51 protein-coding genes and 2 pseudogenes (2 of these 53 running past the window's edge) are annotated in these 56,737 nt (G+C 60.1%); 25 read left to right on the forward strand and 28 right to left on the reverse strand.

What is annotated here, in order from left to right:
- The 9 genes from F7R06_RS26075 to F7R06_RS26115 all read right to left on the reverse strand — a co-directional run.
- Positions 1-642, reverse strand: partial view of an efflux RND transporter periplasmic adaptor subunit gene (locus F7R06_RS26075; RefSeq protein ID WP_090324865.1) — the 5' portion only. 507 nt of this gene lie to the left of the window's left edge; the window shows 642 of its 1,149 coding nt (coding positions 1-642); its start codon is at positions 640-642; its stop codon lies off the left edge, out of view.
- 206 nt (positions 643-848) lie between these two features.
- Positions 849-1,946 (reverse strand): DUF1513 domain-containing protein, encoded by a 1,098-nt coding sequence (locus F7R06_RS26080; RefSeq protein WP_090324863.1) that lies wholly within the window; start codon positions 1,944-1,946, stop codon positions 849-851.
- Positions 1,947-1,960: 14 nt separating this feature from the next.
- Complete coding sequence (locus F7R06_RS26085) at positions 1,961-3,025, reverse strand: imelysin family protein (protein WP_090324862.1); 1,065 nt, start codon at positions 3,023-3,025, stop codon at positions 1,961-1,963.
- A gap of 27 nt (positions 3,026-3,052) precedes the next feature.
- Complete coding sequence (locus tag F7R06_RS26090) at positions 3,053-4,480, reverse strand: di-heme oxidoreductase family protein (protein WP_090324861.1); 1,428 nt, start codon at positions 4,478-4,480, stop codon at positions 3,053-3,055.
- Positions 4,481-4,688: 208 nt separating this feature from the next.
- Positions 4,689-6,023 carry an imelysin family protein gene (locus F7R06_RS26095; protein WP_090324860.1) on the reverse strand — a complete coding sequence of 445 codons (1,335 nt, stop codon included), beginning with the start codon at positions 6,021-6,023 and terminating at the stop codon, positions 4,689-4,691.
- A gap of 263 nt (positions 6,024-6,286) precedes the next feature.
- Positions 6,287-8,338: a putative bifunctional diguanylate cyclase/phosphodiesterase gene (locus tag F7R06_RS26100; protein ID WP_090324858.1), complete on the reverse strand. Its 2,052-nt coding sequence runs from the start codon at positions 8,336-8,338 to the stop codon at positions 6,287-6,289.
- 365 nt (positions 8,339-8,703) lie between these two features.
- Positions 8,704-9,300 (reverse strand): superoxide dismutase, encoded by a 597-nt coding sequence (locus tag F7R06_RS26105; RefSeq protein ID WP_008156084.1) that lies wholly within the window; start codon positions 9,298-9,300, stop codon positions 8,704-8,706.
- A gap of 176 nt (positions 9,301-9,476) precedes the next feature.
- A complete protein-coding gene (locus F7R06_RS26110; protein WP_090324857.1) occupies positions 9,477-10,079 on the reverse strand; it encodes a LysE/ArgO family amino acid transporter in 603 nt (200 codons plus the stop codon).
- A gap of 5 nt (positions 10,080-10,084) precedes the next feature.
- The gene (locus F7R06_RS26115) at positions 10,085-10,486 is read right to left on the reverse strand and encodes an ACT domain-containing protein (protein WP_090324855.1); all 402 of its coding nucleotides are present in this window, start codon (positions 10,484-10,486) and stop codon (positions 10,085-10,087) included.
- A 96-nt stretch (positions 10,487-10,582) separates the two neighbouring features.
- Here F7R06_RS26115 and F7R06_RS26120 point away from each other — a divergent pair, with 96 nt between their 5' ends.
- From F7R06_RS26120 to F7R06_RS26135, 4 genes are all read left to right on the forward strand, one after another.
- Positions 10,583-11,476: a LysR family transcriptional regulator ArgP gene (locus F7R06_RS26120; protein ID WP_090324853.1), complete on the forward strand. Its 894-nt coding sequence runs from the start codon at positions 10,583-10,585 to the stop codon at positions 11,474-11,476.
- Positions 11,477-11,530: 54 nt separating this feature from the next.
- The gene (locus F7R06_RS26125) at positions 11,531-12,523 is read left to right on the forward strand and encodes an NAD-dependent epimerase/dehydratase family protein (protein WP_090324852.1); all 993 of its coding nucleotides are present in this window, start codon (positions 11,531-11,533) and stop codon (positions 12,521-12,523) included.
- Between the two features lie 106 nt (positions 12,524-12,629).
- The gene (locus F7R06_RS26130) at positions 12,630-13,505 is read left to right on the forward strand and encodes a coiled-coil domain-containing protein (protein WP_090324850.1); all 876 of its coding nucleotides are present in this window, start codon (positions 12,630-12,632) and stop codon (positions 13,503-13,505) included.
- A gap of 150 nt (positions 13,506-13,655) precedes the next feature.
- Entirely contained in the window at positions 13,656-14,504 is an 849-nt protein-coding gene (locus tag F7R06_RS26135) for a cache domain-containing protein (protein ID WP_090324848.1), read from the forward strand.
- Positions 14,505-14,568: 64 nt separating this feature from the next.
- Here the strand turns inward: F7R06_RS26135 and F7R06_RS26140 are convergent, their stop codons facing one another.
- Entirely contained in the window at positions 14,569-16,086 is a 1,518-nt protein-coding gene (locus F7R06_RS26140; RefSeq protein WP_090324847.1) for an MDR family MFS transporter, read from the reverse strand.
- Positions 16,087-16,164: 78 nt separating this feature from the next.
- Positions 16,165-17,349, reverse strand: a complete 1,185-nt coding sequence (gene pobA / locus F7R06_RS26145) for a 4-hydroxybenzoate 3-monooxygenase (protein ID WP_174552504.1) — start codon at positions 17,347-17,349, stop codon at positions 16,165-16,167.
- Positions 17,350-17,539: 190 nt separating this feature from the next.
- On the opposite strand from pobA, the gene F7R06_RS26150 reads away from it, so the two are divergent.
- Positions 17,540-18,436, forward strand: coding sequence for a helix-turn-helix domain-containing protein (locus F7R06_RS26150; RefSeq protein WP_090324844.1), 897 nt, complete (start codon positions 17,540-17,542; stop codon positions 18,434-18,436).
- Positions 18,437-18,445: 9 nt separating this feature from the next.
- Here the strand turns inward: F7R06_RS26150 and F7R06_RS30815 are convergent, their stop codons facing one another.
- Both F7R06_RS30815 and F7R06_RS26155 read right to left on the reverse strand, forming a co-directional pair.
- Positions 18,446-18,622 (reverse strand): hypothetical protein, encoded by a 177-nt coding sequence (locus F7R06_RS30815; protein ID WP_162837843.1) that lies wholly within the window; start codon positions 18,620-18,622, stop codon positions 18,446-18,448.
- Positions 18,623-18,710: 88 nt separating this feature from the next.
- Positions 18,711-19,616, reverse strand: a complete 906-nt coding sequence (locus F7R06_RS26155) for a LysR family transcriptional regulator (RefSeq protein WP_212613252.1) — start codon at positions 19,614-19,616, stop codon at positions 18,711-18,713.
- 139 nt (positions 19,617-19,755) lie between these two features.
- Here F7R06_RS26155 and F7R06_RS26160 point away from each other — a divergent pair, with 139 nt between their 5' ends.
- Together F7R06_RS26160 and F7R06_RS26165 are read left to right on the forward strand one after the other, a co-directional pair.
- Complete coding sequence (locus F7R06_RS26160; protein WP_090324840.1) at positions 19,756-20,640, forward strand: MBL fold metallo-hydrolase; 885 nt, start codon at positions 19,756-19,758, stop codon at positions 20,638-20,640.
- 70 nt (positions 20,641-20,710) lie between these two features.
- Positions 20,711-21,325 carry an NAD(P)-dependent oxidoreductase gene (locus F7R06_RS26165; RefSeq protein WP_090324839.1) on the forward strand — a complete coding sequence of 205 codons (615 nt, stop codon included), beginning with the start codon at positions 20,711-20,713 and terminating at the stop codon, positions 21,323-21,325.
- A gap of 93 nt (positions 21,326-21,418) precedes the next feature.
- Here the strand turns inward: F7R06_RS26165 and F7R06_RS26170 are convergent, their stop codons facing one another.
- Complete coding sequence (locus F7R06_RS26170) at positions 21,419-22,300, reverse strand: LysR substrate-binding domain-containing protein (RefSeq protein ID WP_090324837.1); 882 nt, start codon at positions 22,298-22,300, stop codon at positions 21,419-21,421.
- 159 nt (positions 22,301-22,459) lie between these two features.
- On the opposite strand from F7R06_RS26170, the gene F7R06_RS26175 reads away from it, so the two are divergent.
- The 6 genes from F7R06_RS26175 to F7R06_RS26200 all read left to right on the forward strand — a co-directional run bounded on the left by F7R06_RS26175 (position 22,460) and on the right by F7R06_RS26200 (position 29,907).
- Positions 22,460-24,097: a 5-guanidino-2-oxopentanoate decarboxylase gene (locus F7R06_RS26175; RefSeq protein WP_090324835.1), complete on the forward strand. Its 1,638-nt coding sequence runs from the start codon at positions 22,460-22,462 to the stop codon at positions 24,095-24,097.
- 8 nt (positions 24,098-24,105) lie between these two features.
- Positions 24,106-25,554: an aldehyde dehydrogenase family protein gene (locus F7R06_RS26180; protein ID WP_090327522.1), complete on the forward strand. Its 1,449-nt coding sequence runs from the start codon at positions 24,106-24,108 to the stop codon at positions 25,552-25,554.
- A gap of 217 nt (positions 25,555-25,771) precedes the next feature.
- Positions 25,772-26,875 (forward strand): ABC transporter substrate-binding protein, encoded by a 1,104-nt coding sequence (locus tag F7R06_RS26185; protein WP_090324834.1) that lies wholly within the window; start codon positions 25,772-25,774, stop codon positions 26,873-26,875.
- Positions 26,876-27,081: 206 nt separating this feature from the next.
- Positions 27,082-27,990: an ABC transporter permease gene (locus F7R06_RS26190; protein ID WP_090324832.1), complete on the forward strand. Its 909-nt coding sequence runs from the start codon at positions 27,082-27,084 to the stop codon at positions 27,988-27,990.
- The gene (locus F7R06_RS26195; RefSeq protein ID WP_090324830.1) at positions 27,987-28,835 is read left to right on the forward strand and encodes an ABC transporter permease; all 849 of its coding nucleotides are present in this window, start codon (positions 27,987-27,989) and stop codon (positions 28,833-28,835) included. Before F7R06_RS26190 ends, F7R06_RS26195 begins: the two co-directional genes overlap by 4 nt.
- 16 nt (positions 28,836-28,851) lie before the next feature.
- Positions 28,852-29,907 carry an ABC transporter ATP-binding protein gene (locus tag F7R06_RS26200; RefSeq protein ID WP_090324828.1) on the forward strand — a complete coding sequence of 352 codons (1,056 nt, stop codon included), beginning with the start codon at positions 28,852-28,854 and terminating at the stop codon, positions 29,905-29,907.
- 79 nt (positions 29,908-29,986) lie between these two features.
- Here the strand turns inward: F7R06_RS26200 and F7R06_RS26205 are convergent, their stop codons facing one another.
- On the reverse strand, positions 29,987-30,916 hold the full coding sequence (locus F7R06_RS26205; protein WP_090324827.1) for an AraC family transcriptional regulator: 930 nt from the start codon (positions 30,914-30,916) through the stop codon (positions 29,987-29,989).
- 337 nt (positions 30,917-31,253) lie between these two features.
- Between F7R06_RS26205 and F7R06_RS26210 the strand changes: the two genes are divergently transcribed.
- Positions 31,254-31,607, forward strand: a complete 354-nt coding sequence (locus F7R06_RS26210; protein ID WP_090324825.1) for a putative quinol monooxygenase — start codon at positions 31,254-31,256, stop codon at positions 31,605-31,607.
- Positions 31,608-31,648: 41 nt separating this feature from the next.
- Complete coding sequence (locus F7R06_RS26215; RefSeq protein ID WP_090324824.1) at positions 31,649-31,879, forward strand: hypothetical protein; 231 nt, start codon at positions 31,649-31,651, stop codon at positions 31,877-31,879.
- On the opposite strand, the gene F7R06_RS26220 is transcribed toward F7R06_RS26215, so the two are convergent.
- The 5 genes from F7R06_RS26220 to F7R06_RS26240 all read right to left on the reverse strand — a co-directional run bounded on the left by F7R06_RS26220 (position 31,880) and on the right by F7R06_RS26240 (position 39,101).
- Positions 31,880-32,509 carry a flavin reductase family protein gene (locus F7R06_RS26220; protein WP_090324822.1) on the reverse strand — a complete coding sequence of 210 codons (630 nt, stop codon included), beginning with the start codon at positions 32,507-32,509 and terminating at the stop codon, positions 31,880-31,882.
- A 227-nt stretch (positions 32,510-32,736) separates the two neighbouring features.
- A complete protein-coding gene (locus F7R06_RS26225) occupies positions 32,737-34,056 on the reverse strand; it encodes an MFS transporter (protein WP_090324821.1) in 1,320 nt (439 codons plus the stop codon).
- Between the two features lie 195 nt (positions 34,057-34,251).
- The gene (locus tag F7R06_RS26230; RefSeq protein ID WP_090324819.1) at positions 34,252-35,586 is read right to left on the reverse strand and encodes a sigma-54-dependent transcriptional regulator; all 1,335 of its coding nucleotides are present in this window, start codon (positions 35,584-35,586) and stop codon (positions 34,252-34,254) included.
- Positions 35,580-37,346 (reverse strand): ATP-binding protein, encoded by a 1,767-nt coding sequence (locus F7R06_RS26235; RefSeq protein ID WP_090324818.1) that lies wholly within the window; start codon positions 37,344-37,346, stop codon positions 35,580-35,582. The genes F7R06_RS26230 and F7R06_RS26235 overlap by 7 nt, the downstream gene beginning before the upstream one ends.
- A gap of 231 nt (positions 37,347-37,577) precedes the next feature.
- Entirely contained in the window at positions 37,578-39,101 is a 1,524-nt protein-coding gene (locus F7R06_RS26240; RefSeq protein ID WP_090324817.1) for a fumarate hydratase, read from the reverse strand.
- 424 nt (positions 39,102-39,525) lie between these two features.
- Between F7R06_RS26240 and F7R06_RS26245 the strand changes: the two genes are divergently transcribed.
- The 3 genes from F7R06_RS26245 to F7R06_RS26255 are packed head-to-tail and all read left to right on the forward strand — an operon-like array spanning position 39,526 to position 42,339.
- Complete coding sequence (locus F7R06_RS26245; RefSeq protein ID WP_090324815.1) at positions 39,526-40,632, forward strand: GGDEF domain-containing protein; 1,107 nt, start codon at positions 39,526-39,528, stop codon at positions 40,630-40,632.
- Complete coding sequence (locus tag F7R06_RS26250) at positions 40,625-41,560, forward strand: iron-sulfur-binding ferredoxin reductase (protein ID WP_090324814.1); 936 nt, start codon at positions 40,625-40,627, stop codon at positions 41,558-41,560. The genes F7R06_RS26245 and F7R06_RS26250 overlap by 8 nt, the downstream gene beginning before the upstream one ends.
- Positions 41,561-41,589: 29 nt before the next feature.
- Entirely contained in the window at positions 41,590-42,339 is a 750-nt protein-coding gene (locus F7R06_RS26255; protein ID WP_090324813.1) for an enoyl-CoA hydratase-related protein, read from the forward strand.
- A 121-nt stretch (positions 42,340-42,460) separates the two neighbouring features.
- On the opposite strand, the gene pyk is transcribed toward F7R06_RS26255, so the two are convergent.
- Complete coding sequence (pyk, locus tag F7R06_RS26260; protein WP_090324811.1) at positions 42,461-43,912, reverse strand: pyruvate kinase; 1,452 nt, start codon at positions 43,910-43,912, stop codon at positions 42,461-42,463.
- Between the two features lie 173 nt (positions 43,913-44,085).
- On the opposite strand from pyk, the gene F7R06_RS26265 reads away from it, so the two are divergent.
- From F7R06_RS26265 to F7R06_RS26275, 3 genes are all read left to right on the forward strand, one after another.
- On the forward strand, positions 44,086-44,469 hold the full coding sequence (locus F7R06_RS26265; protein WP_090324809.1) for a tetratricopeptide repeat protein: 384 nt from the start codon (positions 44,086-44,088) through the stop codon (positions 44,467-44,469).
- Between the two features lie 247 nt (positions 44,470-44,716).
- Positions 44,717-45,076 (forward strand): PilZ domain-containing protein, encoded by a 360-nt coding sequence (locus F7R06_RS26270; protein ID WP_090324808.1) that lies wholly within the window; start codon positions 44,717-44,719, stop codon positions 45,074-45,076.
- Between the two features lie 355 nt (positions 45,077-45,431).
- Entirely contained in the window at positions 45,432-45,932 is a 501-nt protein-coding gene (locus tag F7R06_RS26275; protein WP_090324807.1) for a hypothetical protein, read from the forward strand.
- 630 nt (positions 45,933-46,562) lie between these two features.
- Here F7R06_RS26275 and F7R06_RS31590 read toward each other — a convergent pair.
- A pseudogene (locus F7R06_RS31590) lies at positions 46,563-46,718 on the reverse strand (DUF58 domain-containing protein); the annotation flags it as partial.
- A 399-nt stretch (positions 46,719-47,117) separates the two neighbouring features.
- Here F7R06_RS31590 and sbcB point away from each other — a divergent pair.
- Positions 47,118-48,548 (forward strand): exodeoxyribonuclease I, encoded by a 1,431-nt coding sequence (gene sbcB, locus F7R06_RS26280; protein ID WP_090324805.1) that lies wholly within the window; start codon positions 47,118-47,120, stop codon positions 48,546-48,548.
- Between the two features lie 100 nt (positions 48,549-48,648).
- Here the strand turns inward: sbcB and mvaT are convergent, their stop codons facing one another.
- Positions 48,649-49,026, reverse strand: coding sequence for a histone-like nucleoid-structuring protein MvaT (mvaT, locus tag F7R06_RS26285; RefSeq protein WP_007933316.1), 378 nt, complete (start codon positions 49,024-49,026; stop codon positions 48,649-48,651).
- Positions 49,027-49,361: 335 nt separating this feature from the next.
- Between mvaT and purU the strand changes: the two genes are divergently transcribed.
- On the forward strand, positions 49,362-50,210 hold the full coding sequence (gene purU, locus F7R06_RS26295) for a formyltetrahydrofolate deformylase (protein ID WP_090324803.1): 849 nt from the start codon (positions 49,362-49,364) through the stop codon (positions 50,208-50,210).
- A gap of 89 nt (positions 50,211-50,299) precedes the next feature.
- The gene (locus F7R06_RS30820; RefSeq protein ID WP_162842381.1) at positions 50,300-50,476 is read left to right on the forward strand and encodes a hypothetical protein; all 177 of its coding nucleotides are present in this window, start codon (positions 50,300-50,302) and stop codon (positions 50,474-50,476) included.
- Here the strand turns inward: F7R06_RS30820 and gpgF are convergent.
- The 5 genes and pseudogenes from gpgF to F7R06_RS31600 all read right to left on the reverse strand — a co-directional run.
- Entirely contained in the window at positions 50,463-51,458 is a 996-nt protein-coding gene (gene gpgF / locus F7R06_RS26300) for a glucosaminyl phosphatidylglycerol flippase (protein WP_090324802.1), read from the reverse strand. The two genes, F7R06_RS30820 and gpgF, sit on opposite strands and share 14 nt — an antisense overlap.
- Entirely contained in the window at positions 51,455-52,231 is a 777-nt protein-coding gene (gene gpgD, locus F7R06_RS26305; RefSeq protein ID WP_090324800.1) for an N-acetylglucosaminyl phosphatidylglycerol deacetylase, read from the reverse strand. Before gpgD ends, gpgF begins: the two co-directional genes overlap by 4 nt.
- Positions 52,224-53,345 carry an N-acetylglucosaminyl phosphatidylglycerol synthase gene (gpgS, locus tag F7R06_RS26310; RefSeq protein WP_090324799.1) on the reverse strand — a complete coding sequence of 374 codons (1,122 nt, stop codon included), beginning with the start codon at positions 53,343-53,345 and terminating at the stop codon, positions 52,224-52,226. Before gpgS ends, gpgD begins: the two co-directional genes overlap by 8 nt.
- Before the next feature lie 142 nt (positions 53,346-53,487).
- Positions 53,488-54,252, reverse strand: coding sequence for a methyl-accepting chemotaxis protein (locus F7R06_RS31595; RefSeq protein ID WP_425415230.1), 765 nt, complete (start codon positions 54,250-54,252; stop codon positions 53,488-53,490).
- Between the two features lie 93 nt (positions 54,253-54,345).
- Positions 54,346-55,377 (reverse strand): annotated as a pseudogene (locus tag F7R06_RS31600) (HAMP domain-containing protein); the annotation flags it as partial.
- Positions 55,378-55,566: 189 nt separating this feature from the next.
- Between F7R06_RS31600 and F7R06_RS26320 the strand changes: the two are divergent.
- Positions 55,567-56,737, forward strand: the 5' portion of a protein-coding gene (locus F7R06_RS26320; RefSeq protein ID WP_090327520.1) for a helicase HerA-like domain-containing protein. 317 nt of this gene lie beyond the right edge of the window; the window shows 1,171 of its 1,488 coding nt (coding positions 1-1,171); the start codon lies at positions 55,567-55,569; its stop codon lies beyond the right edge, outside the window.

Raw genomic sequence — 56,737 nt, forward strand, 5'->3', positions numbered from 1 at the left:
GATTTTCGGCACGGACTGCTCGGGCACGAAAAAGTCGACATACAGGCTGCTGAGGTCTTGCAGGGTGGCGATCATGGTGCCACTGGCCACATAGTCGCCGACGTCGACCTGGCGTATACCGATGGTCCCGCTGAACGGTGCCAGGATGCTTTTCTTGCTCAGCGCCGCCTTGAGCTGATTGACCGTGGCTTTGCTCTTTTTCAGGACTGCCGAGAGTCGGTCGAACTCGCCTTTGGAAATGGCCTGGCTGCCTACCAGTTGGCTACCGCGACCGTAATCAAGTTGGGCCAGCCCCAGGTCGGCCTGGGCGGTTTCGAGCAGGGCACTTTCCACCGCGCTGTCGAGTCGCAGCAGGGGTTGGCCGGCCTTGACCTTCTGCCCTGACTCGAACTGCAGCTCGACGACAGTACCGTCGGTCTCCAGACTCAGGTCCACGCCCTGTAATGCCTTGAGTGTGCCGACGGTCGGCAGACGCGCCTGCCACGGCTGTTCGGTGGCGGTGGCCACGGCGACACTGATCGGTGGTTTTGGCGCAGCGAAGCCTTGAATCATCGTGTAGATGGAGAAGGCTTTGTAACCGGCCAGGACCAGCACGATCAACAGAACAACACCCAACATGATCAGCATGCGGCGACGCAGCATATTTCCAGTTCCTTGGAGAAAATCAGGTGAGACAGTGGGGCACATTACCGCGAGTGGGAGCGTGAATCCAACTGCCACTTTTTACAGGCGGACGCAAAATCTGTAGGCGTCGAGCTTGCTCGCGATAGCGGTGTGTCCGTCACCGCAATGTTGAATGCGCAGCCGCTATCGCGAGCCAGCTCGGCTCCTGCAAAGGCAAGGCGTGTTCAAATCAGATGCAGATGGTTGTCCCAGAGCCCCGCTGGCAGCTCCAGCGGTTTTGCAACCAGATTTGTCTGGCGGCAATCGTAGTACCGGCATCGACCCTGGCCCGAGGTCACGACAAAACCATCGGCCACCGCGCCGACCCCTGCGCAATCCGGAAGAGGTGCGTCCAGGCGCACTTCGCCGCTGTCCAGGTCCCAGATGAAAAAGCGGTTGCCCCTTGGCGCGGTCAAGGCCACCAGCCGCAAATCACTGTGCACCGCGACGCTGGCGGTGTAATGCCCCATGGCCTGCAGTTGATGCTCGGGCACCGGGAACGCCACGAACGGTTGGCCAGGACGCTTGATCGCCAGCAGCTCCGAGGACTCGTGGGCAGGCCCCATGAACTGCTGGCCGGCAACGATGGTGCCGTCGCTGGCAATGCCCAGGTGCCGCACGCTGTTCATTTGCTGGGCCAGGGTTTCCTTGCTCAGCAGGGTGCCGTCCCGTTGCATCAGGACCAGGCTCGGCTCCATGGCGTCGAGGTTCATGTCGACGCGGCTTTCGGCCTCGGTACGAATCCCCCCGTTGGCCACCACCAGGGTTTCCCCGTCGGGCATCCACGACACCTGATGCGGGCCCAGGCCATGGGTGGATATCTCGCCGGCATGCACCAGCCGTTCGCCTTCGAACTTATACACACCGAGCAAGCCGCGACCGGGATCGGTCGTGTCGTTCTCGGTGGCGTAGAGCCAGTCGCCACTCTTGTGAATCACGGCGTGACCGTAGAAGTGCCGGTTCGGTTGCGATGTCACGGTTTGCAGCAGCGTGCCGTCGCGCAAGTCGATCAAATAGCTCTCGGTGCCCGGACGCCGGGCGACGAACAGTCCCATCGGCAGTGTCGGGTGATTGATGATGTCGTGGCAGCGCTGGCCAACCTGGGTGGCAAACACCCGGGTGCCGTCCAGCCGATAACCGACGGCGTAGTGCTGGCCATCGGTGTCGTCCCGTGCCGAGAGCAGCAGCGGGCTTTTGTCCCTTTGCTTGAATAGCGTCCAGCCGCCCAGTGTCACTGCTCCGAGCAGCAAACTACCTAAAGTCAAAGCCTGACGTCGCAGCATGGCAGTCGCCCTCATCAGTCACCGTCGTTGGCGTTGAAGCCCAGTTGGATGCCCAGCGCCTTGGCCAGTTCGCCCTCGTGCAGACGGTGGACGGTGTTGAGGCTGTCATAGAGATCGTTGAGTTGCTGGCGACCGGCGTCGTCAGCGAGCATTTCGGTCAGCGAACGCTGGGTACTGGCGAACAGTTTCAAAGACGCGGCGTAGGCGGCGTCGATCTTGTCGGCCAAAGGCTTTTGCTCGCTCGGCAGCAGGCTACGCAGACCCTTGTTATCGACACCTTCCCAGACGGTCTTGGCGGCAGCGAGGCTGGCTTCGAGACCGGTCAGGGAAGACTGGCTGCGCCAGGCATCAGCGAGGAACGGTTGCGGAACGCCTTTGCTCTGGCGGCCCATCGGTGTGCCGAGCTTTTTCTTCAAGGTGTCGATGGCGGTGACTTGCACACGCAGCAGATCGGCGATGGCTTCGTGGGAATCGGCATAGCGCTGGTTCGGGAATTTGCTCATCTGCGCGAGCATGCCGTCGGTGTTGTTCCAGCTCTTGAGAATCTCTTCGGCCAGTTGCTTTTGACGCTCGCCAATCGCGATCAGCAGTGGGCAGTATTTGGCCTTCTGTTCGGCGTTGGCCATGTCCGGCTTGCTGTCGAACAGAATGTATTCGTAGGCCGACAAACCTTGCACCACGACGCTGGATTTGGCCAGGGCGGCGGCGTCGATCTGCGGTTGCGCAGTGACCAGTTGCTCGACCTGACGGCCGACCAGGTTTTTCTTGTCCGGCCAGAATTGCACCTGCCACGAACGGTTGCCCTCGGCCAGCGGGCCGATCAGCAGCGGTTGCAGCTCGGCCCAGGCTTTTTGTGCGTGCAGGAAATCGGCGCGGGCGGTGTCCAGGGACTCCTTGCCTTCACAGTAGGCGAGGGCGCTGACGGCCAGTTGCCGGTCGGCTTCGACCCAGCGGGTGTAGGTCGGCAGGATCACCGATTTGGCGATGGCCGCCGAAGTGACGGCCTGCGGGTCCTGTGGCGAACAAGCGCCCAAGGCTAGCGCGGCAAGGCTGGTGAACAACAATTTGGGACGGAACATGTCGGGCTCCCGCTGGAAGAATACGTATTAAAGAGAATTCAGAAACGCCAGCAACGCAGCGCGCTGCTCGGCATTGAAAGTCAAAACCTGTTGCTGCGCCGCCTTGGCTTCGCCGCCATGCCAGAGCACGGCTTCAAGCAGATTGCGGGCGCGGCCGTCGTGCAGGAACTGGGTGTGGCCACTGACCGCTTGCGTCAGGCCGATGCCCCACAACGGCGGCGTGCGCCAGTCGCGGCCACCGGCCTGGAATTCACTGCGGTGGTCGGCCAGACCCTCGCCCATGTCATGCAGCAGCAGGTCGCTGTAAGGGCGAATCACTTGATTGGCCAGCTCAGGTTCGGCGGCATTGGCAGCGGTGGTGTATTTCGGTGTGTGGCAAGACTGGCAGCCGGCCTGGAAAAACAGGTTCTTGCCGGCCAGCACTTCAGGTGCGCTGACATCGCGGCGGGCCGGTACGGCAAGGTTTCGGGTGTAGAACAGCACCAGGCGCAGGATGTTGTCGCTGACTTCCGGTTCGCCATCGGGGCCGTTGCCACTGGGCGCCTGCTTGCAGGCCGTTTGCGCATCGGTGCAGTCATCAAAGGGGCGCAGGCTGGTCGTGAGGCCCATGTCCCCCGAAAAAGCATGAACGTTCTGCTGATTGAGATTCGGTTGCCCGGCCTTCCAGCCAAACCGCCCGAGGACGGTTTGGCGTTGCGCGTCATCCCATACCCGGTTCGGGCGTCCGGCGATGCCGTTGTTGTCCCTGGCCTGAGCAGCGGCGTTGGCCAGGATGGCCTCTTCGGGAATCGCCTCCAGCAAGCCCAGGCCGATCATCGGCGGCGCGACGCGGGCCGAGAAACGGGTGTCAGGGTGCATCGGGCCGTAGCCCAATTGAGTGATGTTCAGGCTCGGCTTGCGCAGCTCGATTTCGGTGCCGTCGTTGAAGCGAATCGGTACGGGCGTGTAATCGACACGTACCTTGCCTTCCGGCGCGACACCGGGGATCGCCATGTCCTGGAACTGCCCGCCGTACACCGGCTCCGGCACGACACCCTGTTGCTCGATGATTTTGGCGTAGGCCGGGGCATCGGGGATCGACAGGCGTACCAGCATCGACACGGCATTCGGCGCATCGGGTCCCGGCGGATGGCCGCGGCCATCCTTGATATGGCAGCCCTGGCAGGCGTTGGTGTTGAACAGCGGGCCGAGGCCGTCGCGGGCGGTGGTGGTCGACGGGGCGATCACCCAGGGGCTGCGGAAGAAACTGTTACCGACACTGAAGTCCACGCGCCGCGAGGGTGGCAGGTTCGCGGAGGGCAAAGAAAAGGCGTTCTGATCGGTCTTGCGTACGGTAGCGCTGCCCCCCGAACGGGCTTCACCGGGTTCGGCCTTGGTAAAGCGCGGGGCGTCATCGCAGGCACTCAGGCCCAGGGCCAGGAACAGTGCGGACAAGCGAAGAGGCAGCGGGGGCATCAGACATCCTGCAAGACGAGCAAAACAAGGGCGCAAAGTCTAACAGGGGATGGGAATTTGAATAAGAGGAATTATCGTTTACTTGATATGGGGCAGGATTCGGGTGAGACCGCGTCACGGCCATCACGGGTAAGTCGGGTCATCAACATCACTGAAAATTCAGGCAAAAAGGCGACCCGAAGGTCGCCTTTTTTGCAGCCAGCGTTGATCAGAACTCGTGATCAGCGTTGTCCGGGTTCAGATCCTTGATGCCCAGTTTGCCAGCGGCGGTTTCGATCGAACCGGTCTGCTTGACCAGGGCGGCAATGGCGTCACGTACGATCTGGTTGCCGGCGGTGTTACCGGCCGCGATCAACTGGTCGTAGTGCTCACCCTTGTTGGCGTGATCAACCATGATCTGGATCTTGGCTTCGGTGGCGGCCAGGTCGGCTTTCAGTGCGGCGTCGGCGGCGGGGTCGGCCTTGGCCACCAGGGACGACAGGCTGGCGCCGGTCATTTTGGTGCCGTCGGTGCGGGTGTACTCGCCCAGGTAAACGTTACGGATACCTTTGGCATCGTAGAAGTGCGAGTTATGGGTGTTGTCGCTGAAGCAGTCCTGCTCGTCTTCAGGGGAGTTGGCTTCCAGGGAAACCTTCATGCGCTCGCCCGCCAGTTCGCCCAGGGACAGGCTGCCCATGCCGAACAGCATTTTACGCAGGCCGGTTTCAGCCGGTTCCGCTTCCAGGGTGGCGCGGTAGTTGTCGGCCACGTTCGGCTTCCAGTTCCCGACCATTTCTTCAAGGTCGCTGACCAGCAGTTGGGTCACGGCTTTGAGGTAGGCGCGACGACGATCGTTGTGGCCGCCAGTGGCACCGGCGCCCTCCAGGTAGTCCGAGGCAGGACGGTTGCCGGCGCCAGGGCCGGTGCCGTTCAAGTCCTGGCCCCAGAGCAGGAATTCGATGGCGTGGTAGCCGGTGGCGACGTTCGCTTCGGAACCGCCCAACTCGTTCAGGCTGGCGAGTTTTTCCGGGGTGATGTCTTTCACGTCGACCTTGTCTTCACCGATCTGAATTTCAGGGTTGGCGATGATGTTGGCGGTGGCGCCGGGGTTACCCAGGGCATGCTCGTAGGATTTGTCGACGTAGTCGATCAGGCCTTCGTCCAGTGGCCAGGCGTTCACCTGACCTTCCCAGTCGTCGATGATGGTATTGCCGAAGCGGAACACTTCGCTCTGCAGGTAAGGAACGCGGGCTGCAACCCAGGCGGCCCTGGCCGCTTTCAGGGTGTCGGCATTCGGCTTGGCGAGGAAGGCGTCGACGGCGGTCTGCAGGGTTTTCGCGGTGGATTCGGCATCGCTGTAAACAGCAAAAACCATGTCAGCGTAATGCGCGACAACGGCTTTGGCCGCGGCTTCGTCGACGTTGCCCACAGCGGCCGGCGCGGCGGCAGTGCTGGAAACCGGCGCGGGGGCAGCAGTTTTTTCCTTGTCTTTGCCTTCACCGCAACCGGCGAGGGAAATTGCGATGGCCAACAGACTGGCGGTAGCCAGAGGCATACGAATCATGGCGAACATCCTGCTTCGAAAGGGGGGTGGTAGGGCGCGCCCGGCGCGCAAAACTGCGACATAATGCAAATCTTTCGCATTATGTGTAAAGGTCGTTCTTGAAAATATTTCTTATTCGCACCGGAGCACACTCCACCCTGCAGGAGTCAGCTTGCTCACGATCAGCGTCCAGGCATTGCATTCTTTCAGACAGCCCACGTCATCGTTGACGTCCATCGCGAGCTCGCGCCTAACGTGGTGAGTGAGGCGCGTTTGATACCCGATCACAAGATAGCGGCGTTGCTGCGCTGGGCCTGTTTCAAGTAAGCGCCCAGTTCCCGCGCCGGCAGCGGTTTGCTGTAGTGATAACCCTGACCTTCGTGGCAGCCTTCGGAAATGATGTAAGCCTCCTGTTCGGCGGTTTCCACGCCTTCGGCAATCACCTGCATGCCCAGGCTCTTGCCTAACTGGATGATGGCGCGAACGATGGTTGCATCGTCGTCGTCATCGAGCAGGTCCTGAACGAAGCTCTTGTCGATCTTGATCTTGTCCAGGGGCAGGCTTTTCAGATAGCTCAGCGATGAATAACCGGTTCCGAAGTCATCGATCGCAATCAGCGCGCCGGAGCGGCGCAGGCTGAGCAAGTGCTGGGCGGCGGTGCTGATGTCTTCCATCAGGCCGGTTTCGGTGACTTCCAGCTCCAGGCTGCGCGGTGGCAGGCGGTACATTTGCAGCAGGTTGTTGACCACCCGCGGCAGCTCGGCGTGGTGCAGTTGCACGGTGGACAGGTTCACCGCCATACGCAGCTCGCTGAACCCCTGGTCATGCCAGTCGCGCAGTTGTTTGCAGGCCTGATCCAGCACCCACTCGCCGATGGCGATGATGGTGCCGTTCTGTTCGGCCAGCGGAATGAACAAGTCGGGTGGAACCAGCCCGTGCTCGGGATGCTGCCAGCGAATCAACGCTTCCACGCCCACTACCCGGTGATCGCGATAACTGATTTGCGGTTGATAGACGAGGTAGAACTGCCCGCGGATGAGGGCGTCGCGCAAGTCTTTCTCCAGTTCGCGACGGCGCCGCATCTCGGTGTCGACGCTGGCGATATAGAACTGATAGCGATTGCGCGAGCGAGTCTTGGCCAGGGTCATGGTCTGCTCGGCCTTTTGCAGCAGTTTCTCGGTGCTGTCGCCATCTTCGGGGAAGAGGGTGATGCCGATGGTGGCGCGCAGGCGGATTTCCTGATGATCAAGGGCAAACGCCGCTTCCAGGTCGTCGAGGATGCTTTGCGCCAGTTCTGCGGCTTCGTAGGGTTGTTCGATATCGGCCTGGACCAGGGCGAACTGGTCGCCGCCCAGACGGGCCAGGGCGCCGAGGCGACCGCTGTGTCCCCGCAGACGATCGGCAAGGGCCAGCAGCAACTGGTCGCCGGTCTGGTAGCTGAACTGTTCGTTGATGCCCTTGAAATCATCCAGACCGACGCACAATACGGCGACCCGCCGCTGTAATTTGCCGGCGTCGACGAGGATCTTGTCCAGTTGCGTTTGCAATTGCTGGCGGTTGGGCAGGCCGGTGAGGAAATCGTACTGGGCCATGCGCAGCAGGCTGTTTTCCGCCTCGTGGCGCAAGTGGGTGTTGCGCTCAATGGATTCCAGCAACTGGTTGGCGGTATTGATCCAGATACCCAGTTCGTTTTTCTCGTGGCCTTTGAGCTGCGGGATCTTGTGTTCGCTGGGGCGGTCCGGATTGATTTCGGTCAGGTGCTCGATAATCCGCGACAAGGGTTTGGTCAGCAGCCAGTGATAGACCAGGTACAGCACCAGGCCCATCGCCAGGGCGCGCAACACGCCGGAAATGAAGATGATCACCGAACTGACGATGAAACCTTGCCCGTAGGTGGCGGTGTCGAGGGTGATGCTCAGGTCGCCGTAATACTCGCTGTAGGGGCCGCGACCCACCAGTTGGGTGGTGTAGGTGCGCTCCTTGCCCAGGATCAGATCGGTCAGCCATCGGCTCCTGGAGTGCTGCAACTCGCGTGATTTTTGCGCGAGCATGGCTTCGTTGGGATGGCCGATGGAGGCCTGGCGCACGGCATCATCCTGAAACAGTCCCTCGATAACCTGCATGCCCATCTCCCGGTCCAGGCTGTAGACGGCCTGGGTCGAAGGGTCGCGGAACATGTCGAGGATGCGTTGGGCATCGGCTGCGACGGCCTGGCGTGTTTTATAAGCATCGAAAACGATCTGCGCGCAGCTCAAGACCACGCCGACGATCAATGCCGACAGGAGCACGACCCGGAGCAACTTCACCGACAAGCTGTTCTTGAGTTCCAGCTTCAAAGGGTTATTCCTTGTTCCGTGCGGGTAGCATCAAGTTGCCATGAGTATTGGCAATCCCGCGATGGCAGTCAAAGGGACAATTTACCTTGCGGGATTTTGCCGGCAGCTTGGCCGAAATGCTGTTGTCTGGAATTTCTGCCCGATTAGTACTGTGTCGGTTGTCGAGTCCTTCAACTTGAGGGGGGCGTCGAGATATTTCCTTCTTGTTGATGTTAGACGCCTGTGGCGTTGGAGCAAGGGTACAAACGCTGGTTTCTCTGGAGGCGCTGGCTTGCCAGCGAAGGCGGCCCCATCGCTGCCTGGCTCACCTGTGCCCCATAAAAAAACCCGGCTAAAAAGCCGGGTTTTTTGACTGGGCATCAAGCTTAAGCGGTGAAGGTTTTGCCTTCGAACTGCTCAGCTACGAATTTCCAGTTGACCAGGTTCCAGAACGCTTCGACGTACTTCGGACGCAGGTTGCGGTAGTCGATGTAGTAAGCGTGTTCCCAGACGTCGCAGGTCAACAGCGGGGTGTCGCCGTTGGTCAGCGGGTTGCCGGCGCCGATGGTGCTGGCCAGGGCCAGGGAACCGTCAGCCTTTTTCACCAGCCAGCCCCAACCGGAACCGAAGGTGCCGATGGAAGTCTTGCTGAATTCTTCCTTGAACTTGTCGAACGAACCGAAAGCAGCGTTGATGGCTTCAGCCAGAGCGCCGGTTGGTTGACCGCCGGCGTTTGGTGCCAGGCAGTTCCAGTAGAAAGTGTGGTTCCAGACCTGAGCGGCGTTGTTGAAGATACCGCCCGAGGAAGACTTGACGATTTCTTCCAGGGTCTTGCCTTCGAACTCGGTGCCTGGCACCAGGTTGTTCAGGTTCACGACGTAGGTGTTGTGGTGCTTGTCGTGGTGGTATTCCAGAGTTTCCTTGGAAATGTGCGGCTGCAGTGCATCGTGTGCGTAAGGCAGTGGCGGCAATTCGAAAGCCATGGTGGATCTCCTAATCAGGTCAGGTGCGGTGAGCGCAAGGCCGATCACGGGCGGCCAGACTAGCGCCGGGGAGTTTGTACTCTTTGCGGCGCAGGTCTCGGATCATAGCACCGGGGGTGCGGCATAACCACGCAACAACTGTGTGGAATAGAGGTTCCAGAGCTGTTTGGAATAAATCACCCGGCGGTAATCAGTTGCAGCGCTACGGCAAACATCATCACGGCCACCAACAGGTCAAGAATGCGCCAGGTACTGGGGCGGGCCAGCCAGGGCGCCAACCATGCCGCGCCGAGCGCCAGGGTGAAAAACCACAGCAACGAGGCACTGGCCGCCCCCACCACATAGGCGCCGGGCTCTGTCTGCTGGGCGCCGAGGGAGCCGATCAGCAACACGGTATCCAGGTAGACGTGCGGGTTGAGCAGGGTCACCGCCAGCGCGCTGAGCATGACCGCCCGCAGCGAACGCACGGTCTGGTTTTCACCCTGTTGCAGGCTTTGTTTCGAGCAGGCCCGGCGCAACGCCTGGCTGCCATACCACACCAGAAACGCCGCGCCACCCCAGCGGGCGACGGCCAGCAAGGTCGGGTTTTGCGCCAGTACCGTCGCCAGGCCGAAAACCCCGGCGGCCACCAATAATGCGTCGCAGGCCACACAGAGTGCCGCCACCGGCAGGTGGTGTTCCCGACGCAGGCTTTGGGCCAGCACAAACGCATTCTGGGTACCGATCGCCATGATCAGTCCGAAGGCCACCAGCAGGCCGTTCACATAGCTTTGCCACATAATGATTACTCCGCGTTGGCTGCCAGATCGCGCAGCACTTGCATGGCGCGTTCGGCATCGGCCTGGCCGACAAACAAATGGTCGTGGTAGTAGCCGGCGATCACGTTGCAACTGATGCCGGCCTGGCCCAGTGCCGTGGCGAATGCGGCGGTCAGGCCGACGGCTTCGAGGGCTGAATGCACATTGAGGGTGATCCAGGCCGCGACGTAATCGAAAGCGAAACCGGCCTGCTCGGCGCGGGAACGTTCGAGAATCACGGTCAGACCTTCCTGCTCACGAAAGCTGCCGATGATGTCCAGGCCTGCCGGCAATTGACCGTCATGCAAGGTGCAGAACACGTACTCGCCGGCATTGAGTTGCGGGCTCATGCTGCGCAGCAGCGTTGCCAGTGAAGTTTCGCCAGCCATGGGGATGTTCCTTGTTCAAGAGTTCTTGCTGGTCATTCTCCGGTCTCAGGCTGTATAAGAAAAACCAATCTTGCTGATCGCTCATTAGGAAAACTGATGTTCGACTATAAATTGCTTTCGGCTCTGGCCGCCGTGGTCGAGCAGGCCGGGTTCGAGCGCGCCGCCCAGGTGCTGGGGTTGTCGCAATCGGCCATCTCCCAGCGCATCAAATTGCTCGAAGCGCGAGTGGGTCAACCGGTGCTGGTGCGGGGCACGCCGCCATCGCCGACGGAAATCGGCCGGCGTCTGCTTAACCATGTGCAGCAGGTGCGTTTGCTTGAGCGCGATTTGCAGAGCCTGGTGCCGGCGCTGGACGAAGAAGGCCTGCCGGAGCGCCTGCGTATCGCCCTCAATGCCGATAGCCTGGCCACTTGGTGGGCGCAGGCCGTGGGGGATTTTTGCGCGGAGCAACATCTGTTGATGGATCTGGTGGTTGAAGACCAGACCGTGGGCCTCAAACGCATGCGCGCAGGTGAAGTGGCTGCATGCCTCTGTGCCAGCGAGCGGCCGGTGGCGGGCGCCCGTAGCGTATTGCTGGGGGCGATGCGCTACCGGGCGTTGGCCAGCCCGGCGTTTATTGCGCGGCATTTTCCTCAAGGTGTGCGCGCCGATCAGTTGGCTCGAACACCCGCGCTGGTGTTTGGCCCGGATGATTTCCTGCAGCATCGATTCCTGGCGTCTCTCGGCGTCGATGGTGGATTCGAGCACCATTTATGCCCGTCCTCCGAGGGTTTTATCCGTCTTACCGAAGCGGGCCTCGGCTGGGGGCTGGTGCCCGAATTGCAGGTTCGTGAACAGCTGGAACGCGGTGTGTTGCTGGAGCTTTTGCCAGATAAACCGATCGACGTGCCGCTGTACTGGCATCATTGGCGCAATGGCGGTCAATTGCTGGGGCTTCTTACCGATCAATTGGTGCGCGCGTCGAAACAATGGCTGGTGCCCTTGGACTGACGGGCAGCGTCAAGACCTCTCGCAATACGCAAAACGAAATATTCGGAGCAATACATGAAGATTCTGGTCACCGGCGCAAGCGGTTTCATCGGCGGGCGTTTTGCGCGTTTCGCCCTGGAGCAGGGCCTTGATGTGCGGGTCAACGGTCGCCGGGCCGAAGGAGTGGAGCATCTGGTGCGGCGCGGCGCCGAGTTCATCCAGGGCGACTTGAGTGATCCTGAACTGGCGCGCGACCTGTGTTCCGACGTCGAGGCCGTGGTGCATTGCGCCGGTGCCGTCGGTTTGTGGGGACGTTATCAGGACTTTCACCAAGGCAACGTCCAGGTCACTGAAAACGTAGTCGAAGCCTGCCTGAAGCAGCGGGTCCGGCGACTGGTGCATTTGTCGTCGCCGTCGATTTATTTCGATGGTCGCGATCACCTGGGGTTGACCGAAGAACAGGTGCCCAAACGCTTCAAGCATCCTTATGCCGCGACCAAATACCTGGCCGAGCAAAAGGTCTTCGGTGCCCAGGAGTTCGGCCTCGAAACCCTGGCCCTGCGTCCGCGTTTCGTCACCGGTGCCGGTGACATGAGCATCTTCCCGCGCTTGCTGAACATGCAGCGCAAGGGACGCCTGGCAATTGTCGGCAACGGCCTGAACAAGGTCGATTTCACCAGCATGCAGAACCTCAATGAAGCGTTGCTCAGCAGTTTGCTGGCCAGTGGTTCGGCCTTGGGCAAGGCCTACAACATCAGCAACGGAACACCGATTCCATTGTGGGACGTGGTCAATTACGTCATGCGCAAAATGGAAGTCCCACAAGTAACACGCTACCGTTCCTACGGCCTGGCCTACACCGTCGCCGCACTCAATGAGGGCGTCTGCAAAGTGTGGCCGGGGCGCCCCGAACCGACCTTGTCGCGGCTGGGCATGCAGGTCATGAACAAAAATTTCACCCTGGACATCAGTCGCGCCCGGCATTATCTGGACTACGACCCCAAGGTCAGTCTGTGGACGGCGCTGGATGAGTTCTGCGGCTGGTGGAAGGCCCAGGATATTCGCTGAGCAGCGCGGCACTGAACCGAGCCGGGGGGTGAAGGTCAATCGGTGCGGCAGTGAAGGTTATACTCGCCACATCCAGCTATCACCGCGTTTCACAAAGGTTGACTCAATGTCCATGCGTAACGATGCCAATGATGACTTCGACGATGTACCGAGCCTGCGTGCCGACAGCCTCGACGACGATGATTTTCCGGTCACCAAGCGTACCTCCGTGCACTCACGGCCCGTGCCGGTAGTGCAGGCCAAAGGCCCGAGCACCGGGCCGTTGTGGGCCTTGGTCGGGGCTCTGTTCTTTGCCTTCGCGGGGCTGGCCTGGTGGAGCTTTCAACAGATCTCGCTGATGGAGCAGCAACTGGTGGCTACCCAGGAAAGCTTCGCCCGTATCAGTGAGGAAGCGGCGGGGCGCTTGCAGGACATTTCCGGCAAGGTCGTCGCCAGTCAGACCAACGTCACCAGCGACAGCGAAGCCCTGAAGCTGCAAATCAAACAGCTGGAAAGCAGGCTGCAGGACCAGAGCCAGCAGCAACAAGGCGTGGCCGGGCAAACCTCGGAACTGGACAAGCGCCTGGCGCAGATGACGGCGCAAACCACCGATCTGGACAAGCGCCTGACGCAAATCACCGCGCAAAGCACTGAGCACCAAGCCGCCAACACGCAGTTGCAGGCCCAGGTCAAAGTGTTGATCAGCGACGTGGCCGCACTGAAGAGTGCCCCGGCAGACACGGGAAAATTCGATGCCCAGCTGAAAAGCCTCGGTGCCGACATCACTGCACTGAAGAAGCAAGGCAATCCGAGCGCTGCCATCGAGCGTCTGGAGCAGGAGATCGTGGTGCTCAAAAGCGAACAGGACAATCGCCCGACGCCGGTTCAAGGCTCGACCAACACCGTGGAGTTCGATGCGTTCCGCAGCCAGGTCACTCGCAATATCAATACCCTTCAGGCGCAGATCCAGAACCTGCAGCAGCAACTGCGCGCCCGCCAGTAATCGCGCGGGCCGGCAGACTTTGTGGCGAGGGAGCTTGCTCCCGCTGGGTGGCGAAGCCGCCCCGATCCGTTCACTGCGGATCCTGAATACTCGTGCATATCCCCATCGCGTCTACGCTCTTGAAACAGCATCAAGAACGAGGAATGCGCAATGGGGGTTCTGCACAAGTTGGCCTGGCTGGGCAGCATGCTTTTGCTGTGTCTGGGCCAGGTCCAAGCCGCCGACACAGAAAAGGCTGACAGTCAGGCGGCCATCGCCTTGCTGGAAAAAGCCCTGGCCTATTACCACGAGAATGGCGACAAGGCCTTCGCGGCGTTCAGCCGACAGGGCGAATTTGTCGATAAGGACCGCTATGTCTTTGTGCTCGACACCAAGGGCGTCATGCTCGCCAGTGGCGGGCCGTCTTCGGCGCTGATTGGCCGTGATGTCTCTGATGTGCTCGGACCGGATTTGCAGAAAACCTTCAAGGACGCCCTGAAAGTGCCAGAGGGCAATGGCATTCAACAGGCGGAATACCGCTGGCAGAACTGGGCCGACGGCAAGGTCGAGCGCAAGCATGTGTTCTACCAGCGCGTGGGCCAGCGGATCATTGCGGTCGGTTACTACTTGCCCCGGGCGTCGGCGGAACAGGCCATGGCCCTGCTGAATAAAGCCGCCGCCGATCTGGCCAAGGACGACAAGGGCACCCTGAAGGCCATCAACTCCCTCAAGGGCGGTTATTTGCAGGATGACCTGTATGTGTTTGTGGTCGATCTCAATACCCGGCGTTACGTCGCCCACGGCACCAACCTGCGCTTGATCAACACCGATTTCAGCAAGATCAACGACCCCGAAGGCAAACCGGTGGGCGAGCCGATTCTGGCATTGATCGCCAGGCAGGATTACGGCGAGTACGAATATCGTTGGAAAAATCCGGTGACCGGCAAGGTCGAGGACAAGCACGCCTACCTGAAAAAAGTCGGGCATTTTCTGGTGGCTGTGGGGTATTACAGCCCTTGAGGATGTGGTGTCTGTCAATGACGCCATCGCGAGCTTGCTCGCGATGGCAGGCGACGCGGTCCAACTACCGGACTTTGTCCTCACGCCCGCGCAACAGCATGTTCGGCATGGCAATCGCCGCCGCCAGCCCCAGCAACGACACCGCCGCGCTGACCATCAATAAATGCCGAAACGTCAGCAGCAGTTCGGCCCGCAGAGCGTTTTGTGTATCACCCGCCGCAGCGTTCAAACCGTCCAGCAGCACATTCCCCGAATGACCTTCGGCAATCAGCGACGAGCCGGCGAGGTGCGCGAAACTCGAATCCTGCAACAATGCCAGCAGCAGCGCCGACATCACCGAAACGCCCACCGCGCCGCCCAGCGACCGGAACAGGTTGGTGGTGCTGGTGGCGACGCCGATGTCACGTTGTTCCACTGAGTTCTGTGTGCCCACCAGTGACGTCGGAAACTGCATGCCCCCGGCGATGCCGCAGAGCAACATGCACAGGCTGCTGAGCAAAAACGCCTGGGGTGGGCTGAAGGCCATACCGAGAATCGAGATCGGCATCAGCACGGCGCCGGTCAGGATCATCGGTTTGTAGCGTCCGGTCACAGACGTACGACGGCCGGCGAAATACGCACCGATCGGCAAACCCATGGCCAGCGGCAGCAGATGCAGGGCCGCGCTGTCGGCGCCGGCACCGGTGACGCTCTGAAAGCGCAGCGGCATGAGCACGATCAACGAAATCGCCTGGAAACTGGTAAAGAAAATCGTGCACCAGCACAGGACCGCATTGCGATTGGCGAACAGATGCATGGGCAGCAACGGTTCCGGTGCCCGTCGTTCATAGGCCACGAACAAACCCAGCACGAACACTGCGCAACCGAGCAGGGCCAGCACTTCGGCGCTGCGCCATGAATGACCCTGACCAACCTGGGTAATGCCCAGCAGCAACGCCGTCAGCCCGATGATCATCAGCAGGGTGCCGAGGTAATCGATGACTGGCTTGCGCTGTGGAACCGGCAAGCCGACCAAGGTGCGATTGGCCACCAGCCAGGCACCCAGGCCCAGCGGCAGGTTGATCAGGAACACCCAGCGCCAGGACAAGTATTCAGTCATGTAGCCACCCAGCACCGGACCGGCCACGCTGGCCACCGCATACATGCTGCTGAAATAGCCCTGATAGCGACCGCGTTCCCGTGGCGGCACGATGTCACCGATGATCGCCTGGCTGACGGAGATCATGCCGCCAGCGCCGATGCCCTGAAAAATCCGCGCCAGCACCAGTTGCTCCATGCTCTGGGCCATGCCGCAGAACAACGACGCGAGGGTGAACAAGCCCATGCCGAACAGCATCAACTTGCGACGCCCATACAAATCGCCCAGTTTGCCGTAGATCGGCACCGCGACCGTCATCGCCACCATGTACCCGGAAATCACCCAGGCCAGCAGACTGACGTCCTTGAACTGCGCGGAAATGGCCGGCATCGACACGGCGACGATGGTTTGGTCCAGGGCACCGAGGAAAATCGCCAGCATCAGGGCGATCAATACGCTGCGGATGGCCGGTTTGGGCGTTTCAGGCTGTTTGAGATTGGTCACGAGGAAAACCTGCGGGCAGTGATAACCCGCAAGTGGCAAGGCGAGCGGGGATGCTCGCCAGTGTAAGTCGGTAGCAGGCTATTCGATAGCCTCATACGGAAGGCCGACATAATTTTCTGCAATGGTTTTCCGGCCAGCCTCAGAATCAACGAAGTACTCCAGCTCCGACTCGGCAATGCGCTGGCTAAAGGCATCATGATCATCGAAGCGGTGCAGCATCGAGGTCATCCACCAGGAAAACCGTTCAGCCTTCCACACTCGCCGCAGGCAGACTTCGGAGTACTTTTCCAGCAGGTCGACACGGCCTTCGCGGTAAACCTTCAGCAGGATATTGAACAGTGTGCTGACGTCGCTGGCAGCCAGGTTCAAGCCCTTGGCACCGGTGGGCGGGACGATGTGCGCCGCGTCGCCGACCAGGAACATCCGCCCGTATTGCATAGGCTCAACCACGAAACTGCGCAGTGGCGCGATGCTTTTCTCGATCGACGGTCCGGTCACCAGGTTGTCTGCCAAAGCTTGTGGCAGACGGCATTTAAGCTCATCCCAGAAGCGCTGATCGGACCAGTTCTCGACGCTTTCGTCAGCCGGCACCTGCAAGTAATAACGGGTGCGGGTCGCCGAGCGCATGCTGCACAGGGCAAAACCTCGCTCATGGCGGGCATAGACCAGTTCTTCGTGGACCGGAGGCGTGTCGGCAAGAATCCCCAGCCAGCCGAAGGGATAGACCCGTTCGAAGACCTTCAGGCACTCGGCGGGAATCGACTGCCGCGCCACGCCATGGAAGCCGTCGCATCCGGCGATGTAATCGCAGTCGAGGCGATACTGTTCGCCGTCTTTTTCAAAGGTGACAAACGCTTCATCGGTTTTCATGCCGTGGGGCACGACGTGGCTTGCCTGGTAAATCGTCTGGGCGCCGGCGACCTGACGAGCGGCCATCAGGTCGCGGGTGACCTCGGTCTGGCCGTAGATCATCACGTTTTTTCCGCCGGTCAGGGCGTGCAGATCGATGTGGATCCGGCGTCCGTCGAGGGCCAGTTCGAAGCCGCCGTGGGGCAATCCTTCGGCGTCCATGCGCTGACCCACGCCGGCCTGGCGCAACAGCTCTACCATGCCTTGTTCGAGGACCCCGGCGCGGATTCGCCCGAGCACATAATCCGGGCTTTGACGTTCGAGAATGAGGGTGTCGATGCCGGCGTTGTGCAGCAATTGACCGAGCAGCAGACCGGAAGGACCGGCGCCAATGATGGCGACTTGGGTTTTCAGGATTTTCATTGTTTTTATGACTCGCAAGCTGCACACGACCAGGGTCGGTGAGTGATTTTTATGGATCGAGTGCTTGCATTTTTCACTTGCGGGTCTGTCAATTGAAGGTGAAAACTGAGCCGATACCTGTACATTCTGCCAATCGGTGCGATTATCGCCCGTCATCTATTCCGAGGCCTGGATTGAAGTGATGAACAAGCCTGACCTGCCTTCGATTCCAGTGTTCAAGCTCTACGGTGAAAGCCTGGATTGGCCAACCCCCGACTTGCTGCACTGTGAAACCATTTCCAAACGCAGCCGCGAACATCAATGGGAAATCAAACCCCATCGCCACGCCGATTTATGCCAGTTGCTCTTCGTGTTCAAAGGTCAGGCAGAGCTTGAAATCGAAGGCAAACGTACGCAGCTGAGCGAACCGGCAATCCTGGTCCTGCCGCCGTTATCGGTGCATGGCTATCGTTTTTCCGAAGATGTCGAAGGCTTTGTCGTGACCCTGGCGGCGCCGCTGATCGCGCACCTGCAGGCGCAACTGGGGCAGTCGGTAAATGCACTGGCCCAGGCCGAGAGCTACCCGGCGGGCGAGAACAGCGAGTACCTCAACAGCCTGTTTTCGGCCTTGCAAGCCGAATACACAGGGCACCAGCCGGCGCGGGAAATGCTGATGCATTCGCTGGTCAGCGTGATCATGGTATGGATCAGCCGCCAGGTGATTCAGCGTCGTAACGCCACGCAGCGACCACAACGCGCCCGGGAATATCTCAACGGGTTCATTCAACTGGTGGAAGAAACCTATCGCCAACACGTCAAGGTCGAGGATCTGGCCCATCGACTGGGGATTTCCGTGTCCCACCTCAATGGCACCTGTCGCGAACTGGCCGGCCAGCCGGCGTTGCAGATCATGCACGAACGCCAGTTGCTGGAGGCCAAGCGCTTGCTGACCTACACCAGCATGACCATTTATGAAATGTCCGACGTGTTGGGGTTTTCAGATCCGACCAACTTCACGCGCCTGTTCCGACGCCGGGTGGGGATCTCGCCCAAGGCTTTCCGCGACCGCTTGAAGGCCGATCAGGGCAACGAGGCCTGACCTCTTCGTTTACCGCAGGGCGTTGAGGGTCGCGTTGTGTGGAATGCAGCGCTCGAAGTTGCAGCTGGCGTATTCACGGGGCAGGTTGCGTAACTGCTCGACCCGCCAGGCCGCAGCGCCATAGAGCCCGAGCGTGACCGCGCAGGTGATGAAGATGGCGAGGTACCTTCTGGTTTTGATGTTCATGGCGCTGACCTCTGAACGAATACCTTTCGGTATTACTTTGAGCATAGGTCAGCGCTACTGAGTTGCCAGCTCGTACAGGGAACGGAGCTTACAGGCCGACATCCCACACCGGTTCTTCGGGGAATCTCACCACCAGAAAATCCAGCAGGCTGCGCAATGCCGCCGGCATGTGTTTGCGCGAGGCGTACACCGCGTACACGCTCATCTGTCGCGGCTCGGCCCCTGGCAGCAAGCGAACCAACTCGCCGCTATGGATGTGCACGCCAGCCTGATAGGTCGGCAGCATCGCCACCCCGGCGCCGGCCATCGCCGCGCGCATGAGAGTGCTGGCTTCATTGGCGCTGATGTTGCCCTGGACGGGCACCGAGACCTCTTCGCCGTCCTGTTCGAAATGCCACAGGCTTTTGCCGAAGTAGGAATGGGTCAGGCAATTGTGCTGGCTCAGGTCCTCGACCCGTTGCGGTGCGGGGTGCTCGCGCAGGTAGGCGGGGGAGGCGCAGATCACCGAGCGGCAGACGGTCAGTCGGCGGGCGATCAGGTTGGGGTCCAGGTCATTGCTGGTGCGAATCGCCAGATCGATGCGCTCATCGACCAGGTTCACGGTGCGATCGAGCATCTGCATGTCGATGCTCACGCCGGGGTAGCGCTTGACGTATGCCGCCATGGCGTCGGCCAGCTGCGCCTGACCGAATGAAGTACTGACGCTGACCCGCAGCAGGCCGCGCGGAGCTTCGTCCGGTTCGCTGACGGCGGCTTGCATGTCGCTGGATAATTCGAGCATTTGCCGGCATCGGGGCAGGATTTCACTGCCGGCGGTTGTCAGGCTCAACTTGCGTGTGGTGCGGTGCATCAAGCGCGCGCCGACCCAGTCTTCCAGCTCCGCCAGATACCGCGAAACTACCGGCCGGGATAGCTCCAGATGATCGGCGGCGGCCGACTGGCTACCGAGGTCGACCACCGTGACGAACACCCGCATTGCTTGTAGACGATCCATGATTTGCCCGCTTTCAGAAACAAACTATGTTCCAGCATCGCATTTTTTGTACTGAACCGTGCAACTAAGCTGCGTTCCCTGTAGGAGCAAGCTCGCTCCTGCAAGGGACCACGACAGCCATTGGATTACGGAGCAACAGATGATTGGTTTCACCACTCTCAAACGCGTTTTACTGGCCGGCGCCGCCTTGGGTTTTGCCACTCACGCTGCTGCATCGACGTTGACACTGGATGTTTACAACCCTGGCGATAAGGCTATTTTTCCGGTGTCGTCGGTGCTGGTCAGCGGGGAGAAAGAGGCCATTCTGGTGGATGCCCAATTCGGCAAGTCCCAGGCCGAACAGGTGGTGGAAAAAATCCGCGCCAGCGGCAAGCAACTGACCATCATCTACATCAGTCACGGCGACCCGGATTATTACTTCGGTCTCGACACCCTGACCGCTGCCTTCCCCAAAGCCAAAGTGCTCGCTTCCCGGCCGACCGTTGAGCACATCAAGCACACCGTCGACCGCAAACTGGCATTCTGGGGCCCGAAAATGGGGGCGGATGTTCCGGCCAAAACCATCGTTCCGCAGGTGCTAAAAGGCGACAGCCTGATGCTCGAAGGGCAGAAACTGCAGGTAGTCGGTCTTGAGGGCCGGCAACCGGATCGCAGCTTCGTGTGGATTCCATCGATCAAGGCCGTGGTCGGTGGTGTGGTGGTGGCAGAAAACATCCATGTGTGGATGGCCGATACCCAAACCCCGCAGTCCCACGCCGATTGGTTGGCTACGCTGCAGTCGATCGAAACCCTGAAGCCGAAAACCATCATCCCGGGTCATTACCTCGGTGACAGCGCCCGTTCCCTGGCGGCTGTGCAATTCACGGCCGATTACATCAAGGCCTTCGACGAAGAAACCGCCAAGGCCAAGGATTCTGCCGCGCTGATCGCCGCGATGAAAAAGCGCTTCCCGACCCTGGGTGACGAAAGCTCCCTGGAGTTGAGCGCCAAGGTGGCCAAGGGCGAGATGAAGTGGGGTGAATGAGTTTTTGTGATGACTGCTACATAAACATTTTTTGTCGCTACAGATACACCTCAACCAACTGGAGAACGTCATGAGCAAAATCGCAATCATCGGGGCCACCGGTCGTGCCGGTAGCCAGCTGTTGGAAGAAGCCCTGCGTCGTGGTCACAGCGTCACCGCCATCGCCCGCGATACTTCGAAGATCGGCCCGCGTGCCGGTGTGGTCAGCCAGAATGTCGACGCCCTCGACAGCGCGGCGTTGCAAGCCGCAGTCGCCGGTCATGACGTGGTGATCAGCGCCGCGCATTTCTCCACGCTGCCTGCCAGTGCCGTCATCGGGCCGGTGAAGAAGGCCGGGGTCAATCGCCTGCTGGTGGTGGGCGGTGCCGGGTCTTTGTTGTTGCCGGATGGCACCCGGGTGATCGACAGCAAAGGCTTCCCGGCAGAGTACAAGGCAGAGGCCGGGGCGGGTGCCGAGTTCCTGGAGAGTCTGCGTCAGGAACAGGATCTGGACTGGACCTTTCTGTCGCCGTCTGCAGAGTTTGTCGAAGGCAAACGCACGGGCAAATTCCGGATCGGCAAGGATGATTTGCTGGTGAGCAGCGAAGGGCGTAGCTGGATCACGTTTGCCGACTATGCGATCGCCATGCTCGATGAAGTGGACGCGCCGAAGCACATTCGCCAGCGGTTTACCGTCGGGTATTGACGGTGTAGCGCAAAGTACTCGCCGGCAAGCCAGCTCCTGCAAGGGCAGCGCAATACCTGTAGGAGCCGGCTTGCCGGCGAAGCTTTTCCGGTTTCAGCGACTCTGCGCCTGTTCCACCAACCACCCCATCAACTCGCGTAATTTCGCCGAAGGTCCTGGTTTTTCGGGGAAAACCAGGTAATACGCCAAGCCGGTTTTTACGATCAGATCGAAGGGCATGACCAGCCGCCCGGCATTCAGGTCATCGCCAATCAGCGACCAGTCACCGATCGCCACACCGGTTCCCTGCGATGCCATCGACATCGCCAGATCCAGGGTTTCGAAATGCTGACCCTTGCTCACATTGCTCAAGCGAACATCCGCCGTGGCCAGCCAGGTCTTCCAGTCCCGTTCATCCCGGGTCGGGTGCAGCAACATGTGCTGTTCCAGATCCTCCGGCCTTTGCAGCGGCACGGGGCCTTCGAGCAATGGCTTGGAACACACCGGTGTCAGCCGTTCCTCGAACAGGCGTTGCGACACCAGCGAAGCGTCCGGGGGCGCGCCATACATCACGGCCGCGTCGAATTGTTCGCGATGAAAATCCACACCGTGCTTGACCGTGGTGGTCAGTTCAACCGGCACGTCCGGGCGTTCTTTCTGCCACTGCAACAGGCGTGGCAACAGCCAGCGCATGACGCAGGTCGGGGCCTTGAGTTGCAGGGTTTCGCGCTTTTCGCCGATCTGCTCCACCGCTTCATCGATCAAGCCGAAAATCTGCCGGACCCGTGGCAGCCATTCCCGTCCTTCGGCGGTGAGGTCGAGGCCGCGGGCCTGGCGGATGAACAGTTCATAGCCCAGGTGATCTTCCAGCCCGGCAATCTGCCGGCTCACTGCGCCCTGAGTGATGTGCAGTTGCTCGGCGGCCCGGGTGAAGTTGCAGCACTGCGCGGTAATCAGAAATGTGTACAGCGCCGGCAGGGGAGGCAGTCGTTTCATTCGGATCCAAGGTATGACGTGAGGACATGGCTAGTATGACTTTTTATCCATTGTTGCGGCTACGTGTCGCCCGTTCCAATGAGGCCATCCCTGGACCTGCGAATCCATCATAAACACTGCGCAGGCCCGGCGTCTCAATCGAACAAGAAGGGCAATGACATGGCGACGTGTGGCGAAGTATTGGTCAAGTTACTCGAAGGTTACGGGGTGGAGCAGGTGTTCGGCATCCCCGGGGTTCATACCGTGGAGCTGTATCGCGGGCTGGCCCGTTCGAGCATCAACCATGTCACGCCGCGTCACGAACAGGGCGCCGGTTTCATGGCCGACGGCTATGCCCGTACCAGCGGCAAACCAGGCGTGTGCTTCATCATCACCGGCCCGGGCATGACCAACATCACCACCGCGATGGGCCAGGCCTACGCCGATTCGATCCCGATGCTGGTGATCTCCAGCGTGCAATCGCGCAACCAGTTGGGCGGCGGTCGCGGCAAGCTGCATGAGCTGCCGAACCAGGGCGCCCTGTGCGCCGGTGTCGCGGCGTTCTCCCACACCCTGATGTCGGCGTCGGAATTGCCGGGTGTTCTGGCCCGAGCGTTTGCGCTGTTCCAGGCCGGTCGTCCGCGCCCGGTGCACATCGAAATTCCGCTGGATGTACTGGTGGAAGAAGCCGACGACCTGCTCGACAGCGTCCCGGTGAACATCGACCGTGCCGGTGCTTCGCCGAGCGCTGTGTCGCGCATGGCCGAGATGCTGGCCGGCGCCAAGCGTCCGCTGATTCTCGCCGGTGGCGGTGCCATCGATGCCGCCGCCGAGCTGACTGAACTGGCTGAGCTGCTGGAGGCGCCTGTCGCGTTGACCATCAATGCCAAAGGCATGCTGGAGTCTGGCCATCCGCTGCTGATCGGTTCGACCCAGAGCCTGGTCGCCACCCGTGCGCTGGTCGCCGAGGCAGACGTGGTGCTGGCCATCGGTACTGAATTGGCCGAGACCGACTACGACGTCACCTTTGCCGGTGGTTTCGAGATTCCTGGCAAGCTGCTGCGCGTGGACATCGACCCGGATCAAACCGTTCGCAACTACCCGCCGCACCTGGCGCTGGTGTCTGACTCGCGCAACGCGACGCAAGCCTTGTTGAGCGCACTGTCGCAAGAGTCGTTGGCCCAGCGCCAGGGCGATTGGGGTCAGGTCCGTGCCGCGCGTTTGCGTGAAGATCTGGCGGCCACCTGGGATGCGCCGACCCTGGCCCAGACCTGTTTCCTGGAAACCGTGCTGCAGCAATTGCCAGACGCGGTGTTCGTCGGCGATTCGACCCAACCGGTGTACACCGGCAACCTGACGTTCAACCCGGAGCGCCCGCGTCGCTGGTTCAACTCGTCCACCGGTTACGGCACCCTCGGTTACGCCTTGCCGGCCGCGATTGGCGCCTGGTTGGGTGGCAGCACCGAAGCTGGCGCCCGCCCGCCGGTGGTGTGCCTGATCGGCGACGGTGGCCTGCAATTCACCCTGCCGGAACTGGCCAGTGCCGTTGAAGCGCGCACGCCGGTGATCGTGCTGCTGTGGAATAACCAGGGCTACGAAGAGATCAAGAAATACATGGTCAACCGCGCCATCGAGCCGGTCGGCGTGGACATCTATACACCGGACTTCATCGCTGTGGCCAAGGGCCTGGGCTGCGCCGCCGAAGCGGTCAGCGACGTCGAGCAACTGCGTGGTGCATTGCGCGTGGCCTCGGATCGTCAAGGCCCGACCCTGATTGAAATCGATCAGACTGCCTGGACCAAGGCGGTGTCGAAATGAGCGTTGCCTTGACCTTACCAACCACTCTGGACGGCCTGTTCATCGACGGCCAATGGTCGGCTGGCAACGAACACCTGCGTGTGATCAACCCGTCGACCGAAGCCTTGTTGACCACGGTCAATGGCGGTGATGAACGGGCTGTCGAGCAAGCAGTCGGCGCGGCGACCAAAGCGTTCGCCGACTGGTCGAAAACCACCGGTGCCGAGCGTGGTGCGATTCTGCGCAAAATCGCCGCTGGCGTGCAGGCCGGTCGTGACCGCCTGATGCATTTGCAGTCGACCAACAATGGCAAGCCACAGTTTGAAGCGGCCATCGACGTCGACGACGTGATCGCCACATTCGAGTACTACGCCGGTCTGGCCGAAGGCCTCGACGCGAAACAGGACAGCGCCGTTGAATTGCCGAGCGAAGATTTCAGCGCTCGCCTGCGCCGCGAACCTTGCGGTGTGGTTGGCCTGATCGTGCCGTGGAACTTCCCGATGGTCACCACGGCCTGGAAACTCGCCCCGGCCCTGGCTGCCGGTTGCTGCGTGGTGCTCAAGCCTTCGGAAGTGACGCCGCTGCCAGAACTGGAGCTGGCCCGCATCATTGCTCAGGCCGGTTTGCCCGATGGCGTGTTCAACCTGGTATGCGGCACGGGTCTGGCGGTCGGCGCACCGTTGTCGGCGGACCCGCGCATTGCCAAGGTGTCGTTCACCGGCAGTAACGCGGTAGGCGTGCAGGTCATGCAGCGCGCGGCGGAAACCGTCAAAGGCGTGAGCCTGGAACTGGGCGGAAAATCCTCATTGCTGGTGCTGGCCGATGCCGATATCGATTTGGCGGTGGAAGTCGCCTGTGGCGGCGGTTTCTTCAACGCCGGACAAATGTGTTCGGCCACCAGCCGCGTGCTGGTCGCCGATGAACTGGCCGATGAATTCCTGATTCGTCTGAAGGCCCGCGCCGAAGCGATTCGCGTGGCAGACCCGTTCGACCCGAACGTGGAGATGGGCGCGCTGGTCAACCAGGCGCAATACCAGCGTGTGCTCGGCCACATCGACCGCGGTCTGAGTGCCGGTGCCAAGCTGATTTGCGGCGGTAATCGTCCGGCGGAACTGCCGCGCGGATATTTTTTGCAGCCGACAATCTTCACTGAAGTGCCCCTCGACAGTGCGTTGTGGTGTGAAGAGATTTTCGGCCCGGTGATCTGCGTACGCAGCTTTGCCAGCGAAGCCGAAGCGATTGCCCTGGCCAACGACAGCCAGTTCGGTCTGGTCGCCAGCGTGGTCACGCGTGATGCACAGGCAGCGGATCGTGTCGCCAACGCCTTGCAGGCGGGGCTTGTGTGGATTAACGCACCACAGGTGATCTTCCCGCAGACCGCCTGGGGTGGCTACAAACAGAGCAGCATCGGCCGCGAATTGGGCCCGTGGGGCTTGCAGGCTTTCCAGGAAATCAAGCACGTGATTCGGGCCGTCTGAAGGCACGAAAAAGGTGAGTGCATGCCTCCAAACGAGGCATGCGCTGGCGTCATGGCTTCGATGAGTTTTTATCGATAGTCAGGTGTTTTACACGACCTCAGGATGAACCCGTCGGCTCAGCTCAAGCCCTGTAAACAAGGGGGTTGAAGCTGGTCTGGCCGCGCGGATGCAACGGTTGCGACCAACCTAATACTTAAAAAAACAAAGGGAGTCCGTAATGGGCAAGCACGATCTGAACAGACGTCAATTCATCAAAACCGTGGGCGTAGCCTCGGTTGCAGCGGCAGCCATGAGCCTGCCTTTCGTCAGGGCCAATGCCAGTGACACGCGCTTTCAGGGCAAGACCCTGCGTCTGCTGACCTGGTCCGATGACACCGGTCTCGCCGCACTGCGCAACATCGCCGCGACTTTCGAAGACAAGTACGGTGTCAAGGTCATTGCCGACCGCACCGGCAGTACCTCGGAGATGGTTGCCAAACTCAAGGCCGGCGGTGATCGTCCGCAGTACGACATCATCACCCTGGCAGGCGTTGGTGCCGAAGGTCTGGCCGCCGCCAACCTGCTGGAAAAACCCGACCTTAACCGCATTCCCAACATCGTCGACGTACCGGAAAAATACCGCACCGGCGCCAATGGCCACGGTATCGGCTACCTGCTCTGGTGCAACAGCCTGGTCTACAGCACTCGCACGCAGAAGGAAGCTCCGGACAGCTACGCCGCCCTGTGGGACCCGGAGCTGGCACCGAACATCTTCCTGCCGCCGCCGAACTGGACCGAGGCCATGGACCTGATCATCATCGCCGCCAAACTGGCCGGTGGTGACGAACACAACATCGAGCCTGGCTTCAAGAAGCTCGCCGAGCTCAAGGACCGCGTGGTGACCCTGGGTGAAAACCCGAACCAGATCGCCGAACTGTTCCGCACCGGTTCGCTGGACATGGGGGGCCTGTATGCGCCGGCGTTTTTCCCGAAACAGATCCGCGATCCGAACTACGGCCTGAGTGCAACCTTCGGCATGAAAGAAGGTTTCTACACCGACCTGATGCAATCGGTGATGCCAAAAAACCGTCCGGGCGACACCGACCTGGCCTATGCCTTCATCAACCACTCTCTGGACCCGCTGGTACAGGGCAAGATGGCCGAAGACATCTACAACGGCCCGGTCAACGCCAAGGCGATCATCTCCGCCGAAGCGCGCAAGAGCCCGTACATCCTCACGCCAGAGCAGATTGCCGAGAAGGCGATCATGCACGACAACGCCTTCCTGGCCACCGTGCATGACCAATGGATTCGTCGTTACACGGAAATCTTTTCTTCCTGATTTCTGAGGTTCAAAGAGCTTTTGTGGCGAGGGAGCTTGCTCCCGCTCGGCTGCGCAGCAGCCGCAATACCAGGCACCGCGATCTATCCGGATCAACACGGTGATTGATTGGGGCCGCTTCGCGACCCAGCGGGAGCAAGCTCCCTCGCCACAGGTTTTTTACCCAATCTCAGTCTTGCTGCTTTCCATTGACGAGACCCTTTGCTATGGAACACCAACCTCTGACCCATCCGGTGAGTGCCGCCCCCGTGCGCGCCGATCGGGGTGTTTCGCCGACGACGCGCGCCTGGCTTTTTCTTTCGCCGTCGATGCTGTTCATGGGCGTGCTGATTGCCGCCAGCCTGCTGGTCCTGCGCATGAGCGTGGGCACCAAGGGCGCGGAATGGACCGGGTTCAGCCTGGCCAGCTACGCACAATTGCTGGAACCCTACTACCTCAAATCCCTGCTCCTGACCCTGCGTCTGGCGCTGATCAGCGCGGTGATCGCGGTCGTGCTGGCGATCCCTGTGGCCTACACCATGTCGCGCCTGACCTCGCCGTTCGTGCGCCGGATTTTCCTCGCGGCGGTGCTGCTGCCATTGCTGGTCAACCTGCTGCTGCAAAGCTACGGCTGGCTGGTGATTCTCGGCCCGGGCGGGATGCTCAACCAGACGCTGATGGGCCTGGGCCTGATCAAGCGTCCGATCATGCTGCTGTACAACCAGAACGGCGTGTTGATGGGCCTGGTGCAAACCGCCTTCCCGCTGGCCGTGCTGCCGATCGCCAGCGCCATGCGCGGCGTGGCCCGCAGTTACGAAGAGGCCGCCGCCACCCTCGGCGCCAGTCGTTTTCAAGTGTTCCGCCAGGTGGTGCTGCCGATGAGCCTGCCGGGAATCATCACCGGTGCGACTCTGGTATTCGCTTACAACGCCAGCAGCTTCGTGGTGCCGCTGCTGCTCGGTGGCCGTCGCGTGCCGATGCTGGCGGTGATGGTGCATGACCAGATCGCGCCGCTGATGAACTGGCCCGCCGCGTCCGCTGCCGGTGTGGTGCTGATCGTTACCACGCTGGCGATCATGACGTTGTCCGAATACATCACTGGCCGTCGTCGGCGCATGCTGGAGGCTTCGCAATGAGTTCCCTGATCAAAAAGCGCCAGTCGCTGTTGCCGGGAGAGACCGGCAAGTTCGCGGGCATACTGTCCGGCTTCATCCTGTTGCTGGCGGTGTTGCCGATCCTGACCATGATCGTCATGTCCTTCAGTGGCTCGTCAAACCTCGACTTCCCGCCGAGCAGCTACAGCCTGCAATGGTACAAGGCCGCCTGGCACACCTTCGTTTCGCCGGACTCCAGCGACGTGCTGAGCCTGGGCAAAGCCATGACCACCAGCCTGATGGTGTCGTGCCTGACCATGGTCTTCGCGACGCTGATCGCAGTGCCGGCGGCGTACGCGCTGACCCGTTGCGAGTTCCGCGGCAAAGCCGTGGCGATGCAGTTGATGTCGCTGCCGCTGGTCTTCCCGATGGTGGTGTTGGGCCTGGCGTTGCTGCTGGTGTTCGACAGCCTGCCGTTCCAGATGACCATCTCGCGCCTGGTGATTGCCCACGTGATCCTGGCGTTGCCGTTCGTGGTGAAGAACTGCACGGCCGCCATGCTGTCCATCGGCAGCGAAGTCGAGGAGGCGGCGCAAATGCTTGGCGCTTCACCGCTGCGGGCGATCGTCGATGTGGTGGTGCCGTTGATGAAATCGGGGATTCTGGCGGGCATGCTGCTGGCGTTCATCGTTTCGTTCAACGAATTCACCGTGACCTACTTCCTCTACACCATCGACGTCATGACCGTGCCGATCTGGATGTACAGCCGCACCGTGTCCTCGCTCGACCCAACCGTATTTTCGTTTGCCGTGCTGATCGTGCTGATCGACTTCGTCCTGATCTGGGCGCTGGAGAAGCTGGTTGGTGAAGGTGGCGTTTCGTTCTGATTTCTTGAGGTGATTTATGTCTGGCTTGATTCTGGAAAACGTCGAGAAACGCTACGGCTCGGCCTGCGCGGTAAAAGATGTAAACCTGCATTTGCCCGAGGGCAAACTGGTGTGTTTCCTGGGCCCTTCGGGTTGCGGCAAAACCACGTTGCTGCGGATGATCGCCGGCCTGGAAACCCTGTCCGGCGGTGAGATTCGTCTGGACGGTGAAGACATCGGCCAAACCCCGGCGCACTTGCGCAATTTCGGCATGGTGTTCCAGTCCCTGGCACTGTTCCCGCACATGACGGTCGGGGAGAACATCGCTTATCCACTGAAACTGCGCGGGGTCAGCAAGGCTGATCAGCAGGCGCGAGTGGTGGAGTTGCTGGAGTTGATCCAGTTGCAGCAGATGATTGATCGTCCGGTGGCGAAACTGTCCGGCGGGCAGCGCCAGCGCGTGGCGATTGCCCGGGCGATTGCCAATCACCCGAAAATCCTATTGCTCGACGAACCGCTGTCGGCGCTGGATGCCAAGCTGCGCGAGTCGATGCAGGTGGAAATCCGTCAACTGCAACAACGCCTGAACATCACCACCATCATGGTGACTCACGACCAGCGCGAAGCCATGACCATGGCGGATATCGTGGTGGTCCTGGGTGAGCATCGGGTGCAGCAGGTCGGCACGCCGATCGAAATCTACCGGCACCCGGCCAACGAATTCGTCGCGGATTTCATCGGCTCGGGCAACATCTTCCCGGCCACGGCGCTGGGTGATGGGAAGGTCAGTCTTCCGGGCGGCGATGCGCTGCAAGTGCCGATCTGCAGCAGCATTGTGGTCGGTGAGAAAGTGAAGATGCTGATTCGCCCGGAAGACCTGCAACTGTCGGAGCCTCAGGCGACGGCGGGCAATCGTCTGTTGGGCAAGGTGACTTTTGTACGGGATATCGGCGCGACCATCGAAACCACGGTCGAGTGTTCCGGGGTGACGTTCACCGCGCTGAGCACTCCGTGTCAGGGCTTTGGCTTGAGCGTTGGGCATCCGGTGTCGGTGACTTTGCCGGCGGAGGCTTGCAGGGTGTTGGGCGCCTGATCCGGATTGGATGTTGGCCTGTCTGGCCTCTTCGCGAGCAGGCTCGCGATGGGGCCGGTACTGACGGCAAAAATCCTGATTAAACGCTCAACCGCAACCGCGCCAGATCCCGCAACGGCGGTGCGCCGAACAAACGGCTGTACTCGCGACTGAACTGCGAAGGGCTTTCATACCCGACGCGGTAACCTGCGGCCGAAGCTTCCAGCCCTTCGGCCAGCATCAAGCGTCGCGCTTCCTGCAATCGCAGTTGCTTCTGATACTGCAACGGGCTCATCGCCGTCATCGCCTTGAAACGATGATGCAGCGTCGACACGCTCAGATTCACTTCCTTCGCCAGATCATCGATGCGCAGCGGCTGTTCATAATTGCTGTTGAGCCATTTGATCGCCTGGCTGATGCGGTGGCTCTGACTGTTGGCGATGGCAATTTCGTATAGCCGGTGGCCCTGTTTGCTGCGCAGCAACCGATAGAGAATTTCCCGGCGAATCAGTGGCGCGAGCATGGCGATGTCTTTCGGTGTGTCGAGCAACCGTGCCAGGCGCAGCACCGCATCGAGCATGGCGCTGTCGAGCCGTTCGACATACAGACCGCGCCCGGTCGGCCGTGTGGGCACGCCAAGCGGACCTGCATCGGCGATCAACGCGGTGATTTCCGTCGGGTCGATGTCCAGCCGCACGGCCAGTATCGGTTCTGCGGCCGAGACGTTCACCACCCGGCCGCTCAGAGGCATCGAGACAGAGACCACCAGGTAGTTGAGCGGATCGTAATTGAAGTACTCGTCGGCCAGCCGAACTTCCTTGCGCCCCTGGGCCATGATGCACAGCGCCGGTTGCGCCAGCACCGGGGCGAAGTCGTGGTTTTGGCTATGACGCGACATGAACAGCGAATCGACAGCGGTGGCATAACTGCCATCTTCGGCGGTGTTGCGACGAATGATCGCCGCCAGTTCCGCGCGCTGTTTCTCCATGTCGGCGTCCAGCGGGGCTTGAAAGTGATCGAGCGACGACATGCGAGGCATCCTCGGCAAGGTTGGGTTTGACGGGCAGAGCATAAGTTTGTGCAAGTGACAGCGGTAGACACATCCTGCCTGATGCTTGCCTGATTCTGCATGGGTGTTGCTTTTTGCCCCGACAAGACCTGACAGGCGCGGGGAAACTTGCTTGAAACTCGTAGGGCAGAACCGTGACAGGGTTTTGCCGATTGTTACAGAGAATCCCTGCACGCTCGCAGGATTGTGCAACGCCCCGGCAGAAATCGACTAACGAGCCACGCGCGCCAACCCTTAACCTTTGATCCTGTCGCAGCCCGTCCCCTGGCTGCCACGCGACTCCCCGGGAGGGTTGAACATGTCAAAGCAGATCCCCGTCAGTCATATGGCCTTCGTTCGAGCGCGCGCCGGGCGTTCGCAGGAGCTGGGTATGCGCCTGAGCGCATTGATCGAGCCGTCTCGCGCCGCGCCAGGCTGCCTGAACTTTGCCTTGCAGCATTCGCAATGCGATCCGCAGCTGTGGCTGGTGTCCGGTTTCTGGAGCAATCAACAGGCCATGACCGCGTACTTCAACACGCCGGCGATGGAGATTTTTGCGGAGCTGGTGCAGGAACTGGTGGTCGACCGCCTGGATTTCCATACCTTCAAGGATGTGTCGGCGGAACAGGCCCTCGGTCAGTCCGGCGCAGCAGTACACAAACTGGCCGGTTGAGGGTTTAATGACGACATTCTCAACCCGCCAGGATTCGTGACATGGCAAGAAAAGCCTTTGAACACTTCGAAGCTGTTTCCGCAGTAGTACCGGGTGAGGGCGGCTACCACGCCGCAATCGCCGTCAAAGCGCTGGGAGGGGCCGGCGCCCCGCGTTTTCACAAAGTGCTCGAAGGCCAGACCTTCAAGACCGCCCACGAGGCCGACGAAGCGGCCGCCAGGGAGCTGACTCGCCTCAAGGACGTCAAGGAAAACACCGACCTGCTCTGGTGATCACTTCACTGCCCCCGGGCGGTACATCTTGAACAGCGCCTCAGGCCCCAGCTGGAAATAATCCGCCGGCCCGCCGCCGCGCAGAATCGGTTCTGCCGCGGCGGTGTCGTAGACCCCGTCCTTCAACAGCCATTTGGCGATATGCACGGCGACCACTTCGCCCAGAATCAGCCAGCTCGGCACGACATTCCCATCCGCTCGCTGCAGCTGAATGATCTGCGTGACCTTGCACTCGAAGGACACCGGGCTTTCGGCGACTCGCGGCACCTGAATGACTTTCGACGCGACGGGCGTCAGCCCCGACAGCTCGAACTCGTCGACCTCTGGCCCGACCATGGCGCAGCTTTGGTTCATCTGTTCGGCCAATGGCCGGGTGGCCAGGTTCCAGGCGAATTCGCCGGTCTGTTCGATGTTGTTCAGGCTGTCTTTGCGTCCGATGCTGGAAAAACCAATGATCGGTGGAACGTAGTTGAAGGCCGTGAAGAAGCTGTAGGGCGCCAGGTTCAGGTGGCCGTCGGCATCCTGTGAAGAAATCCAGCCGATAGGGCGCGGGCCGATGATCGCATTGAACGGATCATGGGGCAGGCCATGGCCCTTGGCGGGTTCGTAATAGTGGATGTCGTCTGGCATGGGGCAAACCTGGGTTTTTCGAGAGAGGGTCATATTGCTGGCGACGATTGCTAATTTCCAGTCAATCGCGAGAGATGGGGTCTAGGGCCCTGTGGGAGATTCTATGTTTGGGGGGAACACCCAAGCATGGAACTTGGCTTGTATTCGCTTTGGTTTTTCACGCAATGCCCAACAAAAAAGGGGCAGACCCCCGACGGTCTGCCCCTTTTGATTGTGATGCGGCTGGACTAGTCCGTGACGATTCGCGAATGCTTGCGGGTGTCTTTCATGGTGATGTACACCAGCAGCGACACGGCAATACAGGCGGTGACGTACCAGTAGTAACCGGTTTCCATGCCAATGCTCTTGAACCACAACGCGATGTATTCAGCGGTGCCGCCGAAGATCGACACGGTCAGTGCGTAGGGCAGACCAACACCCAGTGCGCGGATTTCGGTCGGGAACAGTTCGGCTTTGACCACCGCATTGATCGAGGTGTAGCCGCTGACAATGATCAGCGCCGCCATGATCAGGAAGAACGCGCCCCACCACGTGGTGATGGTGTGCAGGGTGGTGAGGATCGGTACGGTGAACAGCGTGCCCAGGATGCCGAAGGCAATCAGGATCGGCCGACGACCGATTTTATCCGACAGGCCGCCGATGACCGGTTGCAGGCACATGAACAGGAACAGCGTGGCGGCGGAAATGGTTGTGGAGTCGGAAATGCTCATGCCGACGGTGTTCACCAGGTATTTCTGCATGTACGTGGTGTAGGTGTAGAACGCCAGGGTGCCGCCCATGGTCAGGCCGACCACGGTCATCAGTTCCTTCGGATGACGCAGCAAGGTGCGCATCGCGCTTTCCTTGGCTTTTTCCTTCTTGGTGAACGACTCGGTTTCTTCCATGCCGCGACGCAGGTACAGCGCGACGACGGCACACAGTGCGCCGATGGCGAACGGAATGCGCCAGCCCCAGGCGTACAGCTCCTCGGTGGTCAGCAGTTGTTGCAATACGATCAACACGGCCAGGGCGATGAGCTGGCCGGAGATCAGGGTCACGTACTGGAAGCTGGAGTAGAAGCCACGACGTTCCTTGGTTGCCATCTCGCTGAGGTAAGTGGCGGAGGTGCCGTATTCGCCACCGACCGACAGGCCCTGCAGCAAACGGGCGAACACCAGCAGGATCGGCGCGCCGATACCGATGATTTCATAGCCCGGGCTCAGGGCGATCAGCAGCGAGCCAAAACACATCAGGTACACCGAGGCCATCAGGGCTTTTTTGCGCCCGACCTTGTCGGCATACAGGCCCATCAGCCAGCCACCGATCGGGCGCATCAGGAAGCCCACGGCGAAGATTGCAGCGGTGTTCAGCAGTTGTGCAGTGGTGTCGCCTTTCGGGAAAAAGGTCTTGGCAAAGTACAGGGAGAAAGCGGCGTAGACGTACCAGTCATACCACTCGACCATGTTGCCGACGGAGCCGCTGAAGATCGATTTGATGCGGCTGGAGGTGGTGCGTTCTCTTGTCGGCGCGGCGGCCGACCCACGGGGCAGGGTATTGGAGTTATCCATTGAAGGATCCTTCGTCTAATTATTTTTGTGGAGCGCGCGTTAACGCAGCCTGCGGGGGCTATAGCAGGAGGTGTGCCAAGGGGGGAGAGGGCCGGTTTAGAGGGGTTTGAACGGTTTTATGAGCGAAAATCCGCTCATGAAAAATTGGGCGTGAGCGAAAAATTGCTCATGGGGCCATCAAAGGCGCTGGAGCATTCAGTTTTCTTGCAGGAACATCTCTCGGCTCAAGCCATGGCGCTGCATCTTTTCGTTGAACGTGCGGCGTGGCAGTTGCAGCTCTTCAAGCACGGCCTTGACGTCACCCTTGTGCCGCGTCAGCGCTGCGCGCAGGCACTGCGCCTCAAAGGCTTCCTGCTGCGCCGCCAATGATTGTCCGGGGTCGATGCCTGCCGGAACAGGCTCGCCAAGCCCCAGTACCTGACGCTCGGCGACATTCGCCAGTTCGCGTACATTGCCCGGCCAGTCGTGGCTCAACAGGTGGCTCAACTGCGGCCCGCTCAGCGGCGGCAGGGTACGCCCCAGACGCTCGGCGGCGTGGCGGGCGAACGATTCGTACAACAACGGAATGTCTTCGCGACGGTCGCGCAGCGGTGGCAGGCGCAGTTCGGCGACGTTCAGGCGATAAGCCAGATCCTCACGGAAACGTCCGGCCCGTGCTTCTTCGAGCAGGTCCGGCTTGGTCGCGGCAATGATCCGCAAGTCCACGCGGATACTCTGGTTCGAGCCCAGGCGTTCCAGTTTCTGCTCCTGCAACACCCGCAGCAGCTTCACCTGCTGTGCCAGGGGCATGCTTTCGATCTCATCGAGAAACAGTGTGCCGCCATCGGCGTATTCGAGTTTGCCGATGCGTTTGCCCTGGGCGCCGGTAAACGCACCGCTTTCGTGGCCGAACAGTTCGGCTTCAAACAGCTGCTCGGGGATGGCCGCGCAATTCAATGCCACAAAAGGTTTGTCCGCACGCGGGCCGAAGTCGTGCAGGCAACGGGCGACCAGCTCCTTGCCGCTGCCGGTTTCGCCGCGGATCAGTACGTTGACTGGCAGTGACGCCAGTTCCAGTACCTGTCGGCGCAAGGTTTGCAAGCCACGGGACACGCCCAACAGCGTGGCATCGAGTTTGGCGCGGTTGTCCGCCTGTTCGTGCAGGGCGCGGTTTTCCAGGACCAGCCGGCGCTTGTCCAGTGCCCGGCGCAAACTGCCAAGCAGGGCTTCGGGGCTGAAGGGTTTTTCCAGAAAGTCGTAGGCGCCGTCGCGCATCGCATCGACGGCCATGGGCACGTCGCCGTGGCCGGTCAGGAGGATCACCGGCAGCTCGGCATCGCGCTGCTGCACTTCGGCCAACAGTTCCAGGCCGCTCATGCCGGGCATGCGTACATCGCTGAGAATCACCCCGGCAAAATGTTTCGGCAACTTCGCCAGGCACTCGTCAGCCCGGCTGAACAACTGCACGTCGAAACCCGACAGGCTCAGCCATTGTTCGACGGCGCTGCGAATGCTGCTTTCGTCGTCGACCACCATCACGGAATTCAGCATGAGCCATGGGCCTCCAGGTCGATGGGCAGGGTCAGGGAGAACACCGCGCCTTTGTCGCGATTACCGGCAGTCAGGCGCCCGCCCGATTCGTGAACGATTGCAAAGGAAACCGCCAGCCCGATGCCCAGTCCGTCGCCGACCGGCTTGGTGGTGAAGAACGGGTCGAACACTTTGGCCAGGTTCTCTTCAGCGATACCGCCACCGTTGTCGATGACGCTCAGGCGCCACAATTGTTCATCGGCTTCGAGACGGATTTCCAGGCGCTTGCAGGGTTTATCCTGCATCGCGTCCAGTGCGTTGCGCAGCAGGTTGATCAGCACCTGTTCCAGGCGAATCGCATCACCCCGTACCCAGGCCGGGCGGGTCAGGTGCAGCACGGTGCTGACCTGTTCATCGCGCAATCGGGTATCGAGCAGCTCCAGGGACTGATCCACCACCGCCGCCAGATCGAGGCGTTCGCGCAAGCCGCTGGGGCTTTTGCGGGCGAAGGTTTTCAGGTGGCCGGTGAGGGCGGCCATGCGGGTCAGCATCTCGTCCACGGGTTTGAGTGCCTTGTAGGCGTCGTCGACGCGGCCGTGGTCGAGCAGCAACCTCAGCGTGGCAAGCTGCATGCGCTGGGCAGTCAAAGGCTGATTGATCTCATGGGCAAGGGCGGCGGACATCTGCCCGAGGGCGGCGAGTTTGGCCGATTGCACCAGGCCTTCCTGGGCGGTGCGCAGGTCGCGGGTGCGTTCTTCTACCAGCTGTTCAAGCTCTTCGCGGCTGCGCTGACGCATTTTCGCCAGACGCCAGCGCTGATTGAGGAACAGCAGCAGAAATACCAGGGTCAGCCACAGGCCGGCAGCGGCGAGGGCGGCGTTGCGACTGTCTTCGAACGCCACCTGCGGGCGACGCAGCAGGTGCAGGGTCCAGCCTTCGGCAGTCAGCGGCAGGGACTCCCACAGGTAATCTGCCTTGCCGTCCGGGCCATCGACCCGCGCCAGCTCGCTGTTTTCGTCGAAGCGGCGCAGCGATTGATAATCAAGCGGTGTCAGTGGCTGCTTGTCGTATTGGCGGGTGGCCTTGAGTTCGGCGTGATCGCTGTCGTTCAGCGGCTTCAATTGGCGATAACGCCAGCCCGGCTGGTTGGCGATAAAAATGATCCCGCGCGCATCGCTGACCAATAGCGTGTCGCTGCCCTGACGCCACTCCCGTTCCAGCTCGGGAAACTCCAGTTTGACCACCATGGCCCCGAGAAACTGCCCGTCGTCATCGGTGACGGCGCTGGACAGGAAGTAACCCGGTATACCACTGGTCACGCCCACGGCGTAAAAGCGCCCAGTGCCCTGGGTGCGGGTCTGACTGAAGTAAGGGCGGAAGCCGTAGTTGTGCCCGACGTAGCTGCTGGGCAGGCGCCAGTTACTCGCCGCCACGGCCAGGCCGTTGCGATCGAGCAGTTCCAGGGTCGAGGACTCGGCGGCGCCGTTGATTTTTTCCAGCTTGCGGTTCAGCACGTCCTGTTGCTCAGGGCTTACCGGGCCATTGAGTGCTTCGCGTAATTGCGGGTCCAGCGCCAGCACCGAGGGCAGGGCACGGTAACGTTCGATCAGGGTATGCAGTGACGTGGCGTACAGCGCCAATTGTTGATTGGCCCGGGCGGCGTCTTCGACCATGGATTGGCGCAGGGTGTGACGCGTGGCCAGGGTGGCGGCGATGACCGCACCGGCGATGATCACCAAGGTGTAGATCGTCAGACGCAAGGGGCGGGATAACTCGAACATGCTGGGTATTACACACAGGTACAGAGGGGGCGCACCATAACATGAGCCGCTTGACCCTTGTAGGAGCGAGCCTGCTCGCGATGGTCGTCAACGATAACGCGGGGCACCAGACCGTCCGCGTCGTCCATGTGTCCTTCGCGAGCAGGCTCGCTCCTACAGGGGCACGCGTCTGGCAATAAAAAAGGCGACAGGGGTAGCCCTGTCGCCTTTTTCAGTGGTCAGTCGAAAGGCTTACTGCACTTCCACCGCCAGGCTGTCACTGATCTTTTTCTGCCAGATGGCAGGACCGGTGATGTGTACCGACTCGCCGTTGCTGTCGACTGCAACAGTGACGGGCATGTCTTTCACGTCGAACTCGTAGATCGCTTCCATGCCCAGTTCGGCGAAAGCCACCACGCGGGATTTCTTGATGGCTTGCGCCACCAGGTAAGCCGCGCCACCGACAGCCATCAAGTAGACGGCCTTGTGGTCCTTGATCGCGTCGATGGCGGTCGGGCCGCGCTCGGATTTACCGATCATGCCCAGCAGGCCGGTTTGCTCGAGGATCTGACGGGTGAACTTGTCCATCCGCGTGGCGGTGGTCGGGCCAGCCGGGCCAACCACTTCTTCGCGGACCGGATCGACCGGGCCGACGTAATAGATGAAGCGGCCCTTGAGGTCTACCGGCAGCGTTTCACCCTTGTTCAGCATCTCGACCATGCGTTTGTGCGCGGCGTCGCGACCGGTGAGCATCTTGCCGTTGAGCAGGATGGTTTCACCCGGCTTCCAGCTCTGCACTTCTTCCGGGGTCAGGGTGTCGAGGTTGACGCGACGAGCCGACGGACCCGCTTCCCAGACGATTTCCGGGTAGGCGTCCAGTGGTGGCGCTTCCAGGGATGCCGGGCCGGAACCGTCGAGCACGAAGTGTGCGTGGCGGGTGGCGGCGCAGTTCGGGATCATGCACACCGGCAACGAAGCGGCGTGGGTCGGGTAATCCATGATCTTCACGTCGAGCACGGTGGTCAGGCCGCCCAGGCCTTGTGCGCCGATACCCAACTGGTTGACCTTCTCGAACAGCTCCAGACGCATTTCTTCGATGCGGTTCTGTGGGCCGCGGGCCTTCAGTTCGTGGATGTCGATGGATTCCATCAACACTTCCTTGGCCATCACCGCGGCTTTCTCGGCGGTGCCGCCGATGCCGATGCCGAGCATGCCCGGTGGGCACCAGCCGGCGCCCATGGTCGGAACGGTCTTCAGCACCCAGTCGACGATCGAGTCGGACGGGTTGAGCATGGCCATTTTCGATTTGTTCTCGGAACCGCCGCCCTTGGCCGCCACATCCACTTCCACGGTGTTACCCGGAACGATGGAGTAGTGGATAACGGCCGGGGTGTTGTCCTTGGTGTTCTTGCGAGCGCCTGCCGGATCGGCAAGGATCGAGGCACGCAGGACGTTTTCCGGCAGGTTGTAGGCGCGACGAACGCCTTCGTTGATCATGTCGTCCAGGCCCATGGTGGCGCCATCCCAGCGTACGTCCATGCCCACACGGACAAACACGGTCACGATGCCGGTGTCCTGGCAGATCGGACGGTGGCCGGTGGCGCACATGCGCGAGTTGATCAGGATTTGAGCGATGGAGTCACGGGCGGCCGGCGATTCTTCACGCAGGTAGGCCTCGTGCATCGCCTGGATGAAATCCACGGGGTGGTAGTAGGAAATGAACTGCAGGGCGTCGGCAACGCTCTGAATCAGGTCGTCTTGCTTGATCACGGTCATGAGTCGCGCTCCTCTAAAAGACGGGAACATTCAATAAGGTGCTTGCAGCTTGGGTGCATCGGTCGGTTGCAAGCACCTTTCAAGGCACGCCGGGCATGCTGGCGCGACGCTAAAAAGGCGCGGCAGTATAACGCGCCTCGGTTCTGTAAACACCCGCCGGCAATCAATCGTTGGTCGCATAAGTACGCATAATCGTTGTAGGAACTGACTTGCCAGCGAAAGCGGCAGGTCTGGCAACAACGGTGTAGCCTGCGAGAACGCCTTCGCTGGCAAGTCAGTTCCTGCACAGCAGATGCCGATAAGACTGAATCGGTTATTCGTCCCTGAAAATTGAATGGTCATTTATCGGCCATGCCACTAAAGTGACATACGGTCTGTAGAGTAGGACGCTCTGTCAGTCTCCTTTCATTCGGTGAGTCAACGATTGACCCATAACGCCATCCAGCGACTGTTGCTCAAACGTTTCGCCCTTGCAGCCGGCACCTATGGCCTGGCATTGGTATTGCTGTGGCTGGCGTTTTTCACCGGCCATTACGAGGAGTCGTTGTCGGACGTCGCCATTGGCAGCGCACTGGTGGTCATCAGCCAGGCGACGCTGTTTGCGCTGTTCTATTCGGGCTTGAACCTGCGTTTTGCCGACCCCAGCCTGACCGAAGCCCAAGTGTTGCTGGGGCTGGGGTGGCAGACATGGCTGATCGCGCATCTGGGGGACGCCCGTGGGGCGTTTCTGGTCTTTTATGTACTGATTCTGCTGTTTGGGCTGTTCCATCTGTCCCGTCGCTCATTTGTGCGTTGTGCCGTGCTGGTTTTTCTCAGTTTCAGCGCGATCACGCTGTGGGAGGGCTACCACTTCCAGTTGCCTGACCCGGCATTGGCGGCGTTGCAGGTGTGCGTGCTGTTGATTGTGCTGGTGTGGCTGGTGCTCTATGCCGGTTATGTGCAGGCCTCGCGACACCGCATGCGTCAGCGGCGATTTGCCTTGCAGGCGCACCAGGACACGCTGCGCGGGATGATGCGCCAGCTCGAGGATCTGGTGGCCACCGATGAGTTGACCGGGTTGTTCAATCGCCGGCATTTCCTGCGCCTGGCGTCCCGCGAGTTGAACGCCATGGAGGTGGGTGTCGTGCATGGCCTGGCGTTGATCGACCTCGACCATTTCAAACGAATCAACGATCTGCACGGCCATGCCGCAGGCGACCAGGTGTTGCAAGCCTTTGCCGGCGTGGCCTCGGCCTGTCTGCGCGACGGTGACGTGCTGGCCCGCTACGGCGGCGAGGAGTTTGTGGTGCTGCTGCCCGATTGCAATGCCGAGCGCTTGACCTCGTGCTGCGAACGGCTGCGCATCGCGTTCACGGATGTCGAGTTGATCGGATTGAACGTGCGCAACCTTAGCCTGTCCGCCGGCATGACCCTGCTGGAACTCGGCGATGATCTCGACGATGCCTTGCAGCGCGCCGACCAGGCGCTTTATCGCGCCAAGCGTGACGGCCGCAACCGTTGCGCGGCGGCCTGGGAAAACGTCGATGCCTGAGTTACGTGTTGGCGACCGTCAATGGTCGGTGGCGGCGGGCAGTAATCTGCTGGATGCCCTGAATCAGAACGGCGTGTCGGTGCCCTACAGCTGTCGTGCCGGCAGTTGCCATGCCTGCCTGGTCCAGTGTGTACAAGGCCTGCCGAGCGACAGCCGGCCCGATGCCTTGAGCGCGGAGCAGCGTCAGCAAGGCTGGCGTCTGGCGTGTCAGTGCCAGGTGGTCGAGGACCTGCAGGTGCACACCTTCGACCCGCAGCGGGATGGCCAGCCGGCCGAGGTCGCCGCCGTCGATTGGCTGAGTGCCAGCGTGCTGCGCTTGCGCCTGACCCCCCAGCGGCCATTACGCTACAGCGCCGGCCAGCATCTGGTGTTGTGGGCGGGCAATGTGGCGCGGCCTTACTCCCTCGCCAGCCTGCCGCAGGATGATCGTTTTCTGGAGTTTCACCTCGATTGTCGACAGCCGGGGCAATTCAGCGATGCGGCGCGTCAACTGAAGATCGGCGATGGGATCCGTCTTGGTGAGTTGCGTGGCGGGGCCTTGCATTACGACCCGGACTGGCATGAGCGGCCCCTGTGGCTAATGGCTTCCGGCACCGGGTTGGGACCTTTGTTCGGGGTGTTGCGTGAAGCGTTGCGCCAAGATCACCAGGGTGCGATACGTATCATTCACCTGGCCCATGATGCCAATGAGCATTATCTGGCCAAACCCCTGCAAGCCCTGGCGGCGAACCGGCCGAACCTGAATATCGAGCTATGGACCGCGGCCGAGTTGCCAGCGGCTTTGGCGCAACTGCGGCTTGTTTCCCGGCAAACCCTCGCCTTACTCTGCGGGGCTCCCGACAGCGTCGATGCCTTTGCCCGGCGCCTGTACCTGGCGGGATTGCCGCGCAATCAACTGCTGGCCGACGTCTTCCTGCCCCGTGGTTGAGCGCTGATCTTTCAGACGCGAGACCTGCCATGACCAATGCCATCCAGATTGAACGCGAACGCGGCCTGCTGACCCTGCGGCTCAATCGCCCCGACAAGAAAAACGCCCTGACTCGTGCCATGTACAGCCATTTGGCCGAAGCGCTGAAACTGGCCGACAACGATCCTGAAATCAATGCCGTACTGATCACGGGTTCCAGTGAATGCTTCACCGCTGGCAACGACATTGCCGACTTCATCCAGCAACCGCCGAGCAACCTCGACAGCCCGGTGTTCCGGTTCATGCTCAATCTGCTTGAATGCCGCAAACCGGTGATCGCAGCGGTGGCCGGCGCGGCGGTGGGCATTGGCACGACGATGTTGCTGCATTGTGATCTGGTGTACGTCAGCCGCGACGCGCGCTTGCGTATGCCGTTCGTCAATCTCGGGTTGTGCCCGGAATTCGGTTCCAGCCTGATCCTGCCGCGCTTGCTCGGGCAGGCCAGGGCGGCGGAGCTGCTGTTGCTGGGTGAGGGATTCAATGGTGAGCAAGCCGCCGCATGGGGCATTGCGTCCGAAGCCTTGGGCAGTGGCGAAGAGGCCTTGGCCAAAGCACGGGAAATGGCGCTGCGCTTCGAGTCGCTGCCGCCGGAAGCGGTGCGCATCAGCAAGCAATTGATGAGAGCGCCGGATCGGGAGCAGTTGCGCAAGGTCATAGAAGAAGAGGGTGCATTGTTCACCCAACGGCTGCGTTCGCCGGAGGCATTGGCGGCGTTGGCGGGGTTTATCAACAGGCATTGATTTTTCGGTGTCTGGGCTTGCCCGCGATGAGGCCGGATCAAGCCACGCATCTACTGGATCAGAAAATAAAAAGCCCCGCCATTCACATGGCGGGGCTTTTGTTTTTTCGGCGTTCGGTCACTCAGACCATCGGGTCGCCAACGTGCAGGATTTTCATGCCGTTGGTGCCGCCGGTGGTGTGGTAGCTGTCGCCCTTGGTCAGGATGACCCAGTCGCCTTTCTCCACGACGCCGCGCTTGACCAACTCGTCGATTGCCTTCTGGCTGACTTCGTTTGGTGCCAGCGAAGCCGGGTCGAACGGAATGGTGTACACGCCACGGAACAGCGCCGCGCGAGCCTGGGCTTCGCGGTGTGGGGTGAACGCGTAGATCGGCACCGAGGAACGGATGCGCGACATGATCAGCGGGGTGTAACCGCTTTCGGTCAGGGCGATGATCGCTTTCACGCCTGGGAAGTGGTTGGCGGTGTACATGGTCGCCAGGGCAATGCTCTCGTCGCAGCGGGTGAATTCCTTGCCGATGCGGTGGCTGGAGGTCTTGCTGGTCGGGTGCTTTTCGGCGCCGACACAGATGCGGGCCATGGCCTGCACGGCTTCCAGCGGATACAGACCGGCGGCGCTTTCCGCGGACAGCATCACGGCGTCGGTGTAGTCGAGCACGGCGTTGGCTACGTCGGACACTTCGGCGCGGGTCGGCATCGGGTTCTGGATCATCGACTCCATCATCTGGGTCGCGACGATCACGGCCTTGTTGTGGCGGCGTGCGTGCAGAATGATTTTCTTCTGGATGCCCACCAGCTCGGCGTCGCCGATTTCCACGCCCAGGTCACCACGGGCCACCATCACGGCGTCGGATGCCTTGATCAGGCCATCGAGGGTTTCGTCGTCGGCCACGGCTTCGGCACGTTCGATCTTCGCCACCAGCCAGGCGGTACCGCCGGCTTCGTCGCGCAGTTGACGGGCGTACTCCATGTCGGCGGCGTCACGCGGGAACGACACGGCAAGGTAATCGACCTGCATTTCGGCGGCGAGCTTGATGTCCGCCTTGTCTTTTTCGGTCAGGGCCGGAGCGGTCAGGCCACCACCGCGACGGTTGATGCCTTTGTGATCCGACAGTGGGCCGCCGATGGTCACGGTGCAGTTCAGTTCGGTGGCGGTGGCGGTATCGACACGCATTACCACGCGGCCGTCGTCGAGCAGCAGCTCGTCGCCCACGCCGCAGTCCTTGACCAGGTCCGGGTAGTCGATACCGACCACTTGCTGGTTGCCTTCGGTCAGCGGATGGCTGGTGGAGAAGGTGAATTGATCACCGATCTTCAGCTCGATACGTTTGTTGGCGAATTTGGCAATACGGATTTTCGGGCCTTGCAGGTCACCCAGCAGGGCGACGAAGCGACCGTGCTTGGCAGCGAGGTCACGCACCAGCTGCGCGCGAGCCTTGTGCTCGTCGGGGGTGCCGTGGGAGAAGTTCAGGCGGGCGACGTCCAGGCCAGCCAGAATCAGCTGTTCGAGAACTTCCGGCGAGTTACTGGCCGGGCCAAGGGTGGCAACGATTTTGGTACGACGGACGGACATGCAAAGACTCCTGAGTTCAAGCGCTGAGTGAGGCTACTATGGTCCGAAGTTGTAGTCATTGTTCGTATGCACTACTTATTGCTTTCTTTATTGAACACCGCAACTTTGCATCCCGGCCGCCTGAAGATTTCCGACCATGGGTCGATACAGCGTTCAAGACAGGAGATTTCCCCATGCGTTTCGTACTCGTTGCTGCCCTTGCCATCAGCGCTTTTAGCGTCACCGGTTGCACCCGTTGGGCGATGAATCATCATTTGAACAATGCCTACAGTGCCTATGACCGGGGCAATTGCGAGCAGGTGATGCTTGAGTTGTCCAAGGTCGAGCGCGACAGCCGCGCGCGCCCTTATGTGTGGCCGGAAGTCTCGATGATGCGCGGGCAGTGCCTGGAGCGGCAGATGATGTTTATCGATGCAGCCCAGACGTACCAGTTCATCATCGCTTCGTATCCGCAGAGCGAATACGCCTACCGTGCCCGCGCACGTCTGGAAACCTTGCAGAGCCTGGGCCACTATCCGACTCGCAGTGCCGCAACGGTACGCCCGACGCAGTTCTGATGTCAGTGGTCATCTGATGGCTGGCCGACCGGCGTCGGTGAGCTATAGTCGAATGGATCGGTTTTAGAGTCTTGTCTCTAAACCGAGGTAACACCTGTGATCGGCAGAAGTAAGCGGCAGCGGTTTTCGAGGACTGCCGCACCGGGATCGGGGAGAGCGTGCCAGTGCCCATCCGTGCAACAGCAGGCAAGCACGTTCCGAAGCATTAGTGCGGTCCTGCTTAAGGGCCTTGCGTAGCGAATTCAGCATGTTCACCGACCGCCGGATCGAGCGGCATCAGTTGCCGTATTTTCTCAAAGTGTTCAACAGCATCACCGACAAGCCCATCGGTTTCCTGGGTAACGTGTCCGAGGACGGGCTGATGCTCATCAGCCAGTTGCCCATGATGATCGGCGCGGACTTCGATTTGCGCCTGAAAATCCCCGCCATCGACGGATGCCAACAGGTCATCGACCTGCGGGCGTGCTGCCTGTGGTGCCACGAAGACGCAACCCCTCAGCACTATGACGCCGGGTTCAGCCTGCAACGGCCGCCGCCGGAGTATGAGCAGTTGGTAGAGGCATTGAGGCAGTACTTCAGTTTTCAGACGTTGCCGGCTTCGGCGTGAGCGACAAATGATCACGGGCTGAATACCCTCATAGTGTGTGCTCCAGTTGAAGCCATCACAGGCTGCCTTTCATTAGGCAATGTCCGTCAAATGCACGCTATTGAGCGGCGCCGCTTGCAAGAGCCCGATGAGTTTGGTCATGGTCATGAGGTTGTTCTGGGGCGGTTGTTGATCTCCATAACACTTTGTAATGTCAACTGACCCTCTCGTGAATTTTTCTGGGTTTCGAAATAAAAGTCATATTGATTATTCCATTTCCGTCTTCATGACTGTCAGTTCTGACAGTAGCGAATGAATAGGCCCAGTTGAGTTATTTTTTTTCTGCGGTCTATTAATATCTTTATGGAGGTGGCTAATGAATGGTAAGGCTGATAAAGAAAATTTTGTGGTGAAATATGTGCAGGCTGATCAGGTTAAAGAGGGTTCATTTGTAGAGACCGGTAATGCTGAAGTATTTTCCGATAGTTTTTGGGCGGGAGTGGAAGTTTTAACTTATCTGCATCGACATCTTCGAGTTCCGGAGTTGACGGGGCAGATAGAGTATCAATATAAATTTCATGATCGTCGAGTGTATGTGCGGACGTTGAGGTATTTTCTGACCAGTCGGCCGATCAATAAATATTGGTATCGCGCAAATATTGATGTGCAGCTTGAAAACTATGGCTCGCAGCGTGTGAACTCACCTGATGCAATGAGTCAAAACGCGCAGTGGCATAGCTATGTCGCGAACTTGAACGTTGCTCATGATCCTGCGATTCGAACGGGTTTGAAAGTTCGAATTGAATATGATGGGACTAATAATGGCGTTGGTGAAAAAGATAGTTGGGGGAGCGTGGTTGAGCTCATTCCACGATAAATAAACGCCTTCGATTCCTATCTGCCCAGTAATCGGCGCTGCTTGTTTTGGTCCAGGGGTTTCAGTGTGCATGGCTTCAAGCTAGGGGCGGCAGTACTTCAAAGTATTTAATGGGTTTCTCGTTGCTATTGATTTTGAAAGTGCTGCCGTCAGTTTTTTGAGGGGGATCAATTTAATTGTCTTGTGTAAGATTTTAATTTTTTGTAGTGGGTGTTAGGGGGGGCAATTCGCTCTTTGAATATTTTATGGGTCCTGGTTTTTTCGTTGTTGTGACGGTGATCAATGTTTGGGGGGCGTTAAATTTTGCCTGTTGACGCTTGCAGCGTGCCGCTTTTTTTCCAGTTCAGGTAACGCGTTAACAAGTCCACGCCCAATCCACAGGGCAGGACATTCAGTACTGATATCTCATGAGCATGTGGACTCTAATGGAGTTTGGTCTGCTCGTTGAGATAATCCATCGCCCGGCATCAGGTCAGCGCCTCCGGCAAGGTTTGCTTGGAGGCTTGAGGAGTTTGGTCGAGCACGTCTTCCCTCATGCTGGCGACGATCACTTGATGCTGTTTGCCCATTCGTTTGTTCCTCATCGTCTCTATCGCGCATGATTGGTCATCAACACCACCAGGGCCCTCTATCGATTTGCTGCAGGCTGTCACCCTCGCGAAATTCACGCAATTGATAAAACACCAGTTCCGGGCCGCGACGCTAATGTTGGCGCACGCCCAGCTGGCTGAGCCAGTTATCCACAGCCAGTAGGCCACCGTAGAGTCGGGCGAAATCCGGGTAGAGACACGGGTATGAAAGCAGAGGGTGGCGCGTTGCTCGGTCAGTGTCAGGGGAAACGCGAGGCGGCATGCTTGGTCGGGTGGGAGTTGTGGCCGCGATAGCGGCCGTTTGCAGTCGATCACCAGAGTGCTGACGGCCCTTGCGGCGTTTCAACTTGATACCGCGTATCCGTGGCGGGGACGGCGTCGCTTCCTTGGCGGCATAGTAGTCTCGAGCATCGGCAACCTGATGATGTGGGCTGATCGGGATGGACTCTCCAATGGATGCTGGCAGACTTGGCGAGGAATACGACATAGCTTGTAACGCACGGCAAACAAGCAACGCTGCCTGAATAACAAGATTGCTGGCCGGGGCGGGATGTGAACGCCTAGACTTTGCCGATCTTCAGTTCAGGAATAGCCCGTGACCTCCATCTTCTGGTACGACTATGAAACCACGGGTATCAATCCCCGTTGCGATCGCCCATTGCAAATGGCAGGGCTGCGTACTGATTTCGATCTCAATGAAATAGACGAGCCGGTCAATCTCTATTGCCTACCCAGTGACGACATCCTGCCGCATCCAGCGGCCTGCGCGATCACCGGCATTACCCCAGGCCAACTGGCCGGGCAAGGCCTGAGTGAAGCCGATTTCATGACCCGGGTGCATGCGCAACTGGCGGCCCCCGGCACTTGCGGTGCGGGTTACAACACCTTGCGTTTCGACGACGAAATGACCCGGTACAGCCTGTATCGCAATTTTTTCGACCCGTACGCGCGGGAGTGGCAGGGCGGTAACAGTCGCTGGGATTTGATCGATGTGGTGCGTGCCGCCTATGCCTTGCGCCCCGATGGTCTCGTCTGGCCAACCGACGACGAGGGGCGGGTGACCCTCAAGCTCGAGCGCCTGACCGCTGCCAATGGCATAGATCATGGCAATGCCCACGAAGCGCTGTCGGACGTTCGCGCCACTATTGCCCTGGCGCGACTGATCCGGGAAAAGCAACCGAAGCTGTATGACTGGCTGTTCAATCTGCGCAGCAAGCAAAAGGTCCTGGATCAGATTCGCCTGCTGCAACCGATGGTGCATGTTTCCGGGCGCTTTTCTGCGGCGCGCAACTACGTGGGCGTGGTGTTGCCCCTGGCCTGGCACCCGCGTAACAAGAACGCCTTGATTGTCTGCGATCTGCACCTCGACCCTCAGGCTTTGCTCGATCTGGATGCCGAAACATTGCGCCAGCGCTTGTATACCCGTCGCGAAGATCTGGCCGAAGGTGAGTTGCCGGTTCCACTCAAGCTCATCCATATCAATAAATGCCCGGTGGTGGCGCCGATGTCGGTACTTCGCCCGGAAGATCAGCAGCGGTTGGGGCTGGATATGGCGCTCTATCAGCAGCGTGTACTGCGGCTAAACGACGCGCAGAAAGTCTGGCAGGATAAAGTTTCGGCGATATATGCCCGCGAGGATTTCTCCGCAAGCCGGGACCCGGAGCAACAGTTATACGACGGCTTTATCGGTGATCGTGATCGGCGTCTGTGCGAACAAGTCCGAACGGTCGATCCTGGGCAATTAGCGCAAGAGCAATGGCCTTTCGATGATGAACGTTTACCGGAATTATTGTTTCGATATCGCGCACGTAACTTTCCCGATACGTTGAGTGCCGACGAGCAAGAGCGCTGGCGATTATTCTGTCAGAAACGTTTGTCAGTGCCGGAGTGGGGCGCGCCCAATACCCTGGAAAGTTTTGTCGAGGCCGCAGCCCAATTGAATGTTACAGCGACGCCGTTTCAACGATCAGTGCTGAATGAATGGCAGGAGTATGTCCAGGCCTTACGTAAACGTTTGAATCTTTGAAATCGAAAATATCCGGAGCTTGAACTCCGGGCATAAAAAAACGCCAGCGCATGCTGGCGTTATTTTTTGCCGCCGATCAGTCTGCGACAAGCGCTGCGGCTTAGCCCAGCAGGGTCGCCCAGCCTTCAACCACGTCGCCGCCCCACTTGGCTTTCCACTCTTTCAGAGTCTTGTGGTTGCCACCTTTGGTTTCGATGACTTCGCCGTTGTGCGGGTTTTTGTATTGTTTAACTTTGCGAGCACGCTTGGTGCCGGTAGTTTTGACTGCGCCGCCGCGTGGTGCCTTGGTTTTGGATTCTGGGTCCAGCAACGCGATGATGTCACGCAGGGACTTGGAGTATTCGCCCATCAGGGTGCGCAGTTTGCCTTCGAATTCCAGCTCGGTTTGCAGTTTGTCGTCTTGGGACAGGTTCTTCAAACGGGCTTGCAGCTCTTTGATGGCTTCTTCGGTGGCGCGATATTCGTTGATCAAGGACATGATGACTACCTTATGCAGGTCAAAGGATGTAGGGGAACAGTGCCGCAATAATAGTCAGGGTGTTTCATCAAGTAAACATTAAACCGGAGTTTATTTAATTTAATCGTGGTGGATTCGCACATTGAATGTGCGGATAAATAATTCGATACATCCGGCACACATATTCACAAATGGATGCTTGTAAGTGGCCGACAACGCGCTGTTTGCCCGTGCTGCCGGCGTCAGCAGATTCCTTGTCGCCGACCTTCGGCCAGGCAGAAACGTCATCATTACTGCAGTTTTTCTGCGCAATCGCTAGAATGGCCGCCTTTGCGAAGTTCTGGAGTTTCCCCCTCATGCGCACTTTTCGGCTGGTGATTTCTTGCCCGGACCGCGTCGGCATCGTTGCCAAAGTCAGTAACTTTCTGGCGTCCCATAACGGCTGGATCACTGAAGCGAGCCATCACTCGGACAATCTCAGTGGCTGGTTCTTCATGCGTCACGAAATTCGTGCCGACTCGCTGCCTTTCGGTATCGAAGCGTTGCGCGAAGCCTTTGCGCCGATTGCCGAAGAGTTCTCGATGGACTGGCGCATCACCGATACCGAGCAGAAGAAGCGCGTGGTCCTGATGGCCAGTCGTGAGTCCCACTGCCTTGCCGACCTGCTGCATCGCTGGCACAGCGATGAACTGGACTGTGAAATCGCCTGCGTGATTTCCAACCATGACGACCTGCGCAGCATGGTCGAATGGCACGGCATTCCGTACTACCACGTGCCGGTCAATCCACAGGACAAGGAGCCGGCGTTCGCCGAAGTTTCGCGCCTGGTCAAACAGCACTATGCCGAAGTGGTCGTACTGGCCCGCTACATGCAGATCCTGCCGCCGGAACTGTGCCGCGAATATGCGCACAAGGTCATCAACATTCACCACAGCTTCTTGCCATCGTTCGTCGGTGCCAAGCCGTATCACCAGGCTTCCCTGCGTGGTGTGAAGCTCATCGGTGCGACCTGCCACTATGTGACCGAAGAGCTGGACGCCGGTCCGATCATCGAGCAGGACGTGGTGCGCGTCAGCCACAGCGACAGCATCGAAGACATGGTGCGTTTCGGTCGCGACGTCGAGAAGATGGTGCTGGCCCGCGGTCTGCGTTATCACCTGGAAGACCGGGTGCTGGTGCACGGCAACAAAACCGTGGTGTTCTGACCGTCGCCACACGACACGGTTGAAATCCGGAGGGCCTGGGCGTTCAATCGCTTCAGGCCCTTCGCCGTTTCTGCACTGAGGATATGTCTATGGCCGATCCACTGGACAAAGCCACGTCAAAGGCTCCCGCGACATTGGGTGAGGGCTGTTTGAGTCGTTATGACCCGGATGACATGAGCCCGGAAGATGGCACGGAGTTCCCCGGCGCGGCCGAACTGTGGGAGCTGTTACAGGAACAGCCGGAAAAAACGTCTAAGCCTGCTTGAGGTTCATCAGTTTCTTAAGCAATGGTCGGCCAAGCATCAATAGAAACACGGGCCCACCAACCAGCAGATAGAAGTAGTAAGTCACCGCGCGCCAGATCAGGATCGCCGCTGCCGCTGTGGATTTGCCCACCATGGGCGCCAACAGCGCCGCCGACGTCAGTTCCGCCGCCCCCGCCCCTCCCGGCAACAGAGTGAATTGCCCGGCACTCAGGGAGAGCATCTGGATCAGAAAACTCCAGGCCCACTGCAAGTCCGCGCCGAGCCCACGCAGTGCCAGGTACAACACGCTGTAGCGCAGGACCCAATGCAGGCAGGTCAGGGCAAACACCGTGATCAATGTCTGAAAGGGCAGCTTCAGTGTGTCGGTGAAGGCTGCAAGGAAATGCAGGAGCTTGCGAGCCCAGCGAACCCGGGTGCTGGCTTTGACATTGAGACGAGCCAGCAATCGACCCGTCAGGCGAATCAGCCCGCGATGATAGCGAGCCACGACGATGCAACTGATCAATCCGCCGAACATCGAGACCGCGCTGACGATCAGTAACCATTCCATTCGCTGGCTCAGGTGCTGGAACAGGGTATAAATCAGAATCCCGCTCAGTGCGCAGAGAAAGAACAGCAAGTCACTGAGCTGGTCCATGGCGAACACCGCGCTGCCTCTGGCCGGTCGCACGCCGTTGCGCGCCAGCAGTGCCATGATCGTCAGCGGTCCGCCGCTGCCGCCCGGTGTGGCGCAGTAGGCAAACTCGGCGGCCATCACGACGCCAAGGCTTTTGACCGGGCTCACCTTGTTGCGTTGATCTCCCAGCAACAGGCGCAAACGCAGCGTATTGACCAGCCAGCAGAACAGGATCATGCCGAACATGATCAACAATTCGCTTAATGGAAAATTCTGCAATCGCGACCAGGTCTCGCTCCCGCCCAATAGCCAGGGGATCAGCACCGCCGCGAGCAGGCCGACGAACAGTAGAAAACCGCGACTCATGCGGCACGCCCCATGCGTTCGCTGTGCCGTGCCAGCCAGCGTGCCTTGGTCATTGGTACTCGACCCTCGGCGATCAGGCGCTTGAGGGTTTGCAGCCAGTACGTGCGCGAGAACTCATGACGCATGTCCACCGGGTGCAGGCCGAGTCGAATCACCGGCGCTTGTCGCCAGCGCTGTTCGCGTTGATCGCTGACCAGTTTCGACAATCCCCGGCGCCAGGCACTGCGCGCGCTCCAGACCAGTCCAGGGGCATCGACGACGGCAAAATCCGGCAGTTTATAAAGGTGCTGCGGGTCGCTGGTGTAACTCAGCGGCAATTGACGCAGGGCTTGGCGCGTCCCTTCGCTCATCAGCCACGCGGGAGCGACGAAGCCATGCAGGGGCCAGTGGTAACGCTGAAACATGTCGATGCCGGCGTGCAGGCGGGTGAGGGCCGCTTCCCGGGACAGGCTGTAGAACTCGCCTTCGTGGGTGTAGATCCGGCGCATGAACCAGTCGCGGGGATTGCTTGCCATCGGTCCGTCGTCGCAATGGAAATAGCCGTGCAACGCCAGCTCGTCACCGAGGGCGAGGCGCCCGCTGAGCAGGCGACGAAATCCCGGGTGCGCCTCCAGGTCATTGTGTTTGTGGAAATTCGGCACCACCAGCCAGGTCATCGGCACATTGCCCAAGGCATCGACGGCTTCGACAAAGGGCTGATAATCGGCCCAGGTTTGTGGTGCGATGTCGTGCAGCACCAACAACAGGCTGGGCGGGTCCTTGGGCTCAACCATTGGCCACCTGCGGCCATTGGCTGCCGAGCACGGCGTGATAGTGACCGAGCAGGCTGTTGACCACCGTATCCCAAGAGTAATGTCGTTCCACATGGCGCCGCGCTTGTTGGCCAAGGGCGGCGCAGCCCTGTTCGAACAGTTCGCGCACGGCGTTGGCCATCGCTTGCGGATCGTTCGGCCTGCAGAGCAAGCCGCATTGCTCGGTGACGATTTCCTCAAAGGCCCCGGCCGCCACGGCCACCACCGGAATCCCGCTGGCCATGGCTTCGAGGATCACCAGGCCAAAGGTCTCCTGATCACCGGCATGCAGCAGCGCATCGGCACTGGCCATCAGGCGGGCGACTTGTGTGGCGGGGCAGAATTCGTCGACGACTGTGACATTGCCCGGCACCGCAGCTGGCATCGAAGAACCAACTAGCAGCAAGTGGTAGCGCCTGCCCAGGCGTTTCATGCAGGCAAGCAGCACAGGCAGGTTTTTTTCCTTGGAACCGCGCCCGGCGAAGATCAACAGGTGGGTGTTTTCATCAATGCCCAGTTCGGCCCGCAGTCCGGAATCACGGGCGCCAGGGTGGAAGGTCTGCAAATCGACGCCCAAAGGCTGCACGAAAACGTTCTTCACCCCCAGGCCCGTCAGCTTTTCAGCCATGACCCGGCTCGGCGCCAGCACCCGGTCGAAATTGCCGTAGAGCTTCCTGACATAAGCCTCGATGTTGGTGGTGACCCAATTGCCCATGCGGTTGCTGATCAACAGCGGCAGGTCCGAGTGGTAAAAGCCAATGACCGGCACGTCCAGTTGCCGCCGGGCATCGAGGGCGGCCCAGGCGGTGAGGTAAGGGTCGCCGACCTCAATCAGCTCCGGTTGCAAATCCTGGAGGACATTACGCCAGGGCGCGAGACGCAGAGGGAAACGATACCCCTTGCCGAAGGGCAGGGCGGGCGCCGGAACGGTATAAATGCCATCGCGTTCACTGAAGGACGCGCCGGGGATCAACAAACTGTGGCGGATGCCCGGTCGGGTGAACAAGCGACGGTGCTTGGCATCCAGATAAGTGCGCACGCCACCGCTGGCAGGGGCGTAGAACATGGTTATGTCAGCGATATGCACGATGAACATCCCTCCGGTCCGGTGCTCTCCCTTGATTGACCTTAATGAAGAATAGTTGTTCGGTTGGGGATTTGTGGGCGGGGGACTGAGGTAACAGCAATGTTGTGGCGAGGGAACTTGCGCCCTCGCCACAGGGGCGGGTGATCCGGCGTCAGATCCGGAAACTGCCCACCAACTGCTGCAAGCGCGCCGCCTGCTGTTCCAGATCGGCACAGGCACGCAAGGTCGATTGCAGGTTTTCCACACCCTCTTGATTGAGGGTGTTGATTTCGGTGATGTCCACGTTGATCGACTCGACCACGGCAGTCTGTTCCTCGGTCGCCGTGGCCACCGACTGGTTCATGCCGTCGATTTCGCCGATGCGCTGGGTCACGCTGCTCAGGCGCTCGCCCGCCAGGTTGGCGATTTCCACGCTGTCCTGGCTGTGGCGCTGGCTGTCGCTCATGGTGCTGACGGATTCGCGCGCGCCAATTTGCAGCTCCTCGATCATGGTCTGCACCTGTTGCGCCGACTCCTGAGTGCGATGCGCGAGGTTACGCACTTCGTCGGCGACCACGGCAAACCCGCGTCCGGCTTCACCGGCTCGTGCTGCTTCGATGGCTGCGTTGAGGGCCAGCAGGTTGGTTTGCTGGGAGATGCTGGTGATGACTTCGAGGATTTGCCCGATGTTCACGGTTTTGCTGTTGAGCGACTCGATGTTGCTGCTGGAGGCGCTGAGAATGCTCGATAGCTGATTCATCGCGGCAATGCTGCGATCTACCACCTGCTGGCCGTCTTCGGCCAGGCTGCGGGCATCGCTGGCCTGGTTCGATGCTTGCGCGGCGTTGCGGGCGATCTCCTGGGCGGCGGCGCCGAGCTGATTGATTGCTGTGGCCACGCTGTTGGTACGCGAAGCTTGCTGGTCGGAGTTGTACATCGACGAGTTCGAGGCCGCGACGACCCGCAACGCGACTTCGTTGACCTGTCCGGTGGCCGAGCACACCTCGCGGATCGAACCGTGAATGCGCTCCACAAAACGGTTGAACGCGGTGCCAAGGATGCCGAATTCATCGTGGTTCACGATGGTCAGGCGTTTGGTCAGGTCGCCTTCGCCGTCGGCAATATCGGCCATGGCGCGGGTCATGACGTGCAATGGCTGGATCAGGATGCGGATCAGCATGCCCAGCAGGGCGATGATGATCACCACGGCAATGACGGTTGCAACGACTGCCGAGGCGCGGAATTCGCTGAGCGTGGAAAAGGCTTTGTCCTTGTCCACGGATAAGCCGATGTACCAGTTCACCGACGATAACCCTTTGATCGGGGTGAAGGTCATGATGCGGGTTTTGCCATTGACCTGAATTTCACTCAGGTCGCTGCTGATAGCCGGCGTGTCCTGCGGGTAAACATCCTTGAGCGATTTCATCGCCAGCGCTTTGTCGGGGTGTACCAGGATCTTGCCGTCCGAGCTGACCAGGAAAGCGTAACCCATGCCCCCGAAGTCCAGCGCGCTGAGGGTGTCGGCGATCACTTGCAAACTCAAGTCGCCACCGACGACGCCGATGTTCTGTCCGTCCTTGACCACACTGTCAACGATGGAAATCACCAGTTGGCCAGATGCCAGATCGATATAGGGTTCAGTCAATGCAGGGCCGTTCGCGCTTTGCGCACTCTTGTACCAGGGCCGAGCACGGGGGTCATAGCCATCGGGCATCTTGCTGTCCGGACGGATCATGAAGGAACCATCCTTGTTGCCCAGATAGGCGCCCATGAACGTCGACGTTACGGCCTTTTGCACCAGCAGCTTGGAAACGTTGTCGGTATCAGGGTTCAGTGCCACGGTTTGCGACAGGTTTTCGATCAACAGACTGCGACCGGCCAGCCAGGTCTGGATATTGTTGGCAGTGACTCTGCCCATCTCCTGCAGATTATTGCCCAGGTCCCTTCGAATGGCGTTGCGCTGCAAGTAATCGTTGTAGAGCGTGAACGAGGCGAAGGCAGTAATGACGATGAGGGCGGCGGCAAGCAGGATTTTGTGGCTGAAACGCAGGTTTTTGTTCATGACTTGGGGTTCCGCTAAGGTCTTAATGCCCAACGCGTGCTTTTATAAAGGAACGCAAGACGGGCAAGGTTGAAAGCAAGTGATATTTCCGTCGCTCCTTAAGGGAAATGTCCTACCAGATTGTGTCTGTCTGCTTTGTCGTTATTTCTATCGGCCGTGTAGGACCAAAGATTAACCATGGGTGACCAAATGCCTGACTCATTGCAACTCGTCATCGGCGCCGATCTTGCGGGACAGCCGATCGCCCAGGCCATGCGCCTGGCCAATCGCCACGGTTTGATCGCGGGCGCCACCGGCACAGGCAAGACCGTTACCTTGCAACGCATGGCTGAAGACTTCAGTGACGCCGGCGTAGCGGTCTTCGCCGCCGATATCAAAGGCGATTTGTGCGGTCTGGGCGCTGCCGGCAATCCCCAGGGCAAGATCGCCGAGCGGATTGCCGGGATGCCTTGGCTGAAGCACAAGCCTCAGGCTTATCCGGTAACGCTGTGGGACGTACACGGTCAGTCCGGTCATCCGTTACGCACGACCTTGAGTGAAATGGGGCCGCTGCTGTTGGGAAGTTTGCTGGAACTGACGGATAGCCAGCAGTCGGCGCTGTACGCCGCCTTCAAGGTCGCAGACCGTGAAGGCCTGTTGCTGCTGGACTTGAAAGACTTGAAGGCGCTGCTCAATCACCTCAAGGACAATCCGGCGTTGCTCGGCGACGACGCGGCGTTGATGACCACCGGCTCCAGCCAGGCGCTGTTGCGGCGCCTGGCCACCCTGGAGCAGCAGGGCGCCGAAGCGCTGTTCGGCGAACCGGCGCTGCAACTTGAAGATATTCTGCAGCCGGCCGCCGATGGGCGTGGCCGCATTCATTTGCTCGATGCCAGTCGTCTGGTTCATGAAGCGCCTAAGGTCTACGCAACGTTCCTGCTGTGGCTGTTGGCTGAATTGTTCGAGCAATTGCCGGAACGCGGCGATGCGGACAAACCATTGCTGGCGCTGTTCTTCGACGAGGCGCACTTGTTGTTCGCCGGTACGCCGAAGGCATTGCAGGATCGCCTGGAGCAAGTGGTACGGCTGATTCGTTCGAAAGGTGTCGGTGTGTATTTCGTCACTCAATCGCCGGGCGACTTGCCGGATGATGTACTGGCGCAGTTGGGGCTACGCATCCAGCACGGGTTACGCGCATTCACGGCCAAAGAACAGAAATCCCTGCGCGCGGTGGCCGAGGGTTTCCGTCCGAACCCGGCCTTCGATACCCTGTCGGTGCTGACCGAGCTCGGGATTGGCGAAGCCCTGGTCGGCACCTTGCAGGACAAGGGCACGCCGGAGATGGTCCAACGGGTGCTGGTAGCGCCACCGCAATCGCGGA

It is taken from the genome of Pseudomonas moorei, from assembly GCF_008801475.1.
In the GTDB taxonomy this organism is placed as follows: domain Bacteria; phylum Pseudomonadota; class Gammaproteobacteria; order Pseudomonadales; family Pseudomonadaceae; genus Aquipseudomonas; species Aquipseudomonas moorei.

Coding starts and splice junctions, on each gene's coding strand:
- F7R06_RS26125 (WP_090324852.1), top strand. CDS start 11,531: ATGAAGATTCTGGTCACCGGCGCAAGCGGTTTCATCGGCGGGCGTTTT.
- gpgD (WP_090324800.1), bottom strand. CDS start 52,231: ATGGTTGAGCCCAAGGACCCGCCCAGCCTGTTGTTGGTGCTGCACGAC.
- F7R06_RS26170 (WP_090324837.1), bottom strand. CDS start 22,300: ATGAAACGACTGCCTCCCCTGCCGGCGCTGTACACATTTCTGATTACC.
- F7R06_RS31595 (WP_425415230.1), bottom strand. CDS start 54,252: ATGTACAACTCCGACCAGCAAGCTTCGCGTACCAACAGCGTGGCCACA.
- F7R06_RS26130 (WP_090324850.1), top strand. CDS start 12,630: ATGTCCATGCGTAACGATGCCAATGATGACTTCGACGATGTACCGAGC.
- F7R06_RS30820 (WP_162842381.1), top strand. CDS start 50,300: ATGGCCGATCCACTGGACAAAGCCACGTCAAAGGCTCCCGCGACATTG.
- F7R06_RS26165 (WP_090324839.1), top strand. CDS start 20,711: ATGAGCAAAATCGCAATCATCGGGGCCACCGGTCGTGCCGGTAGCCAG.
- F7R06_RS26240 (WP_090324817.1), bottom strand. CDS start 39,101: ATGACCGTGATCAAGCAAGACGACCTGATTCAGAGCGTTGCCGACGCC.
- F7R06_RS26095 (WP_090324860.1), bottom strand. CDS start 6,023: ATGATTCGTATGCCTCTGGCTACCGCCAGTCTGTTGGCCATCGCAATT.
- F7R06_RS26265 (WP_090324809.1), top strand. CDS start 44,086: ATGCGTTTCGTACTCGTTGCTGCCCTTGCCATCAGCGCTTTTAGCGTC.
- gpgF (WP_090324802.1), bottom strand. CDS start 51,458: ATGAGTCGCGGTTTTCTACTGTTCGTCGGCCTGCTCGCGGCGGTGCTG.
- F7R06_RS26135 (WP_090324848.1), top strand. CDS start 13,656: ATGGGGGTTCTGCACAAGTTGGCCTGGCTGGGCAGCATGCTTTTGCTG.
- F7R06_RS26230 (WP_090324819.1), bottom strand. CDS start 35,586: ATGCTGAATTCCGTGATGGTGGTCGACGACGAAAGCAGCATTCGCAGC.
- F7R06_RS26080 (WP_090324863.1), bottom strand. CDS start 1,946: ATGCTGCGACGTCAGGCTTTGACTTTAGGTAGTTTGCTGCTCGGAGCA.
- F7R06_RS26085 (WP_090324862.1), bottom strand. CDS start 3,025: ATGTTCCGTCCCAAATTGTTGTTCACCAGCCTTGCCGCGCTAGCCTTG.
- F7R06_RS26220 (WP_090324822.1), bottom strand. CDS start 32,509: ATGCCAGACGACATCCACTATTACGAACCCGCCAAGGGCCATGGCCTG.
- mvaT (WP_007933316.1), bottom strand. CDS start 49,026: ATGTCCTTGATCAACGAATATCGCGCCACCGAAGAAGCCATCAAAGAG.
- F7R06_RS26115 (WP_090324855.1), bottom strand. CDS start 10,486: ATGGCTGGCGAAACTTCACTGGCAACGCTGCTGCGCAGCATGAGCCCG.
- F7R06_RS26150 (WP_090324844.1), top strand. CDS start 17,540: ATGAACAAGCCTGACCTGCCTTCGATTCCAGTGTTCAAGCTCTACGGT.
- F7R06_RS26190 (WP_090324832.1), top strand. CDS start 27,082: ATGGAACACCAACCTCTGACCCATCCGGTGAGTGCCGCCCCCGTGCGC.
- gpgS (WP_090324799.1), bottom strand. CDS start 53,345: ATGTTCATCGTGCATATCGCTGACATAACCATGTTCTACGCCCCTGCC.
- purU (WP_090324803.1), top strand. CDS start 49,362: ATGCGCACTTTTCGGCTGGTGATTTCTTGCCCGGACCGCGTCGGCATC.
- F7R06_RS26275 (WP_090324807.1), top strand. CDS start 45,432: ATGAATGGTAAGGCTGATAAAGAAAATTTTGTGGTGAAATATGTGCAG.
- F7R06_RS26225 (WP_090324821.1), bottom strand. CDS start 34,056: ATGGATAACTCCAATACCCTGCCCCGTGGGTCGGCCGCCGCGCCGACA.
- pyk (WP_090324811.1), bottom strand. CDS start 43,912: ATGTCCGTCCGTCGTACCAAAATCGTTGCCACCCTTGGCCCGGCCAGT.
- F7R06_RS26215 (WP_090324824.1), top strand. CDS start 31,649: ATGGCAAGAAAAGCCTTTGAACACTTCGAAGCTGTTTCCGCAGTAGTA.
- F7R06_RS26235 (WP_090324818.1), bottom strand. CDS start 37,346: ATGTTCGAGTTATCCCGCCCCTTGCGTCTGACGATCTACACCTTGGTG.
- F7R06_RS26200 (WP_090324828.1), top strand. CDS start 28,852: ATGTCTGGCTTGATTCTGGAAAACGTCGAGAAACGCTACGGCTCGGCC.
- F7R06_RS26250 (WP_090324814.1), top strand. CDS start 40,625: ATGCCTGAGTTACGTGTTGGCGACCGTCAATGGTCGGTGGCGGCGGGC.
- F7R06_RS26270 (WP_090324808.1), top strand. CDS start 44,717: ATGTTCACCGACCGCCGGATCGAGCGGCATCAGTTGCCGTATTTTCTC.
- F7R06_RS26105 (WP_008156084.1), bottom strand. CDS start 9,300: ATGGCTTTCGAATTGCCGCCACTGCCTTACGCACACGATGCACTGCAG.
- F7R06_RS26255 (WP_090324813.1), top strand. CDS start 41,590: ATGACCAATGCCATCCAGATTGAACGCGAACGCGGCCTGCTGACCCTG.
- F7R06_RS26210 (WP_090324825.1), top strand. CDS start 31,254: ATGTCAAAGCAGATCCCCGTCAGTCATATGGCCTTCGTTCGAGCGCGC.
- F7R06_RS26090 (WP_090324861.1), bottom strand. CDS start 4,480: ATGCCCCCGCTGCCTCTTCGCTTGTCCGCACTGTTCCTGGCCCTGGGC.
- F7R06_RS26110 (WP_090324857.1), bottom strand. CDS start 10,079: ATGTGGCAAAGCTATGTGAACGGCCTGCTGGTGGCCTTCGGACTGATC.
- F7R06_RS26160 (WP_090324840.1), top strand. CDS start 19,756: ATGATTGGTTTCACCACTCTCAAACGCGTTTTACTGGCCGGCGCCGCC.
- F7R06_RS26205 (WP_090324827.1), bottom strand. CDS start 30,916: ATGTCGTCGCTCGATCACTTTCAAGCCCCGCTGGACGCCGACATGGAG.
- F7R06_RS26185 (WP_090324834.1), top strand. CDS start 25,772: ATGGGCAAGCACGATCTGAACAGACGTCAATTCATCAAAACCGTGGGC.
- F7R06_RS26195 (WP_090324830.1), top strand. CDS start 27,987: ATGAGTTCCCTGATCAAAAAGCGCCAGTCGCTGTTGCCGGGAGAGACC.
- F7R06_RS26120 (WP_090324853.1), top strand. CDS start 10,583: ATGTTCGACTATAAATTGCTTTCGGCTCTGGCCGCCGTGGTCGAGCAG.
- F7R06_RS26175 (WP_090324835.1), top strand. CDS start 22,460: ATGGCGACGTGTGGCGAAGTATTGGTCAAGTTACTCGAAGGTTACGGG.
- F7R06_RS30815 (WP_162837843.1), bottom strand. CDS start 18,622: ATGAACATCAAAACCAGAAGGTACCTCGCCATCTTCATCACCTGCGCG.
- F7R06_RS26155 (WP_212613252.1), bottom strand. CDS start 19,616: ATGGATCGTCTACAAGCAATGCGGGTGTTCGTCACGGTGGTCGACCTC.